Genomic DNA, 56,405 nt, shown 5'->3' with positions numbered 1-56,405 from the left:
TTGCGCAGGCACCGGTACGCCCGTACGTCCTCGTCCTCGTCCCGCGTGACGACGACCGGCTCACCGAAGACGGTCACCATCAACGAGTCACCACTGTGGGGGATGGCGGTGACCAGGTCGATGAAGTGCCAGCCGGAGCGATAGGCGGTGGCCATTTCACGGCGGAAGGATCGGTCGTCGGGTGGGGTGGTCACTTCAGCTCCCGGCTCCATCGGTCGAGACAAGCCCATCGGTGGTGCTGCTGTCAGCTGTGTCCGTCGCCACCACGCTCGGCCAGCCGGTGTTGATGGCCTCTACGGTGTTGGGCCAGCCCGTGTTGGCTTGGACATCACCCTTCGCGTCGGACAGGCCGCCCAACACGCCGCCAAGCGCTACGACGGAGAAGGCGGCCACCAGCACCGAGCGAAGCATTTTCTTGCGCATGTTCGGCTTCGTCCTCACTTGAAGGTCCCCTCTTCCCCCGTTCGGATAAGACGATGGCTCATTCGGGCACGTCATGGCCACACGATCGGTGCATCATGTTCCTGCATGTTCAGGACCCTGGGGGGTGGAGATTCAGTGGCAAATAGGGCGAAAGCGACACATCCCCATGCTATGGCGGATCTGTGCGAGGAAGGCAGCCGTCTGTATGCCGCCGCGCTGCGTGCGGGACGCGTCGCCCGCACGGATGTCGCGGACGCGCCCTGTCTGATGGAGTTCGCTCTGCTCCAGCCGGATCCGGGCGACCCGAACTGGCTGCTGCCGGTCCCCCCGGCACTCGCCCTGGTCCACCGGCTCGGCCCGATCGAGCGCGAGATCACGGAGCGCCGCCGGCTGTCCACGCAACTCGCCTCCGCCTTCGAGCCTTTCATGGCACTGGGCGTCCCCACCATGACGAACAGCGACTCGGTCACCGTCCTGGAGGGCAGCGAGCGGATCAACGCCGCGCTCAATCTCGCCACCGAGCAGTGCCAGACCGAGGTGCTCACGATCCAGCCGAGCGACCGCCTCTCCGACCAGAGCATGCAGCGGGCCCTGGAACGGGACCGGCCGCTGAACGAACGGGGTGTCCGGATCCGGACCCTGTACCAGCACACCGCACGCTACAGCCCGGAGAAGCTGGCGTACGCCGCCCATCTCGCCGACGGCAAGGCGGAGTACCGCACCATCGACGAACTCGTGGAGCGGCTCATCATCTGCGACGAGACGGTCGCCTTCATCCCGATCCGCGACGACCAGCAGGTCGCCCTGGAACTGCGCCAGCCGGGCCTGGTGCGCTACCTCATCAGGGTCTTCGAGTTCATGTGGAACCGCTCGGTCCCGCTGAGCACGGGCGGGCACTACGAGGTCGCGTCGCACGGGATCACCGAGATCCAGCACTCCATCGCGAAGCTGCTCGTCGAGGGCCATGTGGACGAGGCCATCGCGCGCCGGCTGGGCATGAACGTCCGCACCTGCCGAGCGCACATCGCCAAACTGGCGCAGGTGCTCGGCAGCGGCAGCCGCGCACAACTCGGCTACCTGATCGCCCAGTCCGGGATCCTGGACCAGACGCTTCCCGAGGAGAGCGGCGCCCCGTGACCTCCGCCCCGCACACCGAGCACGGCGCCGAGGACCTGTGCCCCGCGGGGACGAGACTCCACGAAAGTGCCCTCCGGGAGGGCCACATGGCCGCCCCGGACGCCACCGACGCCCCCTGTCTCACCGGCCTGGGACCGCTGCGCCCGGCGCCGGACGACGCCGCCCGGCTGGAGCCCGTCGCCCCGGTCGTCGCCCCGCACGGCTGCTGTCCGGGCCGCGGGCGCGCATCGCCGGCGAATGGCGGCGCACCGAACAGCTGGTCGAACCCCTCGCGCCGCTGACCCGGGCCGAACGCCGGCCCGACGCGACGACGGCCCCCCTGACCCGCGGCTGCTCAGCGGCACCCGCCGGATCAACCAGGCATCACTCCCCGCCGGCGGGCCATCGCCGCCCTCCTCGTCGAAGGCCACACCGACGCCGTCATCGCCGACCGCCTCGGCATGAACATCCGCACCGCCCGCGACCACATCGCCAAGCTCGCCACCACCCTCGGCAGCGAGAGCCGGGCCCAGCTCGGCTACCTCATCGGACGCTCGGGGATCCTTGATCAGGAAGGCTGATCGCGGCCCGGGCCGCGCTCGTGCCGCCCGGTGGGCCGTCCAGGCCCACCTGCGCTATCCGCACGCCCAGTTGGGTACGGCTGGCCGCGCCGAGGGTCTCGGAGAGGCGGGCGATGTGGGCGCGGCAGGTGCGGACGCTGATGCCGAGGCGTTCGGCGATCACCGCGTCCTGGTGGCCCTCCGCCAGGAGCGCCGCGATGGACTGCTCGCGGTGCGAGATGCCCTCGATGCCGGTGTCGGGGAGCGGGGCGGTGAGCGGGATCGCGAGGCGCCACAGGCGCTCGAAGACCGTGACGAAGTACTCGACGAGCGCGGGGTGGCGCAGCTCCAGGGCCATCGTGCGGTCCGCGTTCGCGGGGATGAACGCCACCGTGCGGTCGAAGAGGATGAGGCGGTCGATGACCTCGTCGAGCGTGCGGGCCTCGACCGCGTCGCCCATCAGCTCCAGGTAGTTGAGCAGGCCCTGGCCGTGCCGCGCGACATGCGTGTACAGGTCGCGCATCCGCACGCCCCGGCCGCGCAGGGCGACGGCCCGGTGCAGCCCCTCGGTCAGCTCCGACTCGCGGCGGATACCGCCCGGCTGCACGGTCAGCACCTCCTGCGTGCACGCCTGGGTCGCCTCGTCCATGGCCGCCTGGATCCGTGACAGCCCGTCGAGCACCCTGATGGCCGCCGTGCCCTCCGCGGCGGCCGACACGGCCTGTACCTGGCTTCCCAGACCGGCATACCACTCGAACGCCGCGACCGCCGACCCCACCCGTCGCTGACTGCCCGTCACCTCGTCGTACACGCCGCGCAGCAGCCGGGTCATGACCTCCTGCGGGGCGGTCGGCACCAGCCAGTCCATGTCATCGGGGTCGGGGTGGAGCAGCGCCAGTTCCAGCAGGCAGGGCACCGCGTCGGCGTCCGTGCGCGGCACCCGGCCCCGGCGCACGGCCCGGGAGTACACGCGGTCCCCGACGGCGCAGAGCCGGTCGGCACCGTGTGGATGCTCCTCCGTCCCGTGCCCGGCCATCGCCCATTCCACCCCCGATTTGCTGCCTCTTCCGCAGCGCAACTATGAGCGGTCCGGACCGGGTCCGCAACACGGCTCCCCTCCCACCGGGCGTCGTAATGCACCGGTACGACCGCGTATCGTCAGGCCTCCGCAGCCCCCGTTGCAACAAGATGACGGTGGCGGCGGGAGGGCACCGGGAGCATCGTTGGAGTCGCTTCCCACGGGTGTTCGCCGGACACCCGAAAGGGCCCCGGACCGGCACCCCCGTACGGGCCGGGGCCCCGGGGAACGCGTCCGCGGGGGAGGCGCGTTGCCGGGAGGGCCGCTCGCGGGCACGTGACGCGGCGGACCAGGCGAATCCCCGAAATCCGCCGGTGATCGCCGCGTTACGTACCCGCTCTAACGTCCCTGCATGGCGGACATATTCGACGCGTACGCGCTGGCCGACGCGTGGGACGAGATGTTTGTGCGGCCGGGTGAGGTCAGGACCGCCTATGAGCCGGTACTGGCGGCGCTCCAGCCGATCGAACCGAGTGAACTGCGGTTCCGGGCCGACCAGATGGCCCGGGCCTTCACCGACCGAGGGGTGACCTACGCCTTCGCGGGCGAGGAACGGCCCTGGCCACTGGACCTGGTGCCGAGAATCCTCGACGCCCTGGAATGGGATCTCATACGAAGAGGCGTGGCCCAGCGGGTCCGGGCCCTGGAGGCCTATCTGGCCGACGCCTACGGACCCGCGCGGGCCTTCGAGGACGGCGTGGTGCCCTGGCGGCTGCTGCTGGGCTCGCCGCACTTCCACCGGGCGGCGCACGCGGTGGAGCCGCCCGGTGGGGTGCGCATCCATGTGGCCGGAATCGACCTGGTCCGGGACGAGGCCGGCGCGTTCCGGGTGCTTGAGGACAACGTGCGGGTGCCGAGCGGGGTGTCGTACGTCATCGAGAACCGGCGGGCGATGACCCGGGTCTTCCCCTCGCTCTTCACCGAGCAGCATGTGCTCCCGGTGGACGGGTACGCGGGGCGGCTCCTCGCCGCCCTGCGCGCCGCAGCGCCCGGCGGTGCGGCGAGCGATCCCCGGGTCGTCGTCCTCACCCCCGGGCCCAGCAACGCGGCCTACTTCGAACACGCCCTGCTCGCCCGCCTGATGGGCGTGCAGCTGGTGGAGGGGCACGACCTGGTCTGCCGGAGCAACCGGGTGTGGATGCGGACGACGCGCGGCGAGGTGCCCGTGCACGTGGTGTACCGGCGCCTCGACGACGACTTCCTCGATCCGCTGCACTTCCGGCCCGACTCGGTGATCGGCTGCCCCGGCATCCTGGGCGCCGCCATGGCCGGGAACGTCACACTCGCGAACGCCGTGGGGAACGGCATCGCCGACGACAAACTCCTCTACACCTACGTCCCGGACCTGATCCGCTACTACCTCGGCGAGGAGCCGGTCCTCCCCAATGTCGAGTCCTACCGCCCTGATGAGCCGGGTCAGTTGGCGGCGGTCCTCGACCAGCTGGACCAGCTGGTGGTGAAGCCCGTCGACGGGGCCGGCGGGCAGGGCATCGTGATCGGCCCGAAGGCCGACAAGAAGACTCTGGAACGCACTCGCAAAGCCGTCGCCGCCGACCCGCGCGGCTTCATCGCCCAGCGTCCGGTCGCCCTCTCCACCTCCCCCACCCTCTCGGGTGAACGGATGGCACCGCGCCACATTGACCTGCGGCCGTTCGCCGTGAACGACGGCGACGACATCTGGGTACTGCCCGGCGGCCTCACCCGGGTCGCCCTCCAGGAGGGCAACCTGATCGTCAACTCCAGCCAGGGCGGCGGCTCCAAGGACACCTGGGTGCTCGCCGAGGGCCCCGCCGAGCGCACCGTGCCGGCCGGCACGGGCGCCATCCCCGCGATCGTCCCGCGCCGCCTCGGCCCCGACGGGACCCGTGCCGTGGTACCGGAAGGAGCGCAACAGCAGTGAACGACGTGATCCTCTCCCGTATCGCCGAGTCGCTGACCTGGACCGGGCGGTACGTCGAACGGGCGGACGCCACCGGCCGGATCCTCGACGCCTATCTGCACCGGCTGCTGGAGGACCCCTGGCGCGACGAGGACGTGGCCTGCCGGTCGCTGTACGCGATCCTCGGTGTGGACGCCGGCGCGGAACAGGTGGACATGCAGCAGGTGCTGGACCAGCTCGCCTTCGACGCCCGCTCCACGTGCTCCATCGAGGGCGCGCTGGGTGCCGCCCGGCTGAACGCGCGCAGCGCCCGCGAGGCCGTCTCCTCGGAGATGTGGGAGTGCCTCAACTCCACCTGGCACGCCCTCGGCGACCAGCGGCGCGCGGCCCGCCGCACCGGCCCCTACGCCTACCTGGAGCTGGTCCGCAGCCGGGCCGCGCTCTTCTTCGGGCTGGCCGACTCCACCATGAGCCGGGACGACAGCTGGCGGTTCGTCGTCCTCGGGCGGAGCCTGGAGCGGGTGGACATGACCGTACGACTGCTCTCCGTGCGCGTGCTGGACGCGGCGCACGCGCCGGACTGGCCGACGCTGCTCAGCGCGAGCGGCGCCGACGAGGCGTACGCGCGGGTGCACAGCGGGTTCGGGGACACCCCGCGAGTGGCCGAGTTCCTGCTGCTGGACCGGGACTTCCCGCGTTCGGCGCTGCACGCGCTGACCACGGCCGAGGAGTGCCTGGCCGCGCTCGGCCGGCCCCGCCAGGATCCGGCCCGCTCCCCCGTCGGCCGGGCCCGTACCCGCCTCGAATACCTGGAAACCGCCGCTCTGGAGGAGCAGCTGCCCGTCCTGCTGCGGGACCTCCAGCAGGCCTGCGTGGCGTCCGCCGACGCGGTGGCGGAGCGGTTCTTCCCGTACCAGGGGCCCGTTCAGTGGGCCCAGGAAGGAGCCTGAGATGGCTCGTCGCCTCCGCATCCGGCACACCACCCGGGTCTCCTACGCACAGCCCGCGGCCTCCTCGCACAACGAGGTCCGGATGACCCCGCTGACCCTGCCGGGGCAGACCACGCTGGACGCGCGGGTCACGGTGCAGCCGGCCACCGCCGTCTGGTCGTACTGGGACTACTGGGGCACCCAGGTCACCGGCTTCGACCTGCTGGAGCCGCACGAGGATCTGACGATCACCGCGTCCAGCCTGGTGGAGACGGCGGCGCCGGGGCCGCTGCCGGCCGCGCCGGGGTGGCCGGAGCTGGCCGAACGGGCGGCGGGGTCACGGCTGCTGGAGTTCGTGACGCCGACGGGACGTACGTCGGTGCCGGGGAAGCTGGTGAAGAAGGCGCGGGGCGCGGCGGCGGGGCTGGGGCCGCACGAGGCCGCGGTGGCCGTCTCCGGGATGGTCGCCGACCGGGTGGCGTACCTTCCGGGGACGACCGGGGTGAACACGTCCCCCGCTCAGGCGTGGGCGCAGCGGGCAGGCGTCTGCCAGGACATCACCCATCTCACGATCGCCCTGCTGCGGGGGCTGGGGCTGCCGGCCCGGTACGTCTCCGGGTACCTGCACCCGGAGCGGGAGGCCGAGCTGAACCGGCCGGTGGCCGGGGAGAGCCACGCGTGGATCGAGTACTGGGCCGGGGAGTGGTGCGGGTACGACCCGACGAACCGGGTGCGGGCCGGGGAGGACCACGTGGTGGTGGGCCGGGGCCGGGACTACGACGACGTCACGCCGCACAAGGGGATCTACCGGGGGGTTCCGGGCGGAGCTCCGGAGGTGACCGTGGAGTTCACGAGGGTCGCGTAGTCACGTCGACCGCGGGCCGGTGGGGGCTGGTCGCGCAGTCGCCTGCGGGCCGGTGGGGGCTGGTCGCGCAGTTCCCCGCGCCCCTTACGGGGCGCTGTAGCCGGCGCCCCTTTCCAGCCGCGGACAGTCGTGCCGCTGGGGGTCCCCCCTTCTGGGGGAGGCACCCTGCGAGCGCCGGTAAGTGAGACCCCGCCCTTTGGGCGCGAGTACAGCAGCCCCGTTCCCCGTCTGGGGAACGGGGGCTGTCGGCAGGGCCTACTTGAGGCCGGCCTCCGCGCAGGCCGTCTTGTAGGCGGCGGTGCAGATCTGGGAGACCTTGTAGATGCCGTCCGCGACGACGGTGTCCTTGATCTTGCTCTTGGTGACGGCGTTGACCTGCACCAGCTGGGACGGGATGTCCTTGGTGGTCGGGCTGTCGACGGTGTCCTGGGTGAGGGCGTCGAACTGGATGTCCTTGCCCTGCACCTTGTAGACGGCCATCTCGGCGGCGGCGGTGGCCTCGTCGGGGTACGGCTTGTAGACGGTCATGTACTGCTCGCCGCTGAGGATCCGCTGGATGGCGTCGAGGTCCGCGTCCTGGCCGGTGATCGGCGGCATGCTGGTGACGCCCGCCGCCTTGAGGGCCTTGACGACGCCGCCCGCCATGGCGTCGTTGGCGGAGTAGACGGCGGCGATGTTGTCCCTGCCGATCTTGTTGATCGCCGTGGTGACCTCCTTCTGGGCCATCACCGGGTCCCAGTCCTTGGTGTCGTACGAGTCCGCGATCGTCACCTTGCCGGTCAGCTCGGACACGGCGCCCGTCTTGAACTGCTTGGCGTTGGGGTCGGTCGGCGAGCCGTTGACCATGACGACCTTGTCGGAGGTGTCGACGTTGCTGCCGAGGCCCTCAAGGAGGGTACGGGCCTGGACCTCGCCGACCAGCTCGTTGTCGAAGGAGACGTAGGCGTCGATGGGACCCTCGGCGAGGCGGTCGTAGGCGATGACCGGGATGCCGGCGTCCTTGGCCTTCTTCACCGTGTCGGCGATGGCGTGCGAGTCGACCGAGTCCAGGATGATCACGTCGACCTTGTCGTCGATCATCTTCTGCATCTGCTTCGTCTGCGTGGGGGCGGACGACGCGGCGTTCTGGTAGTCGACCTGGCCCTGCTTGTTCGTGAGCTCGGCGATCTTCGACTTCATGATCGGGTAGTCGAAGTTGGTGTACCGGGTGTTGATCTTGTCCGGCATCAGCACACCCACCGTGATGTCGTTGCCCTTGGTCGGAGTCGCGGTGGTCGACGATCCCGTCGCGTTGAGCACGCCGCAGCCGGCGAGCGAGAGGGTCATCGTGGACGCGGCCACGGACATGGCTATACGACGCATACGGGGGCTCACTTCAGGTGCGTTCCGAACGTGGGGCTGTATTGCGGCCCAGATGTCTGAAAAGCCAACGCGTACGCCACACCCGGCGTCAAGCGGAACTACTTAACGAGTGCGCAACACCACGCTCCGCTGCCCCTGTGAAGGGCTGGCGGAACCCCCTCCAAACACTCTTTACGGACCCTCCATCCAAAGGGAGTTCACGAGAAGGCAAAGATCGGTACAACCACGTCGTTTCCTCACGAGTCGTGATCGACGACAGCCGCCCCCGGCGCGGCCATACGACCAGGGGATCGAATGAACTCAGCCAGAGGCACCGCGGCCGTCGCCGTGGTGTTCGCCACGACCGGCACCCTGCTCGGCGGCGCCGCCGTGACCGCCTCGGCCGCCACGACCTGCGCCTCCCCCGTCCACAAGCGGGAGTTGTTCGCGAACACCACGTTCAAGGGCACCCCGAAGAAGACGGCGTGCGACACCCTGGTCGACGAGAGCTGGACCGGCGCCCCCGCCTCCGGACTGCCCAAGGACAACTTCGGCGTCCGCTGGACCGTCACCCGCGACTTCGGCTCCGGCGGCCCCTTCGCCCTCGCCGCGTCCGGCGTCGACGGGATCCGCGTATACGTCGACGGCGTCAGGATCGACCCGTGGAAGAACACCGCCAAGTCGGTGAGCAAGACCGTCAACGTGACCGCCCCCAAGGGCAGGCACACCCTCCGCGTCGACTACGCCGACTTCACCGGCGCCGCCAGGGTCAAGTTCACGTACGCCCCGAGGACTTCGGCCGCCGTCGACAAGGTCAAGCCGCTCACCCCGCTGGATCCGCTGGTGTCCTACGACAGCGACGCCAACACGACGAGGCTGAGCTGGACGAAGGCGGGGACGACGACGGCGACGTCCCTGACCGACGCCCCGCCCGCGACCGGTGCCCTCTACTACTACGAGATCCGCGCCTACGACAAGGCCGGCAACGAGTCGACCGGCACCGCCGACGCCCTGGTCACCAGCACCGTGCTGCAGACACCCGCCCGGTTCGCCGCGTCCGCCACCGACACCGGCGCCGAGCTGAGCTGGTCGGGTGTGCACGCCGCGGTGAAGTACCGGGTGGAGCGGACCGACTTCTACGGCACCGTCACCAAGTCCTGGGACCTCGCCTACACGGTGAGCCTCACCGACGACACGCTCACACGGGGCGAGACCGTCAAGTACCGGGTCGCGTCCGTGGACGGCTCCGGCCACGTGTCGCCGTTCACCGACCTCCAGGCGGTGACCCGCCCGCTGGCCGCGCCCCGCGAGCTCACGGCGACCGCGGGCATCGGCAGCGCCACCCTCCAGTGGACGACGAAGCCCCAGGACGCCCCGTACGGCGAGTTCCGGGTCTACCGCTCGACCACGCTGCCCGTGAACACCTCGACGGCCCAGTGGGTCACCTGTACGACCAGCTTCACCACCCTCTCCGACGGGTCCCGCCGGTACAGCCGCGGCGACCTCCCGGCCGAGGAGGGCACGACGTACCACTACGCGGTGGCGAACGTGCAGTGGCCCCAGGTGTCCTCGCTCTCCAATACCGCGACCGTCACCACACTGGTCCCGGACGAGCCGCCCGCCCAGGTGACCGGGCTGACCGCGACGGCCACCGAGTACGGCGTCGAGCTGGACCGGGACGACAACACCGAACCCGACCTGAAGCGGTAAGCGGTCTACCGCATCTGCCGTGGACACGAGCAGGGGCCCCGGCCTGCCGGCCGGGGCCCCTGCTGTGCGCGGGTACTGCTAGTCCTTGGCCTTCTTCGGCCGCCACACCACCAGCGCGCTGGTCTGCTGGACCTCCTGGTACGGGACCAGGTCGCGGCGGTAGGAGGCGTGGACCGCGGCCTCGCGCTGCTGCATCGCGGCCGCCGCACCGTCGACCGCCGCCTGGAGTTCGGCGACCCGCTGCTGGAGCGCGATGACCTGGTTCTCCAGTTCGATGATGCGCTTGATGCCGGCCAGGTTGATGCCCTCGTCCTGCGACAGCGCCTGCACCTGACGGAGCAGTTCGATGTCGCGGGCCGAGTAGCGCCGGCCCCGCCCGGCCGTGCGGTCCGGGGAGACCAGGCCGAGGCGGTCGTACTGGCGAAGGGTCTGCGGGTGCAGGCCGGAGAGCTGGGCCGCCACCGAGATGACGTAGACCGGGGTCTCCTCGGTCAGTTCGTACGGGTTGCGTCGACGGCCGTCCATCTCTGTCATGCTCCCTTCGCGGCCTCGAACAGCTCGGCCCGCGGGTCCTCGCCCGCGGTCGCCTCGCGATACGCCTCCAGTGCGTCACGAGCCTTCCCCGGCAGGTCCTTCGGGACACTCACCTCGACGGTGACCAGCAGGTCGCCGCGGGTGCCGTCCTTACGGACCGCGCCCTTGCCACGGGCGCGCATGGTGCGGCCGTTGGGCGTGCCCGGGGGCAGCTTCAGGGTGACCGGCGGGCCGCCGAGGGTGGGCACCCTGACCTCGCCGCCGAGCGCCGCCTCGGTGAAGGTCACCGGGACGGTCACCGTGAGGTTGTCGTCCTTGCGGCCGAACACCGGGTGGGTGTCCACGTGGACACCCACGTACAGGTCGCCCGCGGGACCGCCGCGTTCGCCCGGTGCGCCCTTGCCGCGCAGCCGGATGCGCTGGCCGTCGGTCACCCCGGCCGGGATGCGGACCTGCATGGTGCGCGACGACTTGGCGCGGCCGCTGCCCTTGCAGTCCAGGCAGGGGTGCTCGGCGATCAGGCCGCGGCCCTTGCAGTCCGGGCAGGGGTCGGTGAGCGAGAAGCCGCCTCCGGATCCTCGCGCCACCTGGCCGGTGCCGACACAGGTCGGGCACACCCGGGGGGTGCCGTTCTTGTCGCCGGTGCCCGAACAGGCCTTGCAGGGGGCCTGCGAGGACATCCGCAGCGGGACCGTGGCGCCCTCGATGGCCTCCGTGAAACTGAGCGTGACCTCGGACTCGATGTCCTGGCCGCGCCGCGGCTGGGTCCGGCCGGCCGTGCCGCCGCCCCGGTTGAACAGGCCCCCCAGGACGTCACCGAAACCGCCGCCGAAACCGCCGCCGCCCCCGCCCTGGGCGTTGCCCCCGAAGAGGTCGCCCAGGTCGAAGTTGAAGTTGCCGCCGCCCGCGCCCGGCCCGGGGCGGAAGCCGCCGTTGCCGAAGAGGGCGCGCGCCTCGTCGTACTCCTTGCGCTTCTTGGGGTCGCCGAGTATGTCGTTCGCCTCGGAGATCTCCTTGAAGCGCTCCTCGGCCCTGGCGTTGCCCTTGTTGGCGTCCGGGTGGAACTCGCGGGCGAGTTTCCGGTACGCCTTCTTGATCTCGGCCTCGGTGGCGTCCTTGGGGACGCCGAGGACCTTGTAGTAGTCCTTCTCGATGAAGTCCTTGGTGCTCATCCCCGACGCCCCTCCTTCCACGTGTTACCTACGACTTCAGCCCTCCTCAGGGCCGTTGTCCTTCTCGTCTCCCGCCGCGGGGGCCTCGTCGGTCCCCTCGGCCTTCGCCGGCGCCGCCCCCGGCTGCGGTTCGGCGACCGCCACCCGCGCGGGGCGGATGGTGCGCTCGCCGATGCGATACCCGGGCTGCAGGATCGCCACGCACGTCGTCTCGGTGACGTCCGGCGCGTAGCTGTGCATCAGCGCCTCGTGGATCGTCGGGTCGAAGGGCTCGCCCTCCTTGCCGAACTGCTGCAGGCCCATCTTCGCCGCGACCGTCTCCAGCGACTCGGCCACCGACTTGAAACCGCCGACCAGTTCGCCGTGTTCCCGGGCGCGGCCGATGTCGTCGAGCACGGGCAGGAGTTCCGTCAGGAGGTTCGCGATGGCGATCTCCCGGACCGTGATCCGGTCCCGCTCCACGCGGCGGCGGTAGTTCTGGTACTCGGCCTGCAGGCGCTGGAGGTCCGCGGTGCGCTCACCGAGCGCGGTGCGTACCTGGTCCAGCTGTGCCGTCAGGCCGGCGAGCTGTGCGCTTGAGTCCCCGGCCGGGGCCGCCCCCTGTGCGGGAGCGGCCTTCGGCTCGGCGTCGTCGGGGGTGGCGCCGGAGGGGACGTCGGGCTTCTCTTCGAAGCCCGGGGTCTCCTCCGTCACGCGGCACCGTCCTTGCGCTCGTCGTCGACGATCTCGGCGTCCACCACGTCGTCGGCGGCGTCACCGGCAGGCGTGGCGCCGGCGGTGGCCCCCGAGGCCTGGGCGTCGGCGTACATGGCCTGGCCCAGCTTCTGGGAGACGGCCGCGACCTTCTCGGTGGCGGTGCGGATCTCGGCGGTGTCCTCGCCCTTGAGCTTCTCCTTCAGCTCGGTGAGGGACTCCTCGACCTCGGTCTTGATCTCGCCCGGGACCTTGTCCTCGTTGTCCTTGAGGAACTTCTCGGTCTGGTAGACGAGCTGCTCGCCCTGGTTGCGGGTCTCGGCGGCCTCGCGGCGGCGGTGGTCCTCCTCCGCGTACTGCTCGGCCTCCTGGCGCATCCGGTCGACCTCGTCCTTCGGCAGCGAGGAGCCGCCGGTGACGGTCATCTTCTGCTCCTTGCCCGTGCCGAGGTCCTTCGCGGTCACGTGCATGATGCCGTTGGCGTCGATGTCGAAGGCGACCTCGATCTGCGGGACACCGCGCGGGGCCGGCGGCAGACCGGTCAGCTCGAACATGCCGAGCTTCTTGTTGTACGCCGCGATCTCGCGCTCGCCCTGGTAGACCTGGATCTGGACGGACGGCTGGTTGTCCTCGGCGGTGGTGAAGATCTCGGACCGCTTGGTCGGGATCGTGGTGTTCCGCTCGATGAGCTTGGTCATGATGCCGCCCTTGGTCTCGATACCGAGGGACAGCGGGGTCACGTCGAGGAGCAGGACGTCCTTGACCTCACCCTTGAGGACACCGGCCTGGAGGGCGGCGCCGATGGCGACGACCTCGTCCGGGTTGACGCCCTTGTTGGCGTCCTTGCCGCCGGTCAGCTCCTTGACGAGCTCGGCGACGGCGGGCATGCGGGTGGAGCCGCCGACGAGAACGACGTGGTCGATCTCGCCGAGCTGGATGCCGGCGTCCTTGATGACGTTGTGGAACGGCGTCTTGCAGCGCTCCAGGAGGTCCGCGGTCAGCTGCTGGAACTGGGCGCGGGTGAGCTTCTCGTCGAGGTGCAGGGGGCCCTCGGCGGAGGCGGTGATGTAGGGCAGGTTGATCGAGGTCTCCGTGGAGGACGACAGCTCGATCTTGGCCTTCTCGGCGGCCTCGCGGAGGCGCTGCAGGGCCATCTTGTCCTTGCCGAGGTCCACGCCGTGGCCGGCCGCGAACTGCTTGACCAGGTAGTCGACGACGCGCTGGTCCCAGTCGTCACCGCCGAGGTGGTTGTCGCCGTTGGTGGCCTTCACCTCGACGACGCCGTCGCCGATCTCCAGGAGGGACACGTCGAAGGTGCCGCCACCGAGGTCGAAGACGAGGATCGTCTGGTCGTCCTTGTCGAGGCCGTACGCCAGCGCGGCGGCGGTGGGCTCGTTGACGATGCGCAGGACGTTCAGGCCCGCGATCTCGCCGGCCTCCTTGGTCGCCTGGCGCTCGGAGTCGTTGAAGTACGCCGGGACGGTGATGACCGCGTCGGTCACCTTCTCGCCCAGGTAGGCCTCGGCGTCCCGCTTCAGCTTCTGCAGGATGAACGCGGAGATCTGCTGCGGGTTGAAGTCCTTCCCGTCCAGCTGGATCTTCCAGTCGGTGCCCATGTGACGCTTCACGGACCGGATCGTCCGGTCCACGTTGGTGACCGCCTGACGCTTGGCCACCTCGCCGACGAGTACCTCGCCGTTCTTCGCGAAGGCGACGACGGACGGCGTGGTCCGGGCACCCTCGGCGTTGGTGATGACGGTGGGCTCGCCGCCTTCAAGAACGCTGACGACGGAGTTAGTCGTGCCCAGGTCGATGCCGACCGCACGTGCCATGGTGATTTCCTCCAGCTGACTTGAGTGGAACGGACTCAAGTGTGCATGAAGCCTCGCCCTGGGTCAACAGACCTGAGTGGAGCGGACTCAAGTCTTATCCGTTCCTTACACGCAAGTGCCCGCTGACCTGGGTCGATACGGTGGGTCGGGGCCCGTACACGGGAACCCGAAGGAGTAGCAGCACAAGACTGAAGGTGACGCAGGCGACGCAGGTGGCGCCGGTCCGGCCGACCCAGCCGCCGTGCACGAGCACCGCGACGAGCACCCCCGCGAAGGACGCGACACCGAGGACGACGGTCGCCCCCTGCGAGGTGAGCCCGAGGCGCCGCAGCCGGTGCGCGAGATGGTCGGGCCCGCGCCGCAGTACCGGCCGCCCGGCGAGCAGCCGTGACAGCACGACGAGCAGGACGTCGGCGCTCGCGACGGCGGTGAGCGCGAACAGCACGCCCGCGCTGGCGGCGGGGTCGTATCCGGTCCGGGTGACGAGCGCGGCCGCGGCGAGCACGAACCCGGTGAACAGCGAGCCGGTGGCACCGAGGGCGATCCGCGCGGGAGCCCAGTTGTGCATCAGGAACCCGGTGAGCGCCGCCGCGAGCACGCTCAGCAGCGCGGCGAGCCCGTCCATCACCTCCGCGGCGGCACAGGCCCCGGCCCCGAAGGCGGTCACCACCCCGACGGTCCCGGCCAGTCCGTCCGCGTGGTCGAGCCCCTTGAAGGCGACGGCGACGAAGGCGATCCACCCGGCGCCGAGCAGCCCGCCGGCCACCCCGAACTCGCCGTACGGCACCACGCAGGCGGCCGCCACCGCCGTACCGACGAGCAGGAACCGCGTCTTGAGCCGCCACACGTCGGCGACGACCCCGAGCAGCGCCACGGCTCCCCCGGCGGCCAGCAGCTCCCCGACGCCGGTGCCGAGCGGGGCGACGCCGGTCCAGTCGCCGGCGAAGGCGACCAGGCAGGTGGCGCCGACCACGGCGAGGCCACCCAGCGCGGGCACCCGCCGCGCCCGCCTCCGGTCGACGAGCCCGAGCCGCAGGGCACACGGCCGGACCAGCGCGGCGAGGAAGGCGGCGAGCAGGAAGGCGGTGGTGGCGGCGACGATCCCGTAGAGCACAGGTCCAAATTAGACCTGAATGTAACCATTATGTACGAATAACACGATCCGGTTCGGGCGTACCACCCAGGCACCCCTCAGCGATCCAGATCACCCCGCACCTGGCTACAGTGCGAGTAAAGATGCGGGTAGTCTCGAACCGACTGCATAAGTTACCGCTTAGTAATTTCGGGAACCCTCTGCGAAAGAGACCCGAAGAGACCCCTCGCAGGCCCGAGGAGCCCCCATGCAACTCGCCGCGATCATCGTGTCGCTGGTTCTGATCGTGGTTGGTGTGGCGTTGTTCGCCCGCGCCATCCTGCAGATCTACAACTTCATGCGGCTCGGCCAGAGCGTGCCCGCCGGCACCCGTACCGACGAGCCCGTCCAGCGGACCGTCACGGTGGTCAGGGAGTTCCTCGGCCACACCCGGATGAACCGCTGGGGCATCGTGGGCGTGGCGCACTGGTTCGTCGCGGTCGGCTTCTTCTCTCTTCTCCTGACGATCGTCAACGCCGTCGGCCAGTTGTTCCAGGCCGACTGGATCCTGCCGGTCATCGGTGACTGGGCGCCGTACAACGTCTTCGTCGAGTTCATCGGCACCATGACGGTGCTCGGCATCCTGGTGCTGATCGCGATCCGCCAGCTGAGCAAGCCGAACCGGCCGGGCCGCAAGTCCCGCTTCGCCGGCTCCAACTTCGGCCAGGCGTACTTCGTCGAGACGGTCATCCTGATCGTCGGCGTCTGCATCTTCACACTGCACGCGCTGGAGGGCGCCCAGCACCACGTGGACTCCTACGAGGCGTCGTTCTTCATCTCGTACCCGGTGGTGTCCTGGTTCCGGGGCATGGACGTCTCCACGCTCCAGAACCTCACCTACTTCTTCGCCGGCCTGAAGATCGCGACCTCCTTCATCTGGATGATCGTGGTCGCCCTCAAGACCGACATGGGCGTCGCCTGGCACCGCTTCCTCGCCTTCCCGAACATCTGGTTCAAGCGGAACGCGACGGGTGAGACCTCGCTGGGCGCGCTGCTCCCGATGACCTCGGGCGGCAAGCCGATCGACTTCACCGACCCGGGCGAGGACGACGTCTTCGGCGTCTCGCAGGTGGAGCAGTTCTCCTGGAAGGGCCTCCTCGACTTCTCGACCTGCACCGAGTGCGGTCGCTGCCAGTCGCAGTGCCCGGCCTGGAACACCGGCAAGCCGCTCTCCCCGAAGCTGCTGATCATGTCCCTGCGGGACAACGCGCACGCCAAGGCGCCCTACCTGCTGGCCGGCGGCGGCAAGACCGCCGAGGGCGAGGAGAAGGGCTCAGAGCAGCAGCTCGCCCAGGTGCCCGCCGCGGCCCTCGCGGAGGCCGAGCGGCCGCTGATCGGCACCGCCGAGGAGAACGGCGTCATCGACCCGGACGTCCTGTGGTCCTGCACCACCTGCGGCGCCTGCGTCGAGCAGTGCCCGGTGGACATCGAGCACGTCGACCACATCGTCGACATGCGCCGCTACCAGGTGATGATCGAGTCCGCGTTCCCGTCCGAGGCGGGCACGATGCTCAAGAACCTGGAGAAGAAGGGCAACCCCTGGGGCCTGGCGAAGAAGCAGCGCCTGGAGTGGCTCAAGGAGGTCGACTTCGAGGTCCCGGTCGTCGGCAAGGACATCGAGGACCTCACCGAGGTCGAGTACCTGTACTGGGTCGGCTGCGCGGGCTCGCTCGAGGACCGCGCCAAGAAGACCACCAAGGCCTTCGCGGAACTCCTCCACATCGCGGGCGTCAAGTTCGCGATCATGGGTGGCGACGAGAAGTGCACCGGCGACTCCGCCCGCCGCCTGGGCAACGAGCCCCTGTTCCAGGAGCTCGGCATGGAGAACGTCATGGCGCTGAACACGGCGTTCGGCGAGGAGCTGGACGACGACGGCAAGGTCACGCCCGAGTCGAAGAAGCCCAGGTCCGCCAAGAAGATCGTCGCCACCTGCCCGCACTGCCTCAACACCATCGGCAACGAGTACCCGCAGCTCGGCGGCGACTACGAGGTCATCCACCACACCCAGCTGCTCCAGCACCTGGTGGACGAGGGCAAGCTGGTCCCGGTCACCCCGGTCGAGGGCATCGTCACCTACCACGACCCCTGCTACCTGGGCCGCCACAACAAGATCTACACGCCCCCGCGCGAGATCATCGGCAAGGTCCCGGGTCTGCGCAACGAGGAGATGCACCGCCACAAGGAGCGCGGCTTCTGCTGTGGCGCCGGTGGCGCCCGGATGTGGATGGAGGAGCGGATCGGCAAGCGCATCAACAACGAGCGCGTCGACGAGGCCCTTTCCCTCAATCCCGACATCATTTCGACCGCCTGCCCCTTCTGCCTCGTGATGCTCACGGACTCCGTCAACGGCAAGAAGGCTGCAGCCGACAGCGGGTCCGCCGCGGGCGGCAAGGCCAAGGAGTCCATCCAGGTGGTTGACGTGGCCCAGCTGCTCCTCGACTCGGTCCGGACCCCGGTGGACCCGGCGGGCGAGGCGGAGCAGGAGAGCGCTCCGGAGCCGGAGCCGGTGAAGTAACCCGAGCACCACGTTCGTGGGGGAACGCCCCCGGCCCTCGCGGGCCGGGGGCGTTCCGTCTTCTCCGGCGTACCGCGCCCCGATGACCCGGACGGCCTACTCCTGCTCGCGTGCGCGCGCCACGGCGGTTCGGCTGGAGGAGGACCGGATCGAGCGGGAGGTACGGGTGACGGAGGACAGCGCGCACGCGGACGGCGAAAAGAACGGGTCCGACGACGTCAGGGAGCTGCGGGCCCGGGTCGCGGCCCTGGAGAGCGAACGGGCCCGGCCGCCCCGGCACCATGTCCGCAGCCTCCTCGCCATCCTCCTGATCCTCCTCGGCTGCCTGCTCGCCCCGCTCGCCGTGGTCGCCTCGTGGGCTGCCGACCAGGTGGGCGACACCGACCGATACGTCAGCACGGTCGCCCCGCTCGCCTCCGACACCGACGTGCAGAACGCCGTGGCCAACCGGGCCACCGACGCCCTCATGAGCCACCTCGACCTGCCCGCCCTGCTCGCCGACGTGGCGCCCGCGGACCGGCCCCGGCTCCAGCAGGCGCTGGGCGGCAGACTCGGCGACGCGCTCGAAGGGGCCGTACGCAGCTTCGTCCACGACAAGGCCCGCCAGGTCGCCGCGTCCGACGCGTTCCGGACCTTCTGGATCGACGCCAACCGCCGGATCCACAGCAGCCTCGACAAGGCCCTCACCGGCAGCGGCGGCGGCGCGGTGCAGCTCACCGGCGACTCGGTCACCCTCGACATCGGCCCCCTCGTGGACCAGGTCAAGCAGCGTCTCGTCGACGCCGGACTGACCCCCGCCGAGCACATCCCCGCCGTGCACACCGACTTCACCCTCGCGAGGTCCGACCAGGCCGGCAAGGTCAAGACCTACGTACGGCTGCTCCAGCTCGCCGGCGACTGGCTGCCCGTACTGGCCGTGCTGCTGGTCGCCGCCGGAGTGCTGCTCGCGGTACGGCGGCGCCGGGCCCTGGTGACCGGCTGCCTCGCGGTGGCCGTCACCACGGGGCTGCTCGGCATCGGGCTCCGCGTGTTCCGGGTCTTCTACCTGGACCGGCTGCCCGCGGGCGTCTCCCCGGGCGCGGCGGCCGCCGTCTACGACGCGCTGACCCACTTCCTGCTGACCGGCGTGCGCATGGTCGTGGCGCTGGCCGTCGTCGTCGCCCTGGCCGCCTGGCTCAGCGGACCCGGCCGGTACGCCGGGCTGGTCCGGGGCCTGTGGACGTCCGGGATCGGAGCGGTACGCGGCACCGCCGACCACGCCGGACTGCGCACCGGGCCGGTCGGCCCCTTCGTACGCCGGTACCGCACCTGGATCACCTGGGTCCTGGTGGCCGTGGCGGTGCTGGTCTACCTGCTGTGGTCGTACCCCACCGGCTGGGTGGTGGTGGGCATCGCCCTGTGCCTGCTGTTCGTGCTGGCCGTGGTGGAGTTCCTGGTGACGCCGTGACGCCGTGCGGACCTGGAGGCCTGGAGGCTGCGGACGGTCAGGACTGCGCGAAGGCCGCCCAGGGGCCGAGCGTGGACCGTCCGCCCTCCTTGCGAGCCTCCCACCCCGCCCGCTCCGTCGAAGTGCGCGGGGAGGACCAGTTCGCGGGTGGCGGCGGCCCGTTCCAGAACCCGGCGGCGGCCGGCCGCCGCCCGCGCGGGGCCGAGGCAGAGGCAGCTGTTCCAGTGCGGCTGGAGGACCTGTACCGGGCTGTGCGGCAGATCGCCGGCGAAGACGGCGCGGTCGCCCGCCGCGTCGGCTACGGCACTCCCCACGTCCTCTCGCCCGCCTTCAAGCGGGAGTCCGGAGCGACTCCGGGGCGGTTCCGCACGGGGGTGCGGGGCAGCGGGGGCGCCGCGGCCTGACCGACCTCTCCGCGGCTACGTCAGGCCGATCGCGGCGCACGCCGACCGGTACTTCGGCGTGCAGATGTCGGCGACGGTGTAGACGCCGTCCGCGATCACCGTGTCCTTGATGTTGTCCTTCGTGAGGGCGACCACCGGCACCAGCGTGGCGGGGATGTCCTTCTCGGTCGGGCTGTCGACCTTGTCCTGGGCCAGCGCGTCGTACTGGATGTCGCGGCCCTGCACCTTGTACACCGCCATCTCCGCGGCGTCGGTTGCCTCGTCCAGGAACGACTTGTACACGGTCATGTACTGCTCGCCCGAGACGACCCGCTGCACCGCGTCCAGGTTGGCGTCCTGCCCGGTGACCGGGGGGATCGTGGTGGCGCCCGCCTGCTTCAGCGTGTCGATGACGGCGCCCGCCATGCCGTCGTTGGCCGAGTAGACGGCGGCGATGTTCTTCAGGCCGACGGCCCGGATCGCCTTCTTCATGTTGGCCTCGGCGACCGCGGGCGACCACTTGTCGGTGTCGTACTCCTCGGCGATGCGGACCTTGTCCTTGAGCTCGGCGAGGGCGCCCTCCTTGAAACTCGCCGTGTTGGGGTCCGCGGGGTCGCCGTTCATCATGACGATCTTGCTGGTCGCGGCCTTGCTGCCGAGCGCCTCGACGATGGCGCGGCCCTGGACCTCGCCGACGAGTTCGTTGTCGTGCGAGACGTAGGCGTCGATCGGGCCCCGCGCGAGCCGGTCGTAGGCGATGACCGGGATGCCGGCGTCCTTCGCCCTGCGCACGTCCGGGGCGATGGCCTTGGCGTCCAGCGCGTCGACCAGGATGACGTCGACCTTCCGGTCCACCATCTGCCGGAACTGCCGGCTCTGTGTGGCCGGGTTCGCCTCGGCGTTGGCGTAGTCGACCTTGCCCTTGCCGTGGGTGAGGGTGGCGACCTCCTTCTCGATGATGGGGTGGTCGAAGTTCTCGAACCGTGCCGTGTCCTTGTCGGGCAGGAGCAGCCCGACCGTGATGTCGTCGCCCTTCTTCGCGGACGCGGAGTCGCCGCTCCCGCTGATGCCGTCGACGACGCCGCACGCGGTGAGCGTGAGAGCGGACGCGGAGGCGGCCAGGGTTATCGCGAGGCGGGGCAGGGGGGTCCCGCGGAGGGTAGGAACGCTCACATCAGGCGCCTTCCGAGTGGGGGGAGGGTCATGCGCGACCGATGATGCGAAGGGAAGCAAACGCGCTGCGACCTTGTACGTCAAGACGTAAGGACAACGCGGCAGTTGGGGTGTCCCCGGCATGCCGTCCCGAGACACCGGGGCGGGGGACCGTATCCCCAGGTCAGGCCGGTGTGGCGGGAGTTGGCCGGCCTGCGGAACAGGGCCTGCGGAACGGCCGGAGCGGGGCGGCGAGGCGGGTGCGGGCCGCTCGCGTCCGAGCCGCGGCCGACCGCACCGCCTTCGCCGCCGCCCCTGTCGCCTTCGCTGTCTTCGCTGTCGCGACCCCGGCGCGCGGGACTGGCCCCTGAGATGCCGTCAGCATCGGTGGCTCATGTTGTGCATTGTATTGACCGCCGTAACAAATAAGCCCTACATTCCTCCCTGCCTCGTTCCGCGCACCGAGCACCGCTCCCCCACCCGTCGTCCCCCACGCACAAGGAGCCGTCTCCATGCCTGTCAGCACCCGGATGCGCATCGCCCTGGCCTCGCTGGCCACCACGGCCGTCACCGCTCTCAGCGCCGTCCCCGCGCCCGCCGCCCAGACGGACCCGGTGGGCGCCGGCAGTCTCACCGGTACCCTCGCCGACGGCGCCACCTGGGTCGCGGACGTGCCCGCGCAGTGGAACGGCACCCTGGTGCTGTTCAGCCACGGCTTCGGCCCCACCGTCGCCAGGGACGCCCCCACCGACGCCGTTCGCAGCGAGCTGCTCGCCGAGGGCTATGCGCTGGCGGGATCGTCGTACGACCCCCATGGCTCCATGTGGGCCCTGAACAGCGCCGAACGCGACCAGTTCGGCACCCTCGACGCGGTCACGGCGAAGATCGGCGCGCCGCGGCGCACGCTCGCCATGGGGCAGTCCATGGGCGGGCTCGTGAACGCGCAACTGGCCCGCGACGGCGCCGGCCGCATCGACGGCGCGCTCGGCCAGTGCGGCCTGGTGGCCGGCGGGACGGACCTGGACAACTACCAGCTGGACGCCGAGTACGCCATCGCCCGGCTGCTGTTGCCGGCCCAGGACGTGCGGCTGGTGCGGTTCGGGTCCGCCGACGCGGCCGCCGCCTCCGCGCAGCGGCTCACCGACGCGGTCAGCGCCGCGCAGGCGACCCCGGAGGGCCGGGCCCGGATCGCGCTCGCCGCCGCCTTCCTCAACCTGCCCGCCTGGTCACCCGGAAAGGACCGGCCCGCCGCGACCGACTGGGCGGGCCAGGAGGCGCAGCAGTACGACTGGTTCGCGCAGGGCATCCTCGCCTTCGTCGAGGGCGGCCGTTACGCCGTCGAGCAGTCCGTCGGCGGCAACAACTCCTGGAACCGGGGCGTCGACTACGCCCGCCTGCTCGCCGGTTCCGAACACGCGCCCCAGGTCCGGGCCCTGTACCGGGCGGCCGGGCTCGACCTGGGCGCCGACCTGCGCACGCTGACCTCCGGTGCCGCGGTCACCGCCGATCCCGCCGCGGTGCGTACCGCGCGGCGGACGTCCTCCGCGGGACAGGGACTTGAGGTGCCGTTGCTCGACGTCCACACCACCGCCGACAACCTGGTCCCGGTGGAGCAGGAGAACCGCTTCGCCGCCCGGGTGCGCGCCGCCGGCGACGGGGCGCTGCTGCGGCAGGCGTACGTCGAGCGGCAGGGCCACTGCGCGTTCACCACCGCCGAGACCGTGGCCGCCCTGCACGCCCTCGAACACCGCGTGGACACCGGCCGCTGGGACGACGCCGCGAGCCCCGCCGCGCTGCAGCGGTCCGCGACCGCGCTCGGCCTGGACGGGGCGGCCTATGTGCCGTACCGGCCGGGGCGGTTGACGGTCGGCCGCGCCGACGGCGCCGCCCCGGGCCGCTGAGGCCGGTCTCGGGCCGGCCGCCCCTGCCGCCCGGCGGCACAGCCGGTACGGAGACGGCCCGGGTGCGGGACCCGGGCCGTCGTCCGTGTGGTGCGGGGAGCGTCAGGGCTTCTGCTTGGCGAGGGCCGGGACGAAGCGGAGGGCGTCCACGGTGCCGACGCCGGTGGCGAGGTCGTAGCCGTTGACCGCCTTGTAGCCGGTCACACCCTCGTAGCTGTTGTTCGTGCCGTCGTTGACGTCGACGATGCCGGTGCTCTTGGAGTGGAGCCTGTAGAGGCCGTACAGCCGCTGCTGGATGTTGCCCAGCCGGTGGCCGGCCGCCTGGTCGGCGAGGGCGACGATGCCCGCGAAGAGCGGGGTGGCCTCGCTGGTGCCGCCGCTGACGTCCCAGCCGGTGGCGGTCGGGTCGAAGCTGGAGTAGATCCAGGCGCCGCCGTCGACCGCGGCGGACATCGAGATGTCGGGGGTGCCGCGGCGGGTGCCGACCTTGCTCTTCACGCCGTTCTGGAAGGACGGCCGGGTGAACACGTGGGACTGGCCGCCACCGCCGGAGCCGTAGTCGTTGTAGACGCTGTCCGGCTTGACGCGGTCGCCCTTGGTGTTCAGGTGGAGCTGGGTGCCGCCGATCGAGGTGACCAACGGGTCCGAGGACGGCCAGGAGTTGACGCGCTTGCCGTAGTACGTCTTCCCGTCGGCCTGGAGGTCGGTGGCGCCGCCGTCACCGGAGGCGGCGAGCACGGTGACGTGCTTGCGGTTGGCGTCCTGGAAGGCGTAGCGCAGCTTCCTGATGCTGGAGAAGTCGCCCTTGGCGAAGCCGGGGAAGGTGTTCTCGGTGGCGCCGAAGCTCTGGCTGATGACGTCACCGACGTTGTGGTCGATCAGGTACTTCTCGGCGTCCATCATCTCCGGCAGACCGGTGGTGCCCTCGGTCTCGGAGACGGCCGTCTCCACCACGACGATCTTCGCGGCGGGCGCCACCGCGTGCGCCATCTCGACGTCCAGGGTGGTCTCGCCGGCCCAGCCGGTCATGTCCGAGTTCTTGGGGTCGAAGGCGGGCACGTGCCCCCACTTGACGACCTTCACCTTGGTGCTGGGCAGCCCGAACTGCTTGCTGTAGACGTCGAGGTCGTGCTGCACGGTCGGCGAGCCGTACGAGTCGACGATGACGATGGTGCGTCCCTTGCCCGTGACGCCCTTGCGGTAGAGGGCGTTCAGGTCGTAGGCGGTGCGGTACTGGAGCGGGGTGTAGCAGTTGATCTGCCACTTGGCCTGGCACTGCGCGTTGGAGAGCGGGCTGCTCACCTCGTGCGTCAGGGTGTGCCCGACGACGGCCGGTACCGCGAGGGTGTGCGGTACGGCGGCGGGGGCGGCGTTCGCGAGTGCGGTGACCGCGAGCGCGGCCACGGACGTGGCAGCCGCGACGCCCCGCCCGGTACGGGCTATGTGCATGGATCCCCCTGTGGTTCGGAGTCTCACGAAGTGATCTCGACGTGGTCATCGCGCATCACACCGGACAGGTCATGCACAGATCAAGTACGTTGAACCGACGATGCCGAACCCTTTACCGTGCGTTGTCCCGCCATTAACGTCGCGCTGTCGAGAACAAAGCCGGAACCCCGGTCGCGGTCTTTCCGTCTTCCCTCGTTGAACAGGACCCCAGCTCCCACAACCTCTACCAATCGGCCGGAACTTGAGACACACACCACTGAGACCCTGGGCCGTGGCGGCTGCTGCCACGGCCTTCGCGTTCCTCGTCGTACTGGAGATCGCCGCACGTCACTACGGTCTGCCGGGGCCGATCACCAACCAGGCACGAGAGGTGGTGTGCGCCCCCAAGTCCGGCTTCCTGCTCTACGCCGGCCTGGCGTTGACGATGGTGGTGCTCACCTGGCGGCAACGGCTCGTCGCCCTCGCCGCCGCGGTCGGCATCGACCTCGCCTTCGCGGCGGTCCGGTGGGCGTCAGGTGTGGAGGTGACCCGCGGCCAGCCGTTCGGCAACGGCGCGCTCTGGGTGCTGCTCGGCTGCGCGGTCGTCGCCGTGACCCGGCGCACCGGCCCGGAACGCGTGCTGCTGCTGAAGGGCGTCGGGCTGGGCCTGCTGCTGGTGACCGGCCGCAAGACCGGCGACACCTGGCTGCTCATCACCTCGAAGACCCGCCCGACGGTGCTCGATCCGTACGTGGCCACCGCCGACCACGCCCTGGGCAACCCGTCGTGGCTGGTCGGGCGGATCGTCACGGCCACCGGCCCGATCGGCTTCAACCTCCTCGACATCGTCTACGGCCAGCTCGCCGTCGCCGCGGTCGCCGTCGCGCTGTACCAGCTGCGCGGCGTGGCGGCCGAGCGCCGCTTCCCGCGCCACCACCTGGTGCGCACCTTCCTGGTCATCGGCCTGCTCGGACCGGCCGTCTACATGATCTTCCCGGTGGTCGGACCGGTCTTCGCCTACGGCACCGGCGCCGATCACTGGGCAGCGGTCAGCCTCTGGCCCGAGCACGCGCCGCACGGCGGACACTGGCCGGTGGCCGACCTCTGGCCGCGCACGACGCCGCCGGTCACCGCCCCGCACCACGTCCGGTACGACGGGTTCACCCCGCGCAACTGCATGCCCAGCCTGCACACGGCGTGGGCCACCACGATCTTCGTGCACTCCCGCAGGGGTCCCCGGGCGCTGCGCTGGGCGGGCGCGTTCTGGCTGGTCGCCACGCTCACCGCGACGCTGGGCTTCGGCTACCACTACGGCGCGGACCTCCTCGCCGGCGCGGTGTTCGCACTCACGGTCGAGGCGGGCCTGTGCGCGCACGACCGCGGCTGGGACCGCTCCGGGATCCGGCTGGTCGCCCACGGTACGGCGGTCTTCGCCGCGCTCCTGCTGTCCTACCGCTGGCTGCCGCTGGAGATGGCCACGCGCCCCTGGGTGTCAGGACCTCTGCTCGTCCTGGCGACGGCCTCGGTGATCCACCACTACGTACGGACCGCCACCCGCTGGGAACCGCACACCGCCCCGACGACCCGGCACCCGGCACCACAGGCCGAACTGGTCTGAGACGGCCGACGCGGCCGGGTCGCCTCCGCCGCCGGCACCGGGCACGGGCGGCCGAGACACGCCGCCGACGCACGAGCAGGCCAGCCGGACTGGTCCGAGGCGGCCGACGCAGGGCGTGGCCGCCTCCGGCACCGGCACCGGGCGGGCGGCGCATGTGCGGGCGAGCCGTCTCGGGGTCGTCCAGATCGGCCTCGGCCATGGCCGCTCGCGGGCATCAGCGCGGGCCCCGGGGGAACTCGGCGGGCAGCAGGGGCCGCCGAGGCGGTTTCTCCGGTGAGCGGAGGCAGGTGATGGCCAGGTCGAGCGGTGCCCGGGAGGCGGTGGCCAGGGCGCTGGACGCGCTCGACGCGGGCGCCTATCTGGCGGACGAGCAGGGTTCGATCGTCGCCGTCAACACGCGCGGCGAAGAGCTCCTGGCCCGGCCCGCCGCGGAGCTGGTCGGCCAGGACGCCCACGACCTGCTGCACCGCAACAGCTGCGGGGAACCCGTGCCGAGAACCCAGTGCCGGATCCGGGCCGGCATCCTCGCCGGCCACACGCAGCAGGGCGGCGACGAGTGGCTGGAGCGCGGCGACGGGACGCTGCTGCCGGTGGAGTGGCTGACCACCCCCTGTGACATCGGCATCAGCCCCTCGGCCACGCTCGTCCTCTTCCACCCCTCCGGCCGCTGCGGGCGTCCCGCCCAGCGGTCGCCGGCGGGCGGGCGGCTCTCCGAACTGGAACGGCTCGCGCTGCTCGCCGAGACGACGACCCTGCTCACCTCCACCCTGGACATCCACGAGGCGCTGCGCCGCCTGATCCACCTGGTGCTGCCCCGTCTCGCCGACTGGGCCGTCATCGACCTGATCCACGAGCAGGGCGAGGTGTGGCGCTTCGCCGTCGCCCACGCCGAGGGCGGCACCGTCATGTTCCGGGAGGACCTCCAGGGACCCATGCCGCCGGTGCCGCAGGAGTCGCCGATGCCGCTGTCCCGCGCGCTGCGCGGCGTCGCGTCCTCCCTCGCCGGTCCGGAGACCTACCAGGGCCCGCCCGACTCCGGCATCGCGGTGGAGCAGCGGCACCTGTTCGACGTGACCGGTATGCACGCGGCGGTCGTGGTCCCGCTGCGCAGCGTGCACGAGGTGCTGGGCGCCCTCACCCTCGGCCGCGCCGACCAGCCGGAGCGGTTCACCGCGAGCGAGGTCGCCCTGCTGGAGGACATCGCCCGCCGGGCCAGCCTCGCCCTGGAGAACGCCCGCCTCTACCAGCGTCAGCGCAAGGTCGCCGAGACCATGCAGCGCCACCTGCTGCCGAAGCTCCCGCACACTCCGGGCCGCGGCATGACCGCCCGCTACCTGCCCGCGCCGGACGCCTCCGAGGTCGGCGGTGACTGGTACGACGCGTTCACCCTGAGCGACGGCGCCACCGCGCTCGCCATCGGCGACGTCGTCGGCCACGACCTGGACGCGGCGGCCGGCATGGCGCAGTTGCGCAACATGCTCCGCGCGTACGCCCTGTCCCAGCAGAAGCCGCCCAGCAAGATCGTGGAGTGGCTCGACCAGGCGACGGGGGACATCGCGGAGGTCTCCATCGCCACGCTGGTCTTCGCCCGGATGACGGAGGACGGCGCCGGCCGGTGCGAGCTGTCCTGGACCAACGCCGGGCATCCGCCCCCGCTGCTGGTCACCCGCGAGGGCGTGGCCCGGTACCTGACCGACGGCCACGGCATCCTGCTGGGGGTCATGCCCGGCCAGGTCCGCCCCGACGCGACGGTGGAGATACCGCCCGGCGCGACCCTGCTCCTCTACACCGACGGCCTCGTGGAGTCCCCCCGGCACGGCCTGGACGAGGGCATGAACCGGCTGCGCCGCCATGCCGCGTCGCTGGCCCAGCGCCCCCTTGAGTCCTTCACGGACCAGCTGCTGGCCCGCGCCCGGCCACGGGACAACGACGACGACGTGGCTCTGCTGGTGGTACGGCACACGCCCCGGTAGCGGCCGCCCGGCAGGCGGAACAGCGCGTGGTAGCGTCCGTATACAAGGTGTATGCGAGCGCTGGGGGCTGCCGTGACGTCCGGTCGGGAGAAGGCGTACGCGTTTCTCAGGGACACGGTGCTGACGGATCCCGGCATGCAGGGCGCCTACCTGTCGGAGCAGGAGCTCGCCGACCGGGTCGGCGTCTCCCGCACCCCCGTCCGGGAAGCGCTGCTGCAGCTCGCCGCCGAGGACCTGGTCGAGCTGGTGCCCAAGCGGGGCGCCCGGGTCTCTCCGCTGACGGGACGGGAGATCCGCGAGCTCATGGAGGTGCGGGGCGTCGTCGAGCGGTACGCCGCCCAGCAGCTCGTCGCCTCCGGTGAGGTCCCGGTGGGAGAGCTGCGGTCCCTGCTGGCCCGCCAGCGCGAGCTCACCGGCGCCGACCGGGCCCGGGAGTTCATCGCCGTGGACCACCGCTTCCACTCGGCCCTGGTGTCCGCCGTCGGCAACGCCCTCCTCGACCGGCACTACGAGGGCCTGCGCAGCCGCCAGGTCCGCGCCGGGGTGGTCGCCCTCTTCAACCGGCAGGGCCGCCAGGAGGCGGTGCTCAAGGAGCACGAGGCCATCCTGGACGCCCTGACCGCCGGCGACGCCCGGGCCGCCTGTGCCGCCATCGACCACCATCTGGAGTCGACGCTCCAGGTGCTGCTCGCGGGTTAGACCGCCGGGTAGGTGATCACCAGCATGGTGACGCCGTCCGGGGAGGTCCAGGGGCCGTGCGGCATGCCGGGCGGGCGGCAGGCGTACATGCCGGCGGTGAAGGTCCGGTCGAGGGTCAGGTCGTGCAGGGCGCCCTCGACCAGGTAGACCTCCTCCCAGAAGTCGTGGCGCGTCACGCCGTCCGCCGAGGTGTCGGTGCCCGGCGCCCAGCGGACCAGCGCGGTACGGGAGCCGTGCCCGGGGTCGTCGGCCAGGACGCGCTCCTCGACCCCCGGCCCTGCCCCGGGCGGGGTCCGCCACGGTCCGTCGGGAACATGGAACTCCAGCTCGGGCTTGCCCACCGCCCCACCTCCGGTCTCGATCGGGGACATCGACCTTTGCGCATACTTCTTGTATACAGGTCGTATGCGCAAGCCCTTCGGCGAATCGCGCGGGATCACCGCCCCGAGGCCTGCCGTCCGGCCCCTCCCCGGGAGTGCTCCATGGCCGTGCTGACCTTCGAACCGCCCGACGGATCGAGGCGCGAGGTCGACGTCGTCCAGGTCCTCGACGCCGGGTACGCGGGACGCAGCCAGGAGGACGTCGCCGCACACGTCGCCGAGCCGGCCGAGCAGGGCGTGCCCGGCCCCGCCGTGACGCCGGCCCTCTACCCCACAGCCCCCTGCCTCGCCCAGCAGACCGACCGCGTCCACGCGCAGCGCGAGCGCACCTCCGGCGAGGCGGAGTGGGCGCTGGTCGTGGCACCGGTCCCCGCCGGCCCCCGTCGGCTGACGGCGCCGTGCCGGTTCACAGCGGTGCGCCGAGCCACTGCTCGGTCCAGATGACCTTGCCGGCGGCGGTGTAGCGGGTCCCCCAGCGGTCGGCGAACTGGGCCACCAGGAACAGTCCGCGGCCGCCCTCGTCCATGGTGGTGGCCCGGCGCAGGTGCGGGGAGACGGTGGAGCCGTCGGAGACCTCGCAGATGAGGCTGCGGTCGTGGATCAGGCGTACCCCGACGGGGCCCGTCGCGTGCCGGATGGCGTTGGTGACCAGCTCGCTCAGGATCAGCTCCAGGGTGAACGCCTCCTCCTTCAGACCCCAGTCCCGCAGCAGCCCGGTGGCCGCGGCCCGGACACCGGCCACGGCCGAGGGATCGGAGGGCACGGTCCAGGACGCGGTGTGCCGGTCGTCCAGGGTCCGCGTGCGGGCGACGATCAGGGCCACGTCGTCCCGGGACGCCCCGGGCACCATGGCGTCCATGGCCGCCTGGCACATCTGGTCCGGCGTGCGCCCCGCCACCGCGAGGGCCCGGCGCAGGCGCTCGATGCCCTCGTCGATGTCCTCGCGCCGGTCCTCGATCAGGCCGTCGGTGTAGAGCACGATGCCGCTGCCCTCGGCCAGCACCACCTCGCTCGTCTCGTACGGCATCCCGCCCAGCCCCAGCGGCGGACCGGCCGGCACGCCGGGCAGCCGGGCGTCGCCGTCCGGCGGCACGATGATGGGTTCCAGGTGGCCCGCCCTGGCCATGGTGCACACGCGTGAGACCGGATCGTAGATCGCGTACAGGCAGGTGGCGCCCGTGAGCGTGCGGGTGCCGGTGCCGGTGCCGCTGTCCCGGTCCTGGTCGATGCGGGTCACCAACTCGTCCAGATGCCACAGGAGTTCGTCGGGCGGCAGATCGAGCGTCGAGAAGTTGTGTACGGCGGTGCGCAGTTGGCCCATGGTGGCGGCGGCGTGCAGACCGTGTCCCACGACGTCGCCCACCACGATGGCGACGCGCGCTCCGGGCAGCGGGATCACGTCGAACCAGTCGCCGCCGACGCCGCCGAGCCCCGCCCCCGCCGGAACGTAGCGGTGCGCCACGTCGACAGCGTTCTGCTCCGGCAGCGCGTGCGGCAGCAGGCTTCGCTGGAGCGTGACCGCCATGGCGCGCTCGCGCGTGAAGCGGCGCGCGTTGTCGATGCTGGTCGCCGCGCGGGCGACCAGCTCCTCCGCGACCGAGAGGTCCTCCGCGGTGAAGGGGGTCGGCTCCTTGGAGCGCCAGAAGGTCGCCACGCCGAGGATCGCGCCGCGGGCCCGCAGCGGAGCGGCGATCATGGAGTGGATGCCGTAGGCCACCAGTTGCCGGGCCCGGTCGGGGTCCTGGCCCTGCCAGCCGGAGAAGGCCGCCATGTCGGCCTCCAGCACCATCCGCCCGGAACCGAAGCCCTCGGCCTGCGGGGTGAAGGGGTCGAAGTGGATGAGCTCACCGGCCGGGTAGAGCGGAACGCCCTCCCGGATGCCGTGCAGGGCGATCCGGCGCAGCCGGGCCGCGGCCCCCTCGTCCGGTTCCTCGCCGCCGAGCACGGCGTCGGCCAGGTCGACGGTGACGTAGTCGGCGAACCTGGGCACGGCGAACCGGGCCAGTTCCTCGGCGGTGCGTGTCACGTCGAGGGTGGTGCCGATGCGCAGTCCGGCGTCGTACAGCAGCCTGAGCCGTTCCTGGACCACCTGGATCCGGCCGGTCAGCGCGGTGAGTTCGGTGGTGTCCCGCAGGGTGGCGACCGAGCCTCCCGGGCCGGGCGGCCCGTCCATGGGGCACTGGCTGACGGCCAGCAGCCGGTCGCCGACCTGGATCACCTCGTCCGTGGCCGCCCGGCCCGACGCGAGGAGTTCCTCGGCCCTCGGGTCCAGGCGCAGCTCCGTGACGGGCCGGCCCTCCACGTCCGCCCCGAGACCCAGCAGGCGCCGTGCCTCGTCGTTGGCCAGGAGCAGCCGGCCCCCCGGATCGACGATCAGGACACCTTCGCGCACCGAGTGCAGAACGGCGTCGTGATGCTCGTACATGCGCGTGATCTGCACCGGCCCCAGCCCGCGCGTCTGCCGGTTCAGCCGTCTGCCGACGAGTGCCGTGCCGCCGGTGGCGGCCGCGAGCGCCAGCCCGGTGCCCCCCAGGAAGAGCGGCACCTGCCGGGCGGCCGCCAGGCTCACCTGGTGGACGGTGATGCCCGCGGAGACCAGCCCGACGACCTTGCCCCCGGCCGTGGTCACGGGCACGACGGTCCGGACGGAGGGGCCCAGGGTCCCGGTCGTCGTCTCGGTGACGGTGCCGCCGCGCTGCGCCCCCGCGATGCTGCCGATGTAGTGACGGCCGATCTGGGCGGAGTTCGGATGGGTGTAGCGGAGGCCCGTGGGGCTCATCACGACGACGAAGTCCACGTGGGAGCGTTGCCGGGTCTCCTCGGCCAGCTGCTGGAGCACGGCGCTCGGACGGGCACCGGCCAGTGCCTGCCGCACGGTGGGATCGGAGGCGACGGCGGCGGCCACGGCCTGCGTGTGGTTCCGGGCGTCCCGCTCGGCGTCGGCCCGCGACTGCAGGAGAAGAGCGGCGACCGCCGTCGCCGCGAGCACCAGGACGACTCCGACCTGCAGAAGGAACATCTGGCCGGCAACGCTGCGTATCCCGTACCGGGACCGCGCCTGCCGGGGTATGTGATGCATACGGATCATATAACACCAAAACCGGACATCTTCATCACCCCTTGGAGCAGCCCGAAGCGGCCCCAGGCACCTCCGCCCGCGGCCGGCGGCGCGCTCCGCGTCCGGTCACGCACGACACGTGAGCGCGCCCGCCGGTCCGGCCGCGGGGCAGGTGCCGCCCTCTCCCGGGCCCGTCAGCCCTCCCGTTCGATCCACTCGCTGCCGCCCAGCGGGTAGTCGTAGCCCGGGCGGTCCACGTCGGCGCTGGTGCGGAACGCGGTGCCGGCGTTGTCGACGCGGACCGTGCCGCGGCGGCTCCCGCTGGACCAGTCCAGGGTCAGATCCCAGCGGACGTCGTGCGCCTTGGTGCGGGCGAAGACGTAGAAGACCTCCGGGTCGGACTCGCTGACCTTGTACGGGAAGTCGCGCTGCCCGTTCTGGACGGTGACCGTGGGGCTGCCGTTGTCGAGGTCGATGCCGAACGACTTGGTCCCGACGCCACCGCCGCAGCCGACGCCCATCGAGTAGTCGTTCCAGGCGAGCGGCGCGCCCTTGCTGAGGACACGCACGTGCAGCGCCTCCAGGACGACGGTCTCCTCGCCGGTGCCCTGGACGGTGAGGGCGATCTCCTGTTCGCCCGAGGACACCGCCCCGTACGCCGCGGCCCAGCGCGGGGCGTCCTGCTCGCTCGCCGGCGGGCCGACCTGCGCCGGTTCGCTGTCGACGAGGAAGTGCTGGCTGCACGGGTCGTCGTAGACGTAGGGCCGGGTGTGGACGGTCAGCGGGACGGCGGCGCCGGTGGTGGCGCTGCCGTCGCCCTGGGCGCCGCCCGCCTGCTCGCTGTCGTCCTGCGCGCTTCCCGACCCGGCCGACGCGGACTCGGTGGGTGCGGCGGAGGCCGACGCGGACTGCCGGTGTCCCGTCGCCCGCGGGGACGGGGCGGCGGACGTCTGCCGGGCGCCCGCCGCGCCGGTGGTCGTGGCCGTACCGACGTCACCGACCGCCCGCTGGTCACCGGCGTCGCCGAACGGCAGCCCCACGGCGAGCACGGCGGCCCCGAGCACGGCGGCCGCGGCGGCGGAGGCGATCAGCACGGTACGACGCCGACGCGGCCGTGCCACGGGCTCGCGCGGCACGTCGAGGACGACGGGCTCATCGCCCTCGCCGTCGGTCTCGCCACCGAGCCCGCCGTCGCCGTCGTCCCGCTCCTTCGGTGCCGACGGTCCCGGATCCGCCGCGGCGACGGTGTCCGCCGTTCCGGTCTCCCCCCGGCTCCCTCGTGCGGCGTCCGCCAGGATCCAGCGCCGGTGCAGCTCCACGAGCTCCTGCGGCGTCGCCCTGCAGACCCGCGCGAGGCGCTCCACCGGTGCGTACTCGACGGGCACCGCGGTGCCGTTGCAGTAGCGGTGCAGCGTCGACGTACTCATGTGCAGCCGCTTGGCAAGCGCCCCGTAGCTGAGTCCCGAGCGGTCCTTGAGCTCCCGCAGCAGCAGCGCGAACGCCTCCGTCGCGTCGGCCTCTGTTGCCCCTGACACCCGTGCCCCCATCCCCTCGCATTCCAGTCCCGCGTTCCAGGGCCCCCGCGTTCTCCCCGTACAGAGCGTGTTCCGGCGTTCCGGTGTCCCCAACTGCCCGCTGTGCCTGGCGGTTGGGACAGATCGCCTCGCAGGCTTCGGTCATCCAATCACCACCGCCACCCGAACACCGAAGGGGCACAGCCACATGTCCGTCCTCCGCACCTCCCGCACCCGTCTCGCCGGCGCCGCCACCACCGTCGTACTCGCCGCGCTGTCCCTGACCGCGTGCGACGACGGCACGGGCGTCCACGCCGAGAGCGTCGCGGCGGCCGGCGCTACTGGGCGAGGGCTCCTTCCCGGCACGGGGCGGGGCTGACGCTGAGGTCGCCGGCGAAGGGGCGGTCCAGGACGAAGACCAGGAGCAGGCTGAACTCGACGAGCCCGGCGACCGAGGCGACGAGGAGGATCTGGACTCTCAGCTTGCGCATGCCGCAGAGGAACGTGAGCGGGACCAGGACGACGGCGCCGCCGATGGCCAACACCAGGAGCAGCACCGGGAGTTCCCGGCCTGCCATGGTGATGCGGGCGCGCCGCTGGGAGGCGGCGTCGTCGAGACGGCCGACGGTCTGCTCGCAGAAGACCTGCTCCCGCTCGGTTTTCGGGTGGTACGTCTGCAGGACGTCGAAGGCGGCGCGGAGACGGGTCTCCGTGGCCCCGGCAACTGTGGCCATACGGGAACAAGTTCACGCCACCGAGTGAGAGACCGCCGGTGCGGGAGCGGACAGCCCGTCCGGTGACGCCTCGTGTCCGGAGGGCGGCGGACCGTGGTGTGTGCCTATGGTGGGCCGGTGACGGGTGTCTCCCTGTGGCCGCAGGTGTGCCGCAGGCTCCGGGTGCAGGGGCCGACGGCGGCCCGGATTCTGGTGATCGCGGTGCTGTGCTGGCAGACGGCGCTGTGGGCCGGTGCCGATCAGCCACCGGTGTTCGCCGCCATCGTGCCGGTGCTGTGCCTGCGCGGCGACTCCGCCTCCTCCCTCGCGGCACTGCTGCTGCGGATCCTCGGGGTGATGGCCGGAGTGGCGCTGGGCGTCACGGTGGTCACGCTCTTCCGGCCGAGCACCCTCGTCCTCGCCGTGGTGACGGGGCTGGCCCTGCTCTGCGGGACCGTCATCAGTTCCGGGACGGCACTGAACGTGCAGGTCGCGGTGAGCTCGCTGCTGGTCTTCGCCAATCCGTCGCCGGACGCGTACGGCTTCGCCCGGCTGTGGGAGAACGCGCTGGGCGGCGCGGTCACCGCCGTCCTCGCCCCGCTGCTCTGGCCGCGGGACCCGCGCAGGGAGGCAGAGGCACTGGCGCGGGAGTGCGCGGCCGGCCTCGCGGAGGGCCTGGTCCGCACCACGGAGGCGATCGGGGTGCCGGACGCGGCGCGCCCGAACCGGGTGGCGGCGCTGGCCCGGGCGGACCGGCTGCGCCGCTGCGGGGCGCTGGCCCGGGAGGCGGAGCAGGCCATGCGGTTCAATCCGCTGCGGCGCCGCCATCGCGGCCAGGTGACCGACCTGGCCGCCCGGATCGGCCACGCCGTCCAGGCGGTGCCCCAGCTCCTGACCCTGGCGGCCGAGGCCGAGTTCTTCACCGTCCGCGACGGGGCCACCCCGGCGCTCTCCCGGGCCCGGACCTCTCTCCTCCCGGTCGCCGAGGCCACCGGACGCGCCCTGGCGGCGGTCCTCGCGGGGCGGGACCCGCGCGCGGACACGGACGCCGCGCGCGCCGGACTGGCCCGGTACGCCGAGGAGGACACAGCACCCATGCCGGTGGTGCTGCGCAGGCCGTTCACCAGGATCCTCGACCTCTGCGACGGTTCCCGGAGCTGAGCGGACGCCGGTGCGCCGGTGCCCCGCACCATCGTTTACCCTTCGTTCACTTCGCTCGTCTTCGTTCCGGGGGGATCGACACCGTGCGTCTGCGGCGGCAACCTCTCGGTCACCCTCACCCTGAAGCGCAAGACCAAGCTCACGGCCAAGTTCGCGGGCGACGCGCGGTACGCGCCGCGGACGACGGCCAGCACGGCCGGCGCCCGTGTGAAGGTCTCCACGGCCCTCGCCGGCCAGTACAGGAACAAGTACGCGTGGAGCCGCACGTACTACTACTTCAAGCAGTCCAAGGACCCGGTCGTCACCACCACGATGACGGCGTACCCGGGCCGCAAGCAGTTGCTGCAGATCCAGATCCACGCCGACGGCGTCTGGCAGACCACGGCCAAGGAGTACTTCAAGCTCGACTCCTCGGGCAGGTCCGTCGTCACGCTCACGGGCACGCCGCCCACCGGCTACCGGTTCCGGGTCCGCGACTCCTACGTCAGCGGCTCGGGCGACAGCGTGAACACGACGACGTACGGCGCCTGGAAGTACTTCACCTTCACGAAGTGAGGCCGCGCGTCACGCTCACCAATAGTGGCGTCGGCCGGCGACGGCGTGCCCCATGGATCCCAGGATCCAGAAAACGGCTCCGATCACGAGCAGAATGATGCCGATGGTCCACAGGATCGATATGCCCGTGACGAACCCGACGATGAGCAGGATGATGCCGAGGGCGATCATGACCGTACCTCCTACCAGGTCCCATGACTCCTCTTCGGTTGCCGTGTTCCCCGAAGCGGTGGAGTCATGCCGGACCCGCCGGCACGGCGGCGGTCACCCGTTCACCCGCCGCTGATGGCCGCTGGGGGTGGGGGGCGCCACGATGGCGCAGAGGGCTGTGCCCCTACCAGGGCCGGGCACGCCGCGTCTCTCCCCCGGAGGCCACAGTGGGACACGCTGTCGGTGATGTGCTGGGCCTGGCCGCGGGCGTCGCGGTCAGCCCGCTGCCGATCGTGGCGATCATCCTCATCCTGGCCACCCCGCGGGGCCGCCTCAACGGACCGCTGTTCGCCCTCGGGTGGGTGCTGGGGCTGGCGGGGCTCGGCGCGATCATGCTGGCCGTGGGCGGAGCGGGCGGCGCCTCGGTCCACAAGCACCCCGCCACCTGGGTCGGCGTCCTCAAACTCGCGCTGGGCGCGCTCCTCGCCCTCTTCGGCGCCCGCCAGTGGCGGCGCCGCCCCAGGGACGCCTCCCAGGCACAGCTCCCGAAGTGGATGGCGGCGATCGACCGCTTCACCCCTGGCAAGATCCTCGGCCTGGGGCTGCTGCTCTCCGCGGGCAATCTCAAGAACGCGCCCCTGACCATCGCCGCGGCCGCCTCGATCAGCTCCGCCGGGATCTCCGTGCCGCAGCAGATCGGCACACTCGCGATCTTCGTCGCCATCGCGTCCGTCGGAGTGCTCGCACCCCTCGCCGTCTACCTGGTCATGGGCGAACGCGCCAAGACCATCCTCGCCGACTGGCGGGAGTGGGCGGCCCGGCACAATGTCGCCGTCATGGCCGCCCTGTTCCTCGTGCTCGGCCTCAAGCTCCTCGGGGACGGCATCAGCATCCTCACCTGAGACAGCCGGCCGGCGCGCTAACCGCCGTTCTGCTCGACCTGCAGATGGATCGGCCCGCGCAGCACGGGGCTGCGCCGGTACGGGGGCGGGTCGGCGACCAGCCTGGGGCCGTCCAGGCGGCGGGCCAGCTCGCCGAGCGCGATCTGGGCCTCCCGTCGGGCCAGCGGGCCGCCGAAGCACAGGTGGATGCCGCTGCCGAAGCCGAGGTGCTGGTTGTCCCGCCGGTCCGGGTCGAAGCGGTCGGGGTCGTGGAACCGCTCCGGATCGCGGCTGCCCGAGGCCAGCATCAGCATGATCTGCGAGCCCTTGGGGATGACGGTGTCCGCGACGGTGATGTCGCTGTACGCCGCCCGCCAGGGAATGATGTGCACGGGGGGCTCGTAGCGCAGCAGTTCCTCGACCAGCGGCACCACCAGGTCCGGTTCGTCGCGCAGACGTCGCAGCACCTCCGGGTGGCGCAGCAGCGTCAGCATGCCGTTGGCGATGAGGTTGACGGTGGTCTCGTGGCCGGCGATCAGCAGCAGGACGGCGGTGCTGATGATCTCCTCGTCGGTCATCCGCCCGTCCGGCCCGTCGTCGTCGGCCAGCCGCGACAGCAGGTCGTCGCTCGGGTGCCCGTGGCGTCGCTCCACCAGTCCGCCGAGGTACTCGCGCAGGTCGTGGCGGGCCCGCACGCCGTCGTCGAGTTGCTCCTTGGGGTCGGTCCTCGGGTCGTAGTCGATCGAGTTGATGATGTCGTTGACCCACCCCCGGAACCGCGGCTCGTCCTCGCGCGGCACACCGAGCAGGTGGCAGATCACCGTGACGGGGAACGGGTAGGCGAGGTCGTCGACGATGTCGATCCGCTCCTTGTCCGCGAGGTCGTCGATCAGGCCGCCGACGGTGTCGGCCAGGGCGGGTTCCAGGCCGGTCACCAGCCCCGGGGTGTGCGGGGGGCCGAAGTGGCGCATCGCCATCCGCCGCAGCCGGTCGTGCTCGGGCGGGTCCATGTTGATGAACGCCGGCGTGGTCACTCCCTCTCTGGAGGGCATCTGATGCGCCAGATTGCGGACGTCGGAGCTCAGGTGCGGGTTGTGCAGGATGTCCGCGAGCTCGCGGTACGTGCTGATGACGTAGCTGCCGTCCTCCTGCCGGGCCACCGGCGTCCTGCGCAGCTCGGCGTAGAGGGGGTAGGGGTCGGGCCGGGAGGAGTAGTCGAGGATCCGGTGCAGCGTGTCGGGCGTCTCGGTGGTGGTCATCTCGCTGTCCTCTTCCCTCCTACCGGTGGTACTGGTGCGCGGCCGTGACGCGGCGCTCACCCGGGTCGTGACCGGTGACGACCACGGTGGCGCCCTGGGCGAGCAGGGTGGGGCCGGGGAAGTCGACGGGCACCGGTTTCGTGTCGACGGGCTGGTCGGGGGTGGGGCAGGGCGGTGGGAAGGGCGCGGCCGTCTCGATGAGATGCCGGTAGTGGTCCAGCCACTTCGCGTTGTCGAACGTCACCGCCGCGGTGACCCGGCCCTGGTAGCCGTACGCGGCGACGAAGCGGTGGTCGGAGACCGAGCCCTGGGTGACGACCACCTCGTCGGCGAAGGTCGGCACACCGACGGACTTGATGTTCACGCCGAACTGGATCGACCAGAACCGCGGGATGGACAGGTGGGGCCAGCGCTCCGCCTGGCCGTGGACCATGTTGTGGGCCGCGACCTCGGCCTGCTCCACCGCGTTGGCCCAGTGCTCCAGCGAGATCAGCCGGTACTCGTAGACCGGGTTGGGACAGCGCGCCACGTCCCCGGCGACGAAGACGTCGTCGGTGATCAGGCCGTTGAGGTCCATGGCGCGGCAGCCCGTGTCGCAGGCGACGCCCCAGACGCCCGCCGCCAGACCGGAGCCCCGCAGCCATTCGGTGTTGCGGATGCCTCCGAGTGCGACCACGGCCACGTCGGTGTCGAGGGTGCTGCCGTCGTCGAAGTGGGCCCGGCGCAGCCGCCCCTGGGCGTCGCCCTCCAGCCGGGTGACCTTGACCCCGCACCGCAGGTCGACACCGTGGGCGCGCTGCATGTCCGCCGCCACCTCGCCGACCATGGCGCCGAGCGCCCCGACCAGCGGATACGGCGCCAGTTCGGCGACCGTCACCGCGATGTCCCGCTCCCGGCAGATGGAGGCGATCTCGGAGCCGGTGAACCCCGCGCCGATCACCAGCACCCGGGAGGGCCCGGCGGCGAGGGCCCGCTGCAGGCCTTCGGCGTGCTCGCGGGTGCGTACGACGAACACGCCGTCCAGCTCCGCCTCGTCCGCCACGAACCAGGGCCGGGCCCGTACCCCGGTGGCGATCAGCACCCGGTCGAAGGGCACCTCGCGTCCGTCGGCGAGCCGCACGTGGTCGGTGGCCAGGTCCAGCCCGCTCGCGGGCGTGCCCAGCAGCCACTCCGCGTCGATGTCACGCCGGCGCGGCAGCGTGGTGCCGTCCGCGGGCACCCACCCGGTCAGGACCTGCTTGGACAGAGGAGGACGGTCGTAGGGCTCGCCCAGCTCGTCGCCGATCATCGTCAGCGAACCGGTGAAACCCTCCTCGCGCAGCGACTCCGCGGCCCGCAGACCCGCCAGCGAAGCCCCGACGATCACGATGCGGCCGTCACGTCGGAACGCCCGCAGGTTGTCGGCACTGGTCATGACCTCGCCGCCTCCACGGGTGTCCGCCGGCCCTCCAGCCGGTCGACGAGAATCGCCTGGACCGGGCAGGCCGCCGCCGCGCGCAGCACCCGCTCGCGCAGGGCGTCATCGGGACCCGGGTCGTACATCAGCGCTTCCTCGCCGTGCATCCGGAACGCCTCCGGAGCCAGGAACGCGCACTGCGCATAGCCTTCACATCGGGAGAGATCAACGACGACTCGCATCCCGGCCTCCACTGGGGCTGCAGGCTGCGGAGCCGTACTGGGAGACGGCGCACCGCGCTCGTCGGGTCTCCGCAGAAGGATTTTTGTGGTCGCGAGAAAGAACGCGGGCAAAGATCAGCCGTCCCGCCAAGTGCGAACGGCGGCGGTGAGACGGCCTACAGATCCTGCGACGTCACCCGATCAGCGTATGCCGCGCCCTCATCGCCCGCACGCCGGGAAGCCGGGTGTCCGGGACCCGGAAACGGCCGCGCCAGGGGCGTCCGGCACCCGCGTCCGGCGGGTGGTCCGGCCTCCTGGGTGGTTCGGTGTCCACAGGAGTGCCGACCGGAACAGGACCGGTGCCGACCGGAACAGGACCGGTGCCGACCGGAACAGGACCCGAGCAGGACCGGAGCAGGAGGTGCCCGATGGCCTCGGACCAGCCCGCCCCCTCCACTCCCGAACCACCGCGGGACCTCTCCGAAGCGGCCTTCCGCGATCTGTACCGCAGGCTGCGGGACCGGGCCCGGGATGGCGGGCCGGGGCGGCGTGGCGCGCTGGAGCGGCTGACGCCGGACCGGGTCGTGGCGGCCGCCGCCGAGGTCGGGTGCGGGCGCACCGTGTCGCTGGCCGCGACCGTCGAGACGCGGAGCGCTCCGGACAGTCCGGAGCCCGCGACCCACCGGATGACCGCTCCCGCGCCCGGCGAGACCGGCGCACCCGGGCTCGTGTTCGCCCGCGACCGGTTCGCCATGAACGTGCACAACGACGTCGACAGCCACCTCGACGCGCTCTGCCACGTGCTCTTCGACGGCGAACTGTACGGCGGCGTCCCGGCGAGCACCCTGACACCCGACGGTGCCGGGGCGCTCTCGCTCGACCTGGTGCGGGACGGAATCGTCGGCCGGGGCGTCCTCCTGGACATCCCGCGCCTGCGCGGGGCGCGGTGGCTGGAGCCCGGCGAGCAGGTGACGGCCGAGGACCTCGGTGCGGCCGAGGCCGCCCAGCGGACCGCGGTCGGGCCGGGCGACCTGCTGTTCGTACGGGTGGGGCACCGGCTGCGGCGCCGGGCCCTCGGGCCCTGGGACGTGACACGGGCCCGCGCGGGCCTGCACCCGACGGCCATGGACTTCCTCGCCGAGCGGGGCGTTTCGGTCCTCGGCTCGGACGGCAACAGCGACGCCGCGCCCAGCGCGGTCGCCGGAGTCGGGTTTCCGGTGCACGTGCTGGCCGTCAACGCCATGGGGCTGCACCTGCTGGACTGGCTGGACTTCGAGGACCTGGTACCGGTCTGCGAGGAGCAGGGGCGCTGGCACTTCCTGTGCGTGATCGCCCCCCTGCGGCTCCCGGCGGCGACCGGCTCCCCGGTGAACCCGATCGCCGTGCTGTGACCGCGCCACGGGGGGGGCGCCCGGGGTGCCGCTCCCCCGTACCGCGCGTACGTTCGAGGAGGGGAGGCCCGCACCGGCCGCGGAGGAAACGAACAGGACGGTGGTTGCCATGGACACCCTGCCCCCGTACGACGTCATCGTGATCGGCACCGGTGCCGGCGGCGGCACCCTGGCGCACCGCCTGGCCCCGTCCGGCAGACGGGTACTCGTCCTCGAACGCGGTGACTACCTGCCACGCGAACGCGACAACTGGGACTCCACGGCCGTGTTCGTGAAGGCCAAGTACCGGGCCCCGGAGTTCTGGCTGGACCGGCACGGCAACGAGTTCCCGCCCGAGGTGAACTACTACGTGGGCGGGAACACCAAGTTCTACGGCGCGGCGCTGTTCCGGCTGCGCCCCGAGGACTTCGGCGAACTGCGCCACCACGACGGCATCTCCCCGGCCTGGCCCCTCGGTTACGACGAGCTGGAGCCGTACTACACGCAGGCCGAGCACCTCTACCTGGTGCACGGCAGGCACGGCGAGGACCCGCTGGAAGGGCCGTGCAGCGCCCAGTACGCCTACCCCCCGGTCGAACACGAGCCGCGCATCGAGCAGTTGAGCATGGACCTGGAGAAGCAGGGGCTGCACCCCTTCCACCTGCCGATCGGGGTCAACCTCACCCAGGACGAGGACGGCCGGGCCACCCACTCCAGCGTCTGCATCCGCTGCAACCGCGTGGACGGCTTCCCCTGTCTGGTGCGCGCCAAGTCGGACGCCCAGGTCATCTGTGTGGAGCCGGCCCTTGAGCACCCGAACGTGGACCTGGTCACCAACGCCCGGGTGACCCGCCTGGAGACCGACGCCGGCGGACGCACCGTCACCTCCGTCGTCGCCGAGCTGCCGGGCGAGCGGGAGGCCCGGTTCTCGGCCGACGTCGTCGTCGTGGCCTGCGGGGCCGTCAACTCGGCGGCGCTGCTGCTGGCTTCGGCGAACGACCGGCATCCACGCGGTCTCGCGAACAGCTCGGACGTGGTCGGGCGGCACTACATGCGCCACAACAACCTGGCGCTGATGGCCATCTCCAAGGAGCCCAACGACACCCAGTTCCAGAAGACCCTCGCCCTGCACGACTGGTACCTGGGCGCGGACGACTGGGAGTACCCGCTCGGCGGGATCCAGATGCTCGGCAAGTCGGACGCCGAGCAGATCCACGGCGAGGCCCCGCGCTGGGCCGGGGCGGTCGCGCCGGACATGCCGTTCGAGGTGCTGGCCCATCACGCCGTCGACTTCTGGCTGTGCGGGGAGGACCTGCCGCAGCCGGACAACCGGGTGACCCTGGAGGAGGACGGCCGGATCCGGCTCACCCTCGACGAGGGCAACAACATCGCCGGTCTCCAGCGCCTGCGCCACAAACTCCAGCACATACTCGGCCATCTGGGCATGCACGAGCACCGTCTGCTGTCCCACAGCATCTACCTGCACAAGGGCATGCCGATCGGTGCCACCGCCCACCAGGCCGGCACGGTGCGGTTCGGCACCGACCCGGCGTCCTCGGCCCTGGACGTCAACTGCAAGGCGCACGACCTGGACAACCTCTACGTCGTCGACACCAGCTTCTTCCCGAGCATCGGCGCGGTGAACCCGTCCCTGACGGCCATCGCGAACGCCCTGCGTGTCGGTGACCACCTGCTGGAGCGACTGGGCTGAGCCCGCGCGGGCACCCGGCCCCCGACCGGGCGAAGATCCTGCGCCGGGCAGCGCAACGCCGTCCGCCGGGACGTGCCGCCGCTCCCCGCCGGTGCTTGTCTGATGCCCGGACCTCCGGGCGACGGGCCCGGTGGAGCGGGCCGGCAGTGGAGGAGCAGGACATCGTGAGTTCCACCGAGGGCGCACCCCGGGACGTGATCCCCGCGCATCTGCTGAAGGGCCAGAAGGCACTGGTCACCGGCGCGAACTCCGGTATCGGCAAGGCGACGGCCATCGCCCTGGGCCGGGCCGGGGCCGATGTCGTGGTCAACTACGTGGCCGGCGGCGACGAGGCCGAGAAGGTGGTCGCGGAGATCACCGGCTTCGGGGTGAAGGCGGCCGCCCACGAGGCGGACGTCTCCGACGAGCAGCAGGTCGTCGCCATGATGGACCGGATGGTCCAGGAGTTCGGCACGATCGACATCCTGGTCGCCAACGCCGGACTCCAGCGCGACGCGCCGTTCACCGAGATGACCCTCGCCCAGTGGCAGAAGGTCCTGGACGTCAACCTCACCGGGCAGTTCCTGTGCGCCCGCGAGGCGACCAAGGAGTTCCTGCGGCGCGGTGTCGTGCCCGAGGTGTCGCGCGCGGCCGGGAAGATCATCTGCATGAGCTCGGTGCACCAGATCATCCCGTGGGCCGGGCACGTCAACTACGCCTCCTCCAAGGGCGGCGTGCAGATGATGATGGAGACGCTGGCCCAGGAGCTCGCCCCGAAGAAGATCCGCGTCAACGCGATCGCCCCCGGGGCCATCAGGACCCCCATCAACCGCAGCGCCTGGGACACCCCCCAGGCCCAGCAGGACCTGCTGAAGCTGATCCCCTACGACCGGGTCGGCGACCCCGAGGACATCGGCTACGCGGCCGTCGGCCTCGCCTCCGACCTCATGGACTACGTCGTCGGCGCGACTCTCTACGTCGACGGCGGGATGACTCTCTTCCCGGGCTTCGCCACCGGCGGCTGACCGACCCTCGCACCGGTTCCCGGGGAGACACGCATGCACACGACACTCAGCTGGCTCGCGGACGCGCCGCCGCAGACGCTGCCGGCCCGGTCGATGATGGCCTTCACGCTGGCCTCGCACATCATCCTGGTGCCCCTGGGCGTCGCGCTGCCGGTGATCACGCTCGTCATGCACGGCCACGGCCTGCGCCGCGGCGACGCCACCGCCCTGCTGCTCGCCCGGCGGTGGTCGGCCGTCATGGCGGTGCAGTTCGCGATCGGCGTGGTCACCGGCACCGTGCTGTCCTTCGAGTTCGGACTGCTGTGGCCGGGCATGATGGGCCGCTGGGGCGATGTCTTCGGCATCGGCTTCGGCGTCGAGGCGTGGGCGTTCTTCCTGGAGGCCGTGCTCATCGCCATCTACCTCTACGGCTGGCGGAGACTTCCCTCCCGCACCCACTTCCTGCTCGGCCTGCCCCTGCCGCTCGTCGCGCTGCTCGGTGCCTTCGGCATCCTGGCGGCCAACTCGTGGATGAACACCCCGCGCGGCTTCACTCTGGACGCCACCGGCAACCCGGTCGACGTGAAGATCTGGAAGGCCGTCTTCACCCCCATGTTCGGCCCGGAGTACTGGCACTTCGTCTTCGCGATGTTCGTGACCGCGGGCTATGTCGTGGCCGGCGTCTACGCCGTCGGGTGGCTGCGCGGCCGCCGGGACCGCTACCACCGGCTCGGCTTCACGATCCCCTTCACGCTCGCCGCGGTGTGCACGCCGGTGCAGTTCATGCTCGGCGACTCCATCGCCCGGCAGGTCTTCCACAAGCAGCCGGTGAAGTTCGCCGGCATGGAGATCGTCTGGAAGACCGCCACCCACCAGCCGGAGTACCTGTTCGGCCGGCTGCACCCGGACGGCACCATTTCCGGCGGCGTCCGGATCCCGCAGCTCGACTCGATCCTGGCCGGCTTCCGCCCGGACACCCAGGTCACCGGGCTGACCTCGGTCCCGGCGGACGACCGGCCGACGGCCACCCAGGCCACCATCGCCCACTTCGCCTTCGACACCATGGTCGGGATCGGCTCCCTGCTGCTCCTGCTCGCGCTCTGGTACGGCGTCCTGTGGCTCTGGCGCCGCCGGCTGCCCGTCTCCCCGTGGTTCTTCCGCGCCGCGGCGTGCGCGGGCGTGGCCTCCGTGGCCGCCGTCGAATGCGGCTGGATCACCACCGAGGTGGGCCGCCAGCCGTGGATCGTCTACCAGAACATGCGGGTGGCCGAGGCGGTGACGGCGACCCGCTCCACCAGTCTGTGGATCATGTTCGCGCTGGTCGTCGTCGTGTACGTCTTCGTCTTCGGGTCGTTCCTCGTGGTGCTGCTGAAGATGCGCTCCCGCTGGCGGCTAGCCGACGAGCGGGGCGGGCCGCGGCCGCCGGAGGAGACACCCGAGACGGAACTGCCGGAGACGGACACGCCGTACGGGCCGCGCTCCGCCGGGAGCCGGCTGTGATCGCCGGGGTCATCGCCGTCGTCCTGCTCCTGGCGATCGCCGCCTACGCCTGCGGCGGCGGCACCGACTACGGCGCCGGTTTCTGGGACCTGACCGCGGGCGGCGCCGAGCGCGGCAAGCGCCCGCGATGGCTGATCGACCACGCGATGGCGCCCGTCTGGGAGGTCAACAACGTCTGGCTGATCTTCGTGCTGGTGATCATGTGGACGGGTTTCCCGGTCCTCTTCCAGCGGGTCTTCACCACGATGTGGCTGCCCCTGGCGCTGGCCGCCGTGGGCATCGTGCTGCGCGGCGCCGGCTTCGCCCTGCGCAAACCCGTCCGGCGGCTGGCCGGCAGGCGCCTGTACGGGGCGGTCTTCGCCATCTCCTCGCTGCTGACGCCGTTCTTCCTCGGCGCCGCCGCCGGCGGGGTGGCCTCCGGCCGGGTCACCGCCACGACGACGGCGTCCACGGACGCCTGGGCCAACCCCACCTCCCTGCTCTTCGGCCTGCTCGCCATCGCGGCCGCGGCGACGCTCGGCGCGGTCTTCCTCGCCGCGGACGCCCGCCGCTTCGGCGCCCCGGACCTGGACCGCTACTTCCGCCGCAGGGCGCTGGGCGCCCTGGCCGCCGTCGCCGTGCTCGCCGTCGTCACCCTCGTCGTCACCCACTCCGACGCGCCCCACGTCTGGCACGGTCTCACCCACGGCGTCGGGCTCGTCTTCGTCGTCGTGGCGGTGCTGGCCACGCTCGCCACCGCATGGCTGCTGACCCGGCCCTCCGCGGCCTGGTCCCGGGTGACGGCGGTCGGTGTGGTCGCCTCGGCCGTCATCGGCTGGGGCATGGCGCAGCGCCCCTACCTCGTGCCGACCTCGCTGACCGTCGCCGAGGGCGCGGGCGCCCACACCACCCTGCGCTGGCTGGCGCTCGTCACCCTGGTCGCCGTCGTCCTCGTCGTCCCCGCGGTCGTCTTCCTGTACTGGCTGGACACCCACGGCGAACTGGAGGGCCTCACGGACGCTGACCTGCGGCAGGGGCCGTCACCAACGCCTCGATAGGGGCGCGGGGCTGTATCGATATGCGGCTGCCGCCGCGTGGGCGCGACCAGCCACGATGGCGCCGCAACCGAACGACGACAGTGCTCCGCGGTGAGCGCCGGGCCGCCGGTCGGCCGCGGGCCGGTGGGGGCCGGTCGCGCAGTTCCCCGCGCCCCTTTGGGGCGCGTTGATGGGCCGTCGGCCAGATCGCTCGGCATGCTCAGCGCGCGTCCAGTGCCGCGTTCAGGGTGATCGCCGAGTCGATGAGGGCGAGATGGGTGAACGCCTGTGGGAAGTTGCCGAGTTGACGGCCCGTGGGGTCGATCTCCTCGGAGTACAGGCCCAGGTGGTTGGCGTACCCCATCATCTTCTCGAACACGAGCCTGGCCCGGGTCGTCCGGCCCGCGCGCGCCAGGGCGTCGACGTACATGAACGTGCACAGCGAGAAGGTGCCCTCCGAGCCGCGCAGGCCGTCGGGCGAGGCACTGGGGTTGTAGCGGTAGACGAGGCTGTCGCTGACCAGTTCCTCCTCCATGGCGTCCAGGGTCGCCGACCACATCGGATCCCCGGGGGTGACGAAGCCGACCGTCGCCATGCGCAGCAGCGAGGAGTCCAGGACCTCGCTGCCGTAGTGCTGCACGAAGGCCTGCCGTTTCTCGCTCCAGCCCTTGGCCATGACCTGCTCGTAGGCGGCGTCCCGTTCGGCCTGCCAGCGGCCGGGCGAGGACGGCCACCCCGTCGCCTCGGCGAGGCGCAGCGCCCGGTCGAACGCCACCCAGGACATCACCCGGCCGTACGTGAAGTCCTGGCGGCCGCCGCGGGTCTCCCAGATCCCCTCCTCGGCCTGGTCCCAGTGGTCGGCCAGCCACTCCAGGTCCGTGCGCAGCGAGGTCCAGCCGCCGTGCCCGAGCGTGAAGCCGTGCCGGTGCGCGAAGTAGATGCTGTCCAGCGCCTCGCCGTAGATGTCCAGCTGGAGCTGGGTGGCGGCGCCGTTGCCGATCCGGACCGGGGCGGAACCCTCGTACCCCTCCCAGTGGTCGAGGATCTGCTCGGTCAGGTCGGAGGAGCCGTCGACCTTGTACATGATGTTGAGCGGGCCCGTGTCCCCGTGCCGGCCGGCCCGCTCCTTGACCCGGTCGCCCAGCCAGATGATGAACGCCCTGGCCTCCTCCGTGAAACCCAGCCCCAGCAGGGCGTACACGGAGAACGAGGCGTCCCGGATCCAGGTGAAGCGGTAGTCCCAGTTGCGTTCGCCGCCCAGCTGCTCCGGGAGCGCCGCCGTGGGTGCGGCGACCACGGCACCGCTGGGGGCGAAGGTCATGAGCTTCAGCGTGATCGCGGACCGCTCCACCACCTCGCGCCAGCGCCCGGTGTAGCGCGACTGCGCCAGCCAGGTCCGCCAGAACGCCGCCGTCTCCTCGAAGAGCTGTTCGTGTTCCTCCCGGCGGATCTCCCTCGGCGGCCCGTCGGCCCCCATCTCCAGGATCAGCCCGCGCTGTTCACCCGCCGCCAGGGTCAGCGAGACCTGCAGGTCGGCGTCCCGGTGCGTCAGGATGTCCGTGAGCCGCTCGTCCTCCGGCTCCCGGATGGGATGCACGGTGAGCTGCGTGCCGTCCTCCGCGGCGAAGACCGCTCCGTGCGGGGTGATGTGCACCTCGTGTTTCATGAGCCCGTAGTCGAACCGCGGGGCGACCTCCACGTCGAAGGTCATGGTGCCGCGCACACAGCGGACCAGGCGGACCAGCCGGTGCCGGTCCGTGGCCGTCGTCCCCGTGACCGGCATGAAGTCGACCACCTCGCCGGCGCCCGCCTCGGTCATGAACCGGGTCACCAGGATCGCGGTGTCGGGCAGGTACAGCTGCTTGGTCGAATGGGTCGGGTGGGCCGGCCGGACCGTGCAGTTTCCGCCGTTCCCCTTGTCCAGCAGTGCCCCGAACACACTCGGCGAGTCGAACCTCGGGGAACAGAACCAGTCGACCGCTCCCTCGGTGGTCACCAGCGCGGCGGTCTGCAGATCGCCGATCAGCCCGTGGTTCTCGATCAGCGGGTAGTCGTCCATCGGGGCGCCCCTTCCGGCGTGCGATTCACCCGAACGCGCCCCCCTCGATCAGCGTATGCCGCGGCTCCCGCCCGGGCCCGTCGGGCGGGAGCCGCGGCGCGCGCGGACGGCGCGGACGGCGGTCACCGGTCCGGCACGTGCCCGGTGGCAGGGGCCGACGCGGCCCTTGCCGGCACCGCCGCGTCCAGGGCGTGGCGTACCTCGTCCGGGAGCCATTCGCAGTGCGGCCACTGTCTGATGTGCTCGGCGATCTCCCGCAGCTTGGTGTTGGTGTGCTGCGAGACGTCCCTGAGGATCTCCCAGGCCGTCTCGGGGGTCACCCCGGCGTAGGCGATCACGACACCCATGGCCTGATCGACCGTCGCACGGGCGGTGACGGCGTGCCGGAGCTGGGCGATCTCTGTCTCAAGGGCCGCGATCCGAGCAAGGGATTCCACGTCTTCGGGCATCGTGAGGAGGACTTTCTGGTCGGGCTGGAATGCCGGTCTCTCTTACTGCTGCCCGCGTCCGGCCCCCGGAAGGGGGACCGAATACGCACCGTCCACGCCCCCGCTGTCCACAAAACGAAACGCCGCCTCGCCGGGGCGCGGGCGCCGTGATGTCCGTCTCCCGTTGCATTGCCTGCGCCGGGGCAGAAGGAGGACATGGACTCGCTGGTGTTCGAAAGCGACGATCTCGGCCTGACGGAGGAGTTCCTCTCTCAGGCCTACGCGCGCATGCGCATCGGGAGCACCACTCCCGCCGCCAGCACCGCGCGTGTCCGCCGCGACGCGACGACGTCGTTCAGCGTGGACGAGATCGACCTGGACTTCGAGATGTCGTACTCGGTCACCCCGCTCGGCAGGATCTGTCTCTGCGTCGTCCACGAGGGAACCATCCAGGACCACGGCTACCAGGGCGTCCGGGACTCCTTCGGCACCGGTGACACCGTGCTGTTCGCGCCCCACGACCTGCCGTACGCGGGGCGTATCTGCAACGCCCGCTACAACATCACGATGCTCGATCCCGGTCTGCTGGACCAGGTGGCCGCCTCCGCCGGATCACGGCCGAGCGAGCCGGTGCGGCTGACCGGGCACCGGCCACGGTCCCGGGCCGCCGGCGACCAGCTGAAGAGCACCATCTTCTACCTGCGCGACCATGTCCTGGCCGACCCCGAGACCGCGGCACAGCCGCTGATCGTCTCGGCCGGCAGCCAACTGCTCGCCGCCAGTGTCCTCGCGGCCTTCCCCAACACCGCCCGGACCGACCCCACCGGACAGGACCGCGGCGACGCCCACCCCGCCACCCTGAGACGGGCCATCGCCTACATCGACGACCACGCCGACCAGCCGATCACCGTCGCCGACATCGCGGGCGCCGTCCACGTCACCATCCGCACGCTCCAGTACGCCTTCCGCCGGCATCTCGGCACCACGCCGATGGCCTACCTCCGCCGGGTCCGCCTGGCGCAGGCGCACCACGACCTGCTCGTGGCCGACCCCGCCGCCGGGGCCACGGTCGCCGGCATCGCCGCCCGCTGGGGTTTCGCCCACCCGGGCCGCTTCGCCGCCCTCTACCGGGCCGCGTACGCCACCGGCCCCGCCGACACCCTGCACGGCTGAGCCGGCCCGGACAGCCCGTATCCCGCGCGGGGAGCCGTGCGGGAGACATGTGCCGCCAGGAGCACAGGAGCACCGGGGCACAGGAGGCGCAGGAGGGACAAGGGGCACAAGGGCGCATGCGACGGCGGGCTGCTCCCCACGGACTCAGTCGTCGCCTCGGACGATGTTCCCGTCGCCGCTCGTGGGCACGGCGACCGAGGGGCTCTCGCTCTCGACGGCGGCCACCCATGTCCGCATGCGTTCACGTGGGAGGTGGTGTGCCTTCGCCCAGCCGGTCTCTGCCACTCGGAGGGCGGACTTCTCTGTGGTTCGCCTGGTCACGGCGGTTCATCTTCTCTCTGCTCGTCGTCCGCCCGCCGGGTTGCCCGCCGCGGCCCACGCAAACTCCTGTTCCCACAGGGTCGTGCGTGTCGCCCGCGCAGGGCGGGAACCCGGCGGTCATGAACGCTCAGGGACTCCGGGGGTCGTACTGGATCGAGACCGCACCGGACGGGGCGCCCGCTCCCCCGCCGGACGGGGACGTCACGGTGGACGTCGCGGTGGTCGGCGGCGGGATCGCGGGGCTCAGCACGGCGTGGGAGCTGGCCCGGCGTGGCCACGAGGTGGCCGTGCTGGAGGCGGACCGGCTCGCCGCCGGGGTCACCGGCCACACCACGGCGAAGCTGACCGCGCTGCACACCCTCGTCTACGACCACCTGCGCCGCACCCGCGGCCGGGAGGGCGCGCGGCTGTACGCCGAGTCGCAGTCGGCGGCGATCCGCCGGGCCGCCGAGATCGTCGCCGACCTCGGCATCGACTGCGAGTGGGAGGAGGCGGCGGCCTGTACGTACGCCGAGCGTCCGGACCACGTCGAGCAGTTGCGCGCGGAGGCCGAGGCGGCGCGCGAGGCGGGCCTGCCGGCCGAGTTCGTCACCGGGACCGAGCTGCCGTACCCGGTGGCCGGCGCGGTCCGGGTCACCGGCCAGGCACAGTTCCATCCCGTGAAGTACCTGCGCGCCCTCGCCGACGACCTGCGCCGGCGCGGCGGTGCCGTGTACGAGGGGACGCGCGTCACCGGCCTCTCCGAGGGCGCGCCCTGCGTGCTGTCGACCGACGTGGGCGCGACGGTGCGGGCGCGCGAGGTCGTCGTCGCCACGCACTACCCCGTCTTCGACCGGGCGCTGCTGTTCACCCGGCTCTCCCCGCGCCGTGAGCTGGTCGTCGCGGGGACCATCGACGCGGACCGGGCACCGCGCGACATGTACATCACGCCCGAACAGAACACCCGGTCCGTGCGCAGCGCTCCCCATGCCGACGGCACCCGGCTGCTGGTCGTCACCGGAGAGCACTTCACCCCCGGCACCGCCGACGTCGAGGAGGGCTTCGCCCGGCTGACCGCCTGGGCCGACAGCCGCTTCCCGGGGCTGACGGTCACCCACCGCTGGGCCACCCAGGACAACGACTCCACCGACTCCGTGCCCCTGGTCGGCCCGCTCCACCCCGGCAGCCGCCACACCTGGGTGGCCACCGGCTTCGGCGGCTGGGGCCTGAGCGGCGGCATCATGGCGGGGGGCCTGATCAGCGACCTCGTCGAGGGCCGCGACAGCGCGTGGGCGGGGCTCTACGACCCGCGCCGGCTGGCCTCCGTGGTCCGCGAGGGCGGGTCGTTCCTCAAGCACCAGGCGCAGGTGGCCAGGCACTTCGTCGGCGACCGGCTGCCGTCCGTCACGGCACCCGCCGCCGAGGACCTCGCCCCGGGAGACGGAGCCGTCGTACGGGTCGGCGGGCACCAGTGCGCCGTCCATCGGGACGACAGCGGCCAGCTGCACGCCGTCTCGGCCCGCTGCACCCACCTCGGCTGTCTCGTCGCCTTCAACCGCGCGGAGCAGGCCTGGGAGTGCCCCTGCCACGGCTCCCGCTTCGCCCCGGACGGCCGCATCCTCCAGGGCCCGGCCGTGCGACCGCTGGAGAAGCGCGACATCTAGGGGCCGGACGGGCCGGCGGCGGCGCCCGGCCGTTACGTCTGCTTCGCAGGGGTACCCGTGTGGCGCGCTAGGTCCGCGCACCCGTCAGCCCCCCCGGCCTGTGGAGCAGACCTGTGAAAGCCCTCGTCATCAACTGCACGCTCAAGAAGTCCCCCGAGCCCTCCGCCACGGAGGCACTGGCCTCCGTGGTCGCCGCGCGGCTGTCCGAGCCCGACGTGCGGACGGAGTCCGTGCGCGCCGTGGACCTGCCCAGCGCCCCCGGTGTGGTCACCGACGCGGGCGACGGCGACGCCTGGCCGCGGGTCCACGAACGGTTGCCGGACTCCGAGATCCTGGTCGTCGCCTCGCCGACCTGGCCGGGCAGGCCGTCCTCGGTGGCGCAGCGGGGGCTGGAGCGGATGGACGCCATGATGTCCGAGACGGACGACGAGGACCGCCCCGCCGCCTGCAACCGCGTGGCCGGCGTGGCCCTCACCGGCAACGAGGACGGCGCCCACCACGTCATCAGCGAGATCTCCGGAGCGCTCGCGGACATCGGCTGCACCATCCCCGGCCGGGCGTGGCCGTACTGGCACCTCGGTCCCGGCCCGGGCCCCGACTGCCTGGAGGAACAGAAGGGGCGCGACCGGGCGCACAGTACCGGGCGCGCCATGACCGACAACCTCCACGGGGTCGCGCGAGCGCTCGCCGACCGGCCGCTGAAGGCGTCGAGCTGAGCGAGGTACCGCGATGACCGCCGACTCCCTCGTCTCCCCTCCCCGGTTCCGCTGCTGGACCCCGCCGGGCGTCTACCGGCCGCAGACCGACACCGCGCTGCTGAGCCGGGCGCTGCGCCGGGAGCGCATCACCAGCCGCACCGAGGTCCTGGACCTCGGCACCGGCAGCGGCGCGCTCGCGGTGGAGGCGGCCCGGCACGGCGCCCGCGTAACGGCGGTGGACATATCCTGGCGGGCCCTCGCCGCGGCCTGGTGCAACGCCCTGCTGAACGGGCGGACGGTGCGGATCCGCCACGGCGACCTGGCGGACGCGGTCCGCGGCCGTCGTTTCGACCTCGTGATCACCAACCCGCCGTACGTCCCCGCCCCGCCCGCCGACGGCCCGCCCCGGGGCCCCGCCCGGGCCTGGGACGCGGGCCCGGACGGCCGGCTGCTGATCGACCGCATCTGCGCGGTGGCCCCCGCGGTGCTGCGCCCGGCCGGGACGCTGCTGATGGTGCACTCGCACCTGAGCGGCGTCGAGGAGACCCTGGACCGGTTCGGTGCCGCCGGTCTGCGCGCCGAGGTCGTCGACCGGGTACGGCTGCCGTTCGGGCACGTCCTGCACTCCCGGCTCACCTGGCTGCGCGAACGCGGACTGGTGGCCGACCGGACCACGGAGGAACTGGTGGTGATCCGTGCCGCACACACCTGAACGCCCCCGCCGCATCCGCGTCCAGCGCGACGGGCCGCTCCTGATCGAGGGCCCTGTCGAAGTCGTGGACGAGAACGGCCGGGTGACGGTCTCCCACCGTTTCGTGGTCGCCGTCTGCACCTGCCGCCGTACCCGGACACCGCCCTGGTGCGACACCAGCCACCGCCGCCGTACGAAACAGGACGAGATCTCATGACCGACGTGCGCCTGCCCCAGCCGCGCGGCCCGTTCTCGGCCGCGCTGATCGACCTGGTGCGGGGAGCGGGCTCCGCTCCGCCCCCGCTGCCCGCCGACGCCTACGGCGACGACCTCCAGCTCGCCCTGTACGTGCTCTACGAACTCCACTACCTCGGCTTCACGGGTGTGCCCGACGACCGCGAATGGGACCCTCGGCTGCTCGCCCTGCGCGCCGCGCTGGAGGACCGCTTCCTGAGCGCGCTGCGCGCGGACGTGCCGGTCGACGCGGCCGAGACCGCCGAGCGGGCCCTGGACGCGCTCCAGCTGGAACCCGTCGGCGACGACGGCGGCCTCTCGTACTTCCTGCGCGACCACGGCACCCTCGAACAGTTCCGGGAGTACGCGGCTCTGCGTTCGCTGTACCACCTCAAGGAGGCGGACCCGCACGCCTGGGTGATCCCCCGGCTGCGCGGCCGGGCCAAGGCCGCCATGGTCGCGGTGGAGTTCGACGAGTTCGGCGCGGGCCGTGCCGACCAGATCCACGCGCGGCTGTTCGCCGACCTGATGACGGACCTGGACCTGGACGCGTCGTACGGCCGCTACGTCGACGCCGCGCCGGCCGAGGCCCTGGCCACCGTCAACATGATGTCCCTGTTCGGCCTGCACCGGGCCCTGCGCGGCGCGCTCGTCGGCCACTTCGCGACCGTCGAGGTGACGTCCTCCCCGGCCTCCCGGCGCCTGGCCGAGGCACTGCGCCGGATGGGCGCGGGACCGGCGGCCGTCCGCTTCTACACCGAGCATGTCGAGGCGGACGCGGTGCACGAGCAGGTCGTACGGCACGAGGTCGTCGCCGGGCTGCTGGCGGACGAGCCGTCGCTGGAGGCCGACGTGGTCTTCGGGATCCGCGCGACCGGACACCTGGAGGACCGGCTGGCGGCCCGGCTGCTGGCCGACTGGCGCGAAAGCGGTACCGCGCTCCGTACGGGCCGCATCATCCCGGCTACCGTGGGTACTCCGCCCTGATGAGGTTGAGTGTGGTGGACGCCGGTTCGAACACGGTGCGGCTGGTGGTGACCGACGTGGCGAACGGGGTGCCGCTGCCGGTGCACACCGCCAAATGGAAGCTGCGGCTGTCCGAGCAGGTCGCGTCCGACGGCCGGTTCGGGGAACAGGCCACGGAACACCTGGTCAAGGCGCTCCGCAAAGCCTCGGAGGTCGCCGCCCGCTGGGGTGCCCCGGAGCCGTTGGCGTTCGCGACCGCCGTCGTACGCAACGCTCCCGACCGCGTCGCCGTCCTGCGGGCCGTGCACCAGGAGACGGGTGTACGGCTGTGTGTGCTGCCGGGCGAGACGGAGGCCGAACTCACCTTCCTCGGCGTCCGGCGCTGGATGGGCTGGCGCGCCGGGCCGCTGGCCGTCTTCGACATCGGCGGCGGCTCCCTGGAGGTGGCCTTCGGGCGGGGCCGGATGCCGGAGTTCGCCGCCTCCCTGCCGCTCGGCGCGGGCAGGCTGACCCTGGAGTACCTCGACCAGGACGGCCCGCCGTCGGAGGCCGCGCTCCAGGCCCTGCGGCGCGCGGTGCGCCACCAGCTGCGGGATGCCACCGCCCGGATCCGCTGGGAGCATCCGCACACCGCCGTCGCCACCTCCCGCACCTTCCAGCAGCTCGCCCGGCTGTGCGGCGCCGTGCCCGGACGGCACGGGCCGTTCGCCGAACGGGTCCTGCACCGCGGTGATCTGCGCCGCGCCATCGGCCGGCTGGCCGCCCTGCCGGCGGCCGAACGCTCCGGGCTGCCCGGCATCTCCGCGCCCCGGGCGCGGCAGAGCCTGGCCGGCGCGATCGTCGGCCACACCGCGATGAAGCTGAGCGGCGTGAAGACCGTCGCCATCTGCCCCTGGGCGCTGCGCGAGGGCATCCTGCTGCGCTACCTGGAGGACGGCGCCGACTGGTGGACCGACATCGAGACCGGCACGCACCCGTACCCCGGCGGACGGCCCCTCGACGGCGCGCCCGTCAGCCGCCTGCCCCTGCGCCGGACCGCGGCCGCCCCGGAGGGGTGACCCGGCCCACCGGCCGGCCGGCCCTCGAACCTGGACGTGCCCGGAGCCGAAAGCTCCGGGCACGTCCAGGTGTTCAGGTTCCTCGGTGTGCGGGGTCCGGGGTCACCCGGCCTCGGTGGCCGTCACGTCGGCCGCGTTCACGTAGATGGTCCGGTTGTTGAACTGGGCCTGGTAGTACTTCTGCGCGCCCTTCACCACGGCGCCGGAGGTGAAGAAGTCGTCGGCGGCCGCGGCCGGCTGGTCCACGACGTAGGCCTGGCCGACCGGGATCCGGTAGCCGGGTGCGGTGAGCGCGACCTGCCTCGACGGCGAAAGACCGGCCGGGTACTCGGACGCCGCCGGGTACGCCTGGCCGTACAGCGGCGCGGCGTCCGGACCCACGGCCCGGATGACCGTCACGCCCGTGGTCGGCACGGTGTTGCGCCCGCACGGGTTGTAGATCCAGCCCTCCTGGCCGTCGTACCAGATCGCCGTCCAGTCGCCCTGGCGGTCGGCCACCACGAACTGCTGACCGGCCTGCACCCGGTCGCTCCAGTCGCTGATCTGGTCGGTGCCCGCCGTCAGGCCGGGGTGCACGTCCGGGTCGAGGAGCAGCGGCGCGTCCGCGGCGGGGGCCTGGCGCACGAACAGCGAGTTCGACGCCTGCGCGACCTCGCCGCAGGCCGTCGTCACGCCGGACGGGTCGTCGGCCGGGCAGACCGTGTAGGACTGGGTGTTCTTCTCGAACCTCGGCGCGATGGTCACCACCGAGCCGACCTGGCCCACCCCGTGCGGGCCGGTGGCCGTGGGCGCGCCGAGCAGCTTCATGAAGCGGTTCCAGTCCCAGGCCGTGCCCGGGTCCCAGTGCTGCTTGGCGAGGTTCGAGTCGAGCGAGCCGGGAACGTTG

52 protein-coding genes and 2 pseudogenes (2 of these 54 only partly in view) are annotated in these 56,405 nt (G+C 71.9%); 31 read left to right on the top strand and 23 right to left on the bottom strand.

Annotation, left to right across the window (positions count from 1 at the left end):
* Together OHB00_RS27785 and OHB00_RS27780 are read right to left on the bottom strand one after the other, a co-directional pair.
* Positions 1–155 carry the 5' portion of a (2Fe-2S)-binding protein gene (locus tag OHB00_RS27785; RefSeq protein ID WP_167449907.1) on the bottom strand. It extends 142 nt beyond the left edge of the window, so the window shows 155 of its 297 coding nt (coding positions 1–155); it begins with the start codon at positions 153–155; its stop codon lies off the left edge, out of view.
* 40 nt (positions 156–195) lie between these two features.
* Positions 196–423: a hypothetical protein gene (locus OHB00_RS27780; protein WP_406438587.1), complete on the bottom strand. Its 228-nt coding sequence runs from the start codon at positions 421–423 to the stop codon at positions 196–198.
* A 171-nt stretch (positions 424–594) separates the two neighbouring features.
* Here OHB00_RS27780 and OHB00_RS27775 point away from each other — a divergent pair, with 171 nt between their 5' ends.
* The 3 genes and pseudogenes from OHB00_RS27775 to OHB00_RS27765 all read left to right on the top strand — a co-directional run.
* Positions 595–1,560 (top strand): helix-turn-helix transcriptional regulator, encoded by a 966-nt coding sequence (locus tag OHB00_RS27775; protein ID WP_406438585.1) that lies wholly within the window; start codon positions 595–597, stop codon positions 1,558–1,560.
* A complete protein-coding gene (locus OHB00_RS27770; RefSeq protein WP_406438583.1) occupies positions 1,557–1,841 on the top strand; it encodes a hypothetical protein in 285 nt (94 codons plus the stop codon). The genes OHB00_RS27775 and OHB00_RS27770 overlap by 4 nt, the downstream gene beginning before the upstream one ends.
* Before the next feature lie 72 nt (positions 1,842–1,913).
* A pseudogene (locus tag OHB00_RS27765) lies at positions 1,914–2,120 on the top strand (helix-turn-helix domain-containing protein); the annotation flags it as partial.
* Here OHB00_RS27765 and OHB00_RS27760 read toward each other — a convergent pair.
* Positions 2,083–3,135: a LuxR C-terminal-related transcriptional regulator gene (locus OHB00_RS27760; protein ID WP_406438581.1), complete on the bottom strand. Its 1,053-nt coding sequence runs from the start codon at positions 3,133–3,135 to the stop codon at positions 2,083–2,085. The pseudogene OHB00_RS27765 and the gene OHB00_RS27760 sit on opposite strands and share 38 nt — an antisense overlap.
* 394 nt (positions 3,136–3,529) lie before the next feature.
* Here OHB00_RS27760 and OHB00_RS27755 point away from each other — a divergent pair, with 394 nt between their 5' ends.
* From OHB00_RS27755 to OHB00_RS27745, 3 genes are read left to right on the top strand one after another with little or no spacing between them, the layout of a single operon-like run.
* Complete coding sequence (locus OHB00_RS27755) at positions 3,530–5,077, top strand: circularly permuted type 2 ATP-grasp protein (RefSeq protein WP_406438579.1); 1,548 nt, start codon at positions 3,530–3,532, stop codon at positions 5,075–5,077.
* Positions 5,074–6,006, top strand: coding sequence for an alpha-E domain-containing protein (locus OHB00_RS27750; RefSeq protein WP_406438577.1), 933 nt, complete (start codon positions 5,074–5,076; stop codon positions 6,004–6,006). The genes OHB00_RS27755 and OHB00_RS27750 overlap by 4 nt, the downstream gene beginning before the upstream one ends.
* 1 nt (position 6,007) lies before the next feature.
* Positions 6,008–6,850, top strand: coding sequence for a transglutaminase N-terminal domain-containing protein (locus OHB00_RS27745; RefSeq protein ID WP_406438575.1), 843 nt, complete (start codon positions 6,008–6,010; stop codon positions 6,848–6,850).
* 255 nt (positions 6,851–7,105) lie between these two features.
* Here the strand turns inward: OHB00_RS27745 and OHB00_RS27740 are convergent, their stop codons facing one another.
* Positions 7,106–8,212 (bottom strand): sugar ABC transporter substrate-binding protein, encoded by a 1,107-nt coding sequence (locus OHB00_RS27740; protein ID WP_406438573.1) that lies wholly within the window; start codon positions 8,210–8,212, stop codon positions 7,106–7,108.
* Positions 8,213–8,506: 294 nt separating this feature from the next.
* Between OHB00_RS27740 and OHB00_RS27735 the strand changes: the two are divergent.
* Positions 8,507–9,235, top strand: a pseudogene (locus OHB00_RS27735) (PA14 domain-containing protein); the annotation flags it as partial.
* Positions 9,236–9,979: 744 nt separating this feature from the next.
* On the opposite strand, the gene OHB00_RS27730 reads toward OHB00_RS27735, so the two are convergent.
* The 5 genes from OHB00_RS27730 to OHB00_RS27710 all read right to left on the bottom strand — a co-directional run bounded on the left by OHB00_RS27730 (position 9,980) and on the right by OHB00_RS27710 (position 15,246).
* The gene (locus tag OHB00_RS27730) at positions 9,980–10,426 is read right to left on the bottom strand and encodes a heat shock protein transcriptional repressor HspR (protein ID WP_089100113.1); all 447 of its coding nucleotides are present in this window, start codon (positions 10,424–10,426) and stop codon (positions 9,980–9,982) included.
* 5 nt (positions 10,427–10,431) lie between these two features.
* The gene (gene dnaJ, locus OHB00_RS27725; RefSeq protein WP_406438571.1) at positions 10,432–11,607 is read right to left on the bottom strand and encodes a molecular chaperone DnaJ; all 1,176 of its coding nucleotides are present in this window, start codon (positions 11,605–11,607) and stop codon (positions 10,432–10,434) included.
* Positions 11,608–11,643: 36 nt separating this feature from the next.
* Positions 11,644–12,300 carry a nucleotide exchange factor GrpE gene (grpE, locus tag OHB00_RS27720; protein ID WP_406438570.1) on the bottom strand — a complete coding sequence of 219 codons (657 nt, stop codon included), beginning with the start codon at positions 12,298–12,300 and terminating at the stop codon, positions 11,644–11,646.
* A complete protein-coding gene (gene dnaK, locus OHB00_RS27715) occupies positions 12,297–14,132 on the bottom strand; it encodes a molecular chaperone DnaK (RefSeq protein WP_406438568.1) in 1,836 nt (611 codons plus the stop codon). Before dnaK ends, grpE begins: the two co-directional genes overlap by 4 nt.
* Before the next feature lie 94 nt (positions 14,133–14,226).
* Entirely contained in the window at positions 14,227–15,246 is a 1,020-nt protein-coding gene (locus OHB00_RS27710; RefSeq protein ID WP_406438566.1) for an MraY family glycosyltransferase, read from the bottom strand.
* A 226-nt stretch (positions 15,247–15,472) separates the two neighbouring features.
* Between OHB00_RS27710 and OHB00_RS27705 the strand changes: the two genes are divergently transcribed.
* The 3 genes from OHB00_RS27705 (at position 15,473) to OHB00_RS27695 (ending at position 19,630) form a co-directional block, all read left to right on the top strand.
* The gene (locus OHB00_RS27705; protein ID WP_406438564.1) at positions 15,473–17,779 is read left to right on the top strand and encodes a heterodisulfide reductase-related iron-sulfur binding cluster; all 2,307 of its coding nucleotides are present in this window, start codon (positions 15,473–15,475) and stop codon (positions 17,777–17,779) included.
* An 82-nt stretch (positions 17,780–17,861) separates the two neighbouring features.
* Complete coding sequence (locus OHB00_RS27700; RefSeq protein ID WP_406438562.1) at positions 17,862–19,226, top strand: hypothetical protein; 1,365 nt, start codon at positions 17,862–17,864, stop codon at positions 19,224–19,226.
* A gap of 71 nt (positions 19,227–19,297) precedes the next feature.
* Positions 19,298–19,630, top strand: a complete 333-nt coding sequence (locus tag OHB00_RS27695) for a hypothetical protein (RefSeq protein ID WP_406438560.1) — start codon at positions 19,298–19,300, stop codon at positions 19,628–19,630.
* A 15-nt stretch (positions 19,631–19,645) separates the two neighbouring features.
* On the opposite strand, the gene OHB00_RS27690 is transcribed toward OHB00_RS27695, so the two are convergent.
* The gene (locus tag OHB00_RS27690; RefSeq protein ID WP_406438558.1) at positions 19,646–20,782 is read right to left on the bottom strand and encodes a sugar ABC transporter substrate-binding protein; all 1,137 of its coding nucleotides are present in this window, start codon (positions 20,780–20,782) and stop codon (positions 19,646–19,648) included.
* A 491-nt stretch (positions 20,783–21,273) separates the two neighbouring features.
* On the opposite strand from OHB00_RS27690, the gene OHB00_RS27685 reads away from it, so the two are divergent.
* Positions 21,274–22,662: an alpha/beta hydrolase gene (locus OHB00_RS27685; protein ID WP_406438556.1), complete on the top strand. Its 1,389-nt coding sequence runs from the start codon at positions 21,274–21,276 to the stop codon at positions 22,660–22,662.
* Between the two features lie 102 nt (positions 22,663–22,764).
* Here the strand turns inward: OHB00_RS27685 and OHB00_RS27680 are convergent, their stop codons facing one another.
* Positions 22,765–24,111, bottom strand: a complete 1,347-nt coding sequence (locus OHB00_RS27680) for a S8 family serine peptidase (RefSeq protein ID WP_406438554.1) — start codon at positions 24,109–24,111, stop codon at positions 22,765–22,767.
* Positions 24,112–24,382: 271 nt separating this feature from the next.
* Between OHB00_RS27680 and OHB00_RS27675 the strand changes: the two genes are divergently transcribed.
* The 3 genes from OHB00_RS27675 to OHB00_RS27665 all read left to right on the top strand — a co-directional run bounded on the left by OHB00_RS27675 (position 24,383) and on the right by OHB00_RS27665 (position 28,380).
* Complete coding sequence (locus OHB00_RS27675; RefSeq protein WP_406438552.1) at positions 24,383–25,708, top strand: phosphatase PAP2 family protein; 1,326 nt, start codon at positions 24,383–24,385, stop codon at positions 25,706–25,708.
* Between the two features lie 290 nt (positions 25,709–25,998).
* Positions 25,999–27,681 carry a SpoIIE family protein phosphatase gene (locus OHB00_RS27670; RefSeq protein ID WP_406438550.1) on the top strand — a complete coding sequence of 561 codons (1,683 nt, stop codon included), beginning with the start codon at positions 25,999–26,001 and terminating at the stop codon, positions 27,679–27,681.
* 51 nt (positions 27,682–27,732) lie between these two features.
* Positions 27,733–28,380 (top strand): GntR family transcriptional regulator, encoded by a 648-nt coding sequence (locus OHB00_RS27665; protein ID WP_406438548.1) that lies wholly within the window; start codon positions 27,733–27,735, stop codon positions 28,378–28,380.
* Here the strand turns inward: OHB00_RS27665 and OHB00_RS27660 are convergent.
* Positions 28,377–28,721, bottom strand: a complete 345-nt coding sequence (locus tag OHB00_RS27660) for a cupin domain-containing protein (protein WP_406438546.1) — start codon at positions 28,719–28,721, stop codon at positions 28,377–28,379. The two genes, OHB00_RS27665 and OHB00_RS27660, sit on opposite strands and share 4 nt — an antisense overlap.
* A gap of 141 nt (positions 28,722–28,862) precedes the next feature.
* Here OHB00_RS27660 and OHB00_RS27655 point away from each other — a divergent pair, with 141 nt between their 5' ends.
* A complete protein-coding gene (locus tag OHB00_RS27655) occupies positions 28,863–29,204 on the top strand; it encodes a DUF2848 family protein (protein ID WP_406438544.1) in 342 nt (113 codons plus the stop codon).
* Here the strand turns inward: OHB00_RS27655 and OHB00_RS27650 are convergent.
* Together OHB00_RS27650 and OHB00_RS27645 are read right to left on the bottom strand one after the other, a co-directional pair.
* Positions 29,167–31,779, bottom strand: a complete 2,613-nt coding sequence (locus tag OHB00_RS27650) for a SpoIIE family protein phosphatase (protein WP_406438542.1) — start codon at positions 31,777–31,779, stop codon at positions 29,167–29,169. The two genes, OHB00_RS27655 and OHB00_RS27650, sit on opposite strands and share 38 nt — an antisense overlap.
* A gap of 233 nt (positions 31,780–32,012) precedes the next feature.
* Positions 32,013–33,353 carry a helix-turn-helix domain-containing protein gene (locus tag OHB00_RS27645; RefSeq protein ID WP_406438540.1) on the bottom strand — a complete coding sequence of 447 codons (1,341 nt, stop codon included), beginning with the start codon at positions 33,351–33,353 and terminating at the stop codon, positions 32,013–32,015.
* Positions 33,354–33,540: 187 nt separating this feature from the next.
* Here OHB00_RS27645 and OHB00_RS27640 point away from each other — a divergent pair, with 187 nt between their 5' ends.
* Positions 33,541–33,711, top strand: coding sequence for a hypothetical protein (locus OHB00_RS27640; RefSeq protein WP_406438538.1), 171 nt, complete (start codon positions 33,541–33,543; stop codon positions 33,709–33,711).
* Here OHB00_RS27640 and OHB00_RS27635 read toward each other — a convergent pair.
* Positions 33,671–34,066 (bottom strand): hypothetical protein, encoded by a 396-nt coding sequence (locus OHB00_RS27635; RefSeq protein ID WP_406438536.1) that lies wholly within the window; start codon positions 34,064–34,066, stop codon positions 33,671–33,673. The two genes, OHB00_RS27640 and OHB00_RS27635, sit on opposite strands and share 41 nt — an antisense overlap.
* Before the next feature lie 117 nt (positions 34,067–34,183).
* On the opposite strand from OHB00_RS27635, the gene OHB00_RS27630 reads away from it, so the two are divergent.
* Complete coding sequence (locus tag OHB00_RS27630) at positions 34,184–35,206, top strand: FUSC family protein (RefSeq protein ID WP_406438534.1); 1,023 nt, start codon at positions 34,184–34,186, stop codon at positions 35,204–35,206.
* An 18-nt stretch (positions 35,207–35,224) separates the two neighbouring features.
* The gene (locus OHB00_RS27625; RefSeq protein ID WP_406438533.1) at positions 35,225–35,761 is read left to right on the top strand and encodes a hypothetical protein; all 537 of its coding nucleotides are present in this window, start codon (positions 35,225–35,227) and stop codon (positions 35,759–35,761) included.
* Positions 35,762–35,776: 15 nt separating this feature from the next.
* Here OHB00_RS27625 and OHB00_RS27620 read toward each other — a convergent pair whose 3' ends face one another.
* Positions 35,777–35,932: a DUF6131 family protein gene (locus OHB00_RS27620; protein WP_406438532.1), complete on the bottom strand. Its 156-nt coding sequence runs from the start codon at positions 35,930–35,932 to the stop codon at positions 35,777–35,779.
* A gap of 206 nt (positions 35,933–36,138) precedes the next feature.
* Between OHB00_RS27620 and OHB00_RS27615 the strand changes: the two genes are divergently transcribed.
* Entirely contained in the window at positions 36,139–36,813 is a 675-nt protein-coding gene (locus tag OHB00_RS27615; RefSeq protein ID WP_406438530.1) for a GAP family protein, read from the top strand.
* Between the two features lie 17 nt (positions 36,814–36,830).
* Here the strand turns inward: OHB00_RS27615 and OHB00_RS27610 are convergent, their stop codons facing one another.
* From OHB00_RS27610 to OHB00_RS27600, 3 genes are read right to left on the bottom strand one after another with little or no spacing between them, the layout of a single operon-like run.
* Positions 36,831–38,051 (bottom strand): cytochrome P450, encoded by a 1,221-nt coding sequence (locus tag OHB00_RS27610; protein ID WP_406438529.1) that lies wholly within the window; start codon positions 38,049–38,051, stop codon positions 36,831–36,833.
* A 19-nt stretch (positions 38,052–38,070) separates the two neighbouring features.
* Positions 38,071–39,465, bottom strand: coding sequence for an NAD(P)/FAD-dependent oxidoreductase (locus OHB00_RS27605; RefSeq protein ID WP_406438527.1), 1,395 nt, complete (start codon positions 39,463–39,465; stop codon positions 38,071–38,073).
* Complete coding sequence (locus OHB00_RS27600; RefSeq protein ID WP_406438526.1) at positions 39,462–39,689, bottom strand: ferredoxin; 228 nt, start codon at positions 39,687–39,689, stop codon at positions 39,462–39,464. The genes OHB00_RS27605 and OHB00_RS27600 overlap by 4 nt, the downstream gene beginning before the upstream one ends.
* A gap of 407 nt (positions 39,690–40,096) precedes the next feature.
* Between OHB00_RS27600 and OHB00_RS27595 the strand changes: the two genes are divergently transcribed.
* From OHB00_RS27595 to OHB00_RS27575, 5 genes are all read left to right on the top strand, one after another.
* Positions 40,097–41,059: a cyclase family protein gene (locus tag OHB00_RS27595; RefSeq protein ID WP_406438524.1), complete on the top strand. Its 963-nt coding sequence runs from the start codon at positions 40,097–40,099 to the stop codon at positions 41,057–41,059.
* Between the two features lie 109 nt (positions 41,060–41,168).
* A complete protein-coding gene (locus OHB00_RS27590; RefSeq protein WP_406438523.1) occupies positions 41,169–42,749 on the top strand; it encodes a GMC oxidoreductase in 1,581 nt (526 codons plus the stop codon).
* 164 nt (positions 42,750–42,913) lie between these two features.
* A complete protein-coding gene (locus OHB00_RS27585) occupies positions 42,914–43,753 on the top strand; it encodes an SDR family oxidoreductase (RefSeq protein WP_406438521.1) in 840 nt (279 codons plus the stop codon).
* Between the two features lie 33 nt (positions 43,754–43,786).
* A complete protein-coding gene (locus tag OHB00_RS27580) occupies positions 43,787–45,232 on the top strand; it encodes a cytochrome ubiquinol oxidase subunit I (RefSeq protein WP_406438519.1) in 1,446 nt (481 codons plus the stop codon).
* A complete protein-coding gene (locus tag OHB00_RS27575; RefSeq protein ID WP_406438517.1) occupies positions 45,229–46,269 on the top strand; it encodes a cytochrome d ubiquinol oxidase subunit II in 1,041 nt (346 codons plus the stop codon). Before OHB00_RS27580 ends, OHB00_RS27575 begins: the two co-directional genes overlap by 4 nt.
* A 199-nt stretch (positions 46,270–46,468) precedes the next feature.
* On the opposite strand, the gene OHB00_RS27570 is transcribed toward OHB00_RS27575, so the two are convergent.
* Together OHB00_RS27570 and OHB00_RS27565 are read right to left on the bottom strand one after the other, a co-directional pair.
* A complete protein-coding gene (locus OHB00_RS27570; protein WP_406438516.1) occupies positions 46,469–48,307 on the bottom strand; it encodes a glycoside hydrolase family 15 protein in 1,839 nt (612 codons plus the stop codon).
* A gap of 122 nt (positions 48,308–48,429) precedes the next feature.
* Entirely contained in the window at positions 48,430–48,744 is a 315-nt protein-coding gene (locus tag OHB00_RS27565; RefSeq protein ID WP_406438514.1) for an ANTAR domain-containing protein, read from the bottom strand.
* A gap of 207 nt (positions 48,745–48,951) precedes the next feature.
* Here OHB00_RS27565 and OHB00_RS27560 point away from each other — a divergent pair, with 207 nt between their 5' ends.
* The gene (locus OHB00_RS27560) at positions 48,952–49,908 is read left to right on the top strand and encodes a helix-turn-helix transcriptional regulator (RefSeq protein ID WP_406438513.1); all 957 of its coding nucleotides are present in this window, start codon (positions 48,952–48,954) and stop codon (positions 49,906–49,908) included.
* Positions 49,909–50,052: 144 nt separating this feature from the next.
* On the opposite strand, the gene OHB00_RS27555 is transcribed toward OHB00_RS27560, so the two are convergent.
* On the bottom strand, positions 50,053–50,229 hold the full coding sequence (locus tag OHB00_RS27555) for a hypothetical protein (protein WP_406438511.1): 177 nt from the start codon (positions 50,227–50,229) through the stop codon (positions 50,053–50,055).
* A gap of 119 nt (positions 50,230–50,348) precedes the next feature.
* Between OHB00_RS27555 and OHB00_RS27550 the strand changes: the two genes are divergently transcribed.
* The 6 genes from OHB00_RS27550 (at position 50,349) to OHB00_RS27525 (ending at position 55,519) form a co-directional block, all read left to right on the top strand.
* Positions 50,349–51,872 (top strand): FAD-dependent oxidoreductase, encoded by a 1,524-nt coding sequence (locus OHB00_RS27550; protein WP_406438509.1) that lies wholly within the window; start codon positions 50,349–50,351, stop codon positions 51,870–51,872.
* Positions 51,873–51,985: 113 nt separating this feature from the next.
* Entirely contained in the window at positions 51,986–52,588 is a 603-nt protein-coding gene (locus OHB00_RS27545; protein ID WP_406438507.1) for a flavodoxin family protein, read from the top strand.
* A gap of 13 nt (positions 52,589–52,601) precedes the next feature.
* Positions 52,602–53,282 carry a HemK2/MTQ2 family protein methyltransferase gene (locus OHB00_RS27540; RefSeq protein ID WP_406438505.1) on the top strand — a complete coding sequence of 227 codons (681 nt, stop codon included), beginning with the start codon at positions 52,602–52,604 and terminating at the stop codon, positions 53,280–53,282.
* Complete coding sequence (locus OHB00_RS27535) at positions 53,266–53,478, top strand: CDGSH iron-sulfur domain-containing protein (protein ID WP_406438503.1); 213 nt, start codon at positions 53,266–53,268, stop codon at positions 53,476–53,478. Before OHB00_RS27540 ends, OHB00_RS27535 begins: the two co-directional genes overlap by 17 nt.
* Complete coding sequence (locus OHB00_RS27530) at positions 53,475–54,482, top strand: iron-containing redox enzyme family protein (RefSeq protein ID WP_406438501.1); 1,008 nt, start codon at positions 53,475–53,477, stop codon at positions 54,480–54,482. Before OHB00_RS27535 ends, OHB00_RS27530 begins: the two co-directional genes overlap by 4 nt.
* Complete coding sequence (locus tag OHB00_RS27525; RefSeq protein WP_406438499.1) at positions 54,482–55,519, top strand: Ppx/GppA family phosphatase; 1,038 nt, start codon at positions 54,482–54,484, stop codon at positions 55,517–55,519. The genes OHB00_RS27530 and OHB00_RS27525 overlap by 1 nt, the downstream gene beginning before the upstream one ends.
* 102 nt (positions 55,520–55,621) lie before the next feature.
* On the opposite strand, the gene OHB00_RS27520 is transcribed toward OHB00_RS27525, so the two are convergent.
* Positions 55,622–56,405, bottom strand: partial view of an N-acetylmuramoyl-L-alanine amidase gene (locus tag OHB00_RS27520; RefSeq protein ID WP_406438497.1) — the final stretch only. 1,136 nt of this gene lie beyond the right edge of the window; the window shows 784 of its 1,920 coding nt (coding positions 1,137–1,920); its start codon lies beyond the right edge, outside the window; it ends in the stop codon at positions 55,622–55,624.

It is taken from the genome of Streptomyces sp. NBC_00631, assembly GCF_045206895.1.
GTDB lineage: Bacteria > Actinomycetota > Actinomycetes > Streptomycetales > Streptomycetaceae > Streptomyces.
This window is presented reverse-complemented; position numbering and strand designations above follow the sequence as displayed.

Coding starts and splice junctions, on each gene's coding strand:
- OHB00_RS27780 (WP_406438587.1), bottom strand. CDS start 423: ATGCGCAAGAAAATGCTTCGCTCGGTGCTGGTGGCCGCCTTCTCCGTC.
- OHB00_RS27775 (WP_406438585.1), top strand. CDS start 595: ATGGCGGATCTGTGCGAGGAAGGCAGCCGTCTGTATGCCGCCGCGCTG.
- OHB00_RS27760 (WP_406438581.1), bottom strand. CDS start 3,135: ATGGCCGGGCACGGGACGGAGGAGCATCCACACGGTGCCGACCGGCTC.
- OHB00_RS27755 (WP_406438579.1), top strand. CDS start 3,530: ATGGCGGACATATTCGACGCGTACGCGCTGGCCGACGCGTGGGACGAG.
- OHB00_RS27745 (WP_406438575.1), top strand. CDS start 6,008: ATGGCTCGTCGCCTCCGCATCCGGCACACCACCCGGGTCTCCTACGCA.
- OHB00_RS27740 (WP_406438573.1), bottom strand. CDS start 8,212: ATGCGTCGTATAGCCATGTCCGTGGCCGCGTCCACGATGACCCTCTCG.
- OHB00_RS27730 (WP_089100113.1), bottom strand. CDS start 10,426: ATGGACGGCCGTCGACGCAACCCGTACGAACTGACCGAGGAGACCCCG.
- dnaJ (WP_406438571.1), bottom strand. CDS start 11,607: ATGAGCACCAAGGACTTCATCGAGAAGGACTACTACAAGGTCCTCGGC.
- dnaK (WP_406438568.1), bottom strand. CDS start 14,132: ATGGCACGTGCGGTCGGCATCGACCTGGGCACGACTAACTCCGTCGTC.
- OHB00_RS27705 (WP_406438564.1), top strand. CDS start 15,473: ATGCAACTCGCCGCGATCATCGTGTCGCTGGTTCTGATCGTGGTTGGT.
- OHB00_RS27700 (WP_406438562.1), top strand. CDS start 17,862: ATGACCCGGACGGCCTACTCCTGCTCGCGTGCGCGCGCCACGGCGGTT.
- OHB00_RS27685 (WP_406438556.1), top strand. CDS start 21,274: ATGCCTGTCAGCACCCGGATGCGCATCGCCCTGGCCTCGCTGGCCACC.
- OHB00_RS27680 (WP_406438554.1), bottom strand. CDS start 24,111: ATGCACATAGCCCGTACCGGGCGGGGCGTCGCGGCTGCCACGTCCGTG.
- OHB00_RS27670 (WP_406438550.1), top strand. CDS start 25,999: ATGGCCAGGTCGAGCGGTGCCCGGGAGGCGGTGGCCAGGGCGCTGGAC.
- OHB00_RS27665 (WP_406438548.1), top strand. CDS start 27,733: ATGCGAGCGCTGGGGGCTGCCGTGACGTCCGGTCGGGAGAAGGCGTAC.
- OHB00_RS27655 (WP_406438544.1), top strand. CDS start 28,863: ATGGCCGTGCTGACCTTCGAACCGCCCGACGGATCGAGGCGCGAGGTC.
- OHB00_RS27650 (WP_406438542.1), bottom strand. CDS start 31,779: ATGTTCCTTCTGCAGGTCGGAGTCGTCCTGGTGCTCGCGGCGACGGCG.
- OHB00_RS27640 (WP_406438538.1), top strand. CDS start 33,541: ATGTCCGTCCTCCGCACCTCCCGCACCCGTCTCGCCGGCGCCGCCACC.
- OHB00_RS27635 (WP_406438536.1), bottom strand. CDS start 34,066: ATGGCCACAGTTGCCGGGGCCACGGAGACCCGTCTCCGCGCCGCCTTC.
- OHB00_RS27620 (WP_406438532.1), bottom strand. CDS start 35,932: ATGATCGCCCTCGGCATCATCCTGCTCATCGTCGGGTTCGTCACGGGC.
- OHB00_RS27610 (WP_406438529.1), bottom strand. CDS start 38,051: ATGACCACCACCGAGACGCCCGACACGCTGCACCGGATCCTCGACTAC.
- OHB00_RS27605 (WP_406438527.1), bottom strand. CDS start 39,465: ATGACCAGTGCCGACAACCTGCGGGCGTTCCGACGTGACGGCCGCATC.
- OHB00_RS27600 (WP_406438526.1), bottom strand. CDS start 39,689: ATGCGAGTCGTCGTTGATCTCTCCCGATGTGAAGGCTATGCGCAGTGC.
- OHB00_RS27595 (WP_406438524.1), top strand. CDS start 40,097: ATGGCCTCGGACCAGCCCGCCCCCTCCACTCCCGAACCACCGCGGGAC.
- OHB00_RS27590 (WP_406438523.1), top strand. CDS start 41,169: ATGGACACCCTGCCCCCGTACGACGTCATCGTGATCGGCACCGGTGCC.
- OHB00_RS27580 (WP_406438519.1), top strand. CDS start 43,787: ATGCACACGACACTCAGCTGGCTCGCGGACGCGCCGCCGCAGACGCTG.
- OHB00_RS27570 (WP_406438516.1), bottom strand. CDS start 48,307: ATGGACGACTACCCGCTGATCGAGAACCACGGGCTGATCGGCGATCTG.
- OHB00_RS27560 (WP_406438513.1), top strand. CDS start 48,952: ATGGACTCGCTGGTGTTCGAAAGCGACGATCTCGGCCTGACGGAGGAG.
- OHB00_RS27550 (WP_406438509.1), top strand. CDS start 50,349: ATGAACGCTCAGGGACTCCGGGGGTCGTACTGGATCGAGACCGCACCG.
- OHB00_RS27540 (WP_406438505.1), top strand. CDS start 52,602: ATGACCGCCGACTCCCTCGTCTCCCCTCCCCGGTTCCGCTGCTGGACC.
- OHB00_RS27530 (WP_406438501.1), top strand. CDS start 53,475: ATGACCGACGTGCGCCTGCCCCAGCCGCGCGGCCCGTTCTCGGCCGCG.
- OHB00_RS27525 (WP_406438499.1), top strand. CDS start 54,482: ATGAGGTTGAGTGTGGTGGACGCCGGTTCGAACACGGTGCGGCTGGTG.